Below are 56,125 nucleotides of genomic sequence, written 5' to 3'. Positions count from 1 at the left end.
ATCCACGGGACGAACAGCAGGTAGCGCGCACGGGTGTGCAAGGTCGACGAGCCCGGGAACAGCATGTCGCCGAGGGCGTCGCGGATTGTGCCAATGCCGAGCTCATCGCGCGCTTCTCGGTCGGTGAACATCTGGATGATGTCGCGCATTCGGCGTTGCTCCTCGCTCGACGCGTCGAGCCACGCGATCTGTGACGGCATGGGGTCCATTGTTACTACGAGCGAACCCGCGGCATCACCAGCCCGTGGTTTCCGTGAGGACATCTGTAATTCGCAGTGATTGCAGACCCGGGGGCCGGCTCGCTAACGGTGGGGCCGGCGCAGGTAGCCGTACTCGGGCGCGGCCCAGTCGGCGAGGTAGTCCCCTGCCCCGGCTGCCAGATGTCGAAGCGCCCGCGAGTACGCGCACTCACGGCGGTTAGACACAGCCCTGAAGGCCAAGTCCGACCGGCTGGCGCCTTGCGGATGCACAGCTCTTCCTTGAAGCGGTCGGGAACGGTAACCGATGAACAGTTCCTCTCTCAACCATCCAAGCCTCGGTTGTTGACGACGGTCGAAATGTAGTCCAGTAACGACGGTCGAAAAGGTTGCCACCCGAGCACGATTGTGAGGGTGATCAGCGTGGAAGACTGGGCCAGGATCCGGTACCTGCATCAGGTCGAGAGAAAGTCCAGGCGAGCAATAGCGGCTGAGATGGGCGTGGCCCGTAAGACAGTGGCCAGGGCGTTGGCGTCGTCGGAACCTCCGTCGTATGCGCCGCGCCCGCCGGTGGAATCTGCCTGGTCACGCTCAGAGCCGGCGGTGCGGGCGTTGCTGCGAGCGCATCCGTCGATGCCGGCAACAGTGCTGGCAGAACGCGTAGGATGGACCGGTTCGATCACCTGGTTCCGCCAGAACGTGGCCCGTCTGCGTCCGGAGTACAGACCGGCAGATCCGGTCGACCACCTGCTCCACAACCCGGGGAACAGGTCCAGTGCGATCTGTGGTTCCCGGCCGTCGATATCCCCGTCTCCGGCGGCATTGCCAGGTTCCCGGTGCTGGTGATGGTGGCCTGTCACTCCCGGTTCGTCACCGCGATGATGCTGCCGTCACGTCGCACCCCTGACCTGCTGGCAGGGATGTGGGAGTTGCTGTCCGGCCAACTGGGCGCGGTCCCGCGGTCGCTGTTGTGGGACAACGAAGCCGGAATTGGGCGCGGTGGCCGCCTCGCCGAGGGCGTGAGCGGGTTCTGCGGGGTGCTGGCCACCCGCTTGATCCAGGCGCCGCCACGCGATCCGGAGACCAAGGGCATCGTCGAGCGAGCGAACCGTTACTTGGAAACGTCCTTCTTGCCGGGCCGCGCCTTCACCGGTCCGGAGGACTTCAACGACCAGCTCGCGGAGTGGCTGGAGAAGCGGTCGAATCGCCGAGTGGTGCGAGCGATCAAAGCCCGCCCGGTGGAGGCGTTGGAGCACGACCGGGCAGCGATGGGGGCGCTTCCTCCGGTCCCGCCGGCCACCGCGCAGCAGTTCACCATCCGACTCTCCCGCTCGTACTACATCCGGGCAGCCAGCTGCGACTACTCGGTGGACCCGACGATGATCGACCGACTCGTACAAGTCGAGGTCACGCTCAACCAGGTGAACATCCGCCATCAAGGGCAGCTGGTCGGCGCCCATCGACGGCAGTGGGCCCACGGCCTGGTCGTCACCGATCCGGCACACGTCGAGATCGCCGCCAGTTTGCGCAAGGCCTTTAAGTCCGGCCGGTCTGCTCCGCCGGACCAGAACTGGGACCGCGACCTGTCCTACTACGACCAAGCCTGCGGCATCGATCCCGCCGCTATCGAAGGGCAGGTCGCGTGATGGACCAGGATAAGACTCTCAGCCGGATCGACTACCTGGCCCGGGCGCTCAAGGCGCCCCGCATCCGAGAAAATGCTCGAGCACTCGCCCCGCGGGCACTCAAAGAAGCCTGGGCCGGGCCGCAATATCTGGAAGCCGTTCTCTCCGCTGAAGTCGCAGCAAGAGAAGCCTCCGGCGCCCGGATCCGGATCAAAGGCGCGGGCTTTCCCGCGATCAAGACGGTGACCGATTTCAACTTCGACCACCAGCCCGACGCCGACCCCGGCCAGATACACCGACTCGCCGCCGGCGGCTACCTGGCAGAACACCGCAACATCATCCTGCTGGGCCCGCCCGGAACCGGGAAGACCCACCTGGCGATCGCATTGGGCATCTCAGCCGCCACCGCCGGCACCCGCGTCGCGTTCGACACCGCCGCTGGCTGGGTCAGCCGGCTGCAGTCGGCTCACGGGGTAGGCCGACTGGACGCCGAACTGCGCAAGATCGACCGGTACGGGCTCATCGTCATCGACGAGGTCGGCTACCTGCCCTTCAGTGGGGACGCCGCCCACCTTTTCTTCCAACTCGTCGCCCGCCGATACGAAACAGCTTCGATCATCCTGACCTCGAACCTGGCCTTCTCCCGGTGGGGCGAAGGATTCGACGACCAGGTCGTAGCCGCCGCCATGATCGACCGCATGGCTCACCACGCCGACGTCATCACGCTCACCGGATCGAGCTACCGACTTCGCCACAACGACATCGACACACTGCCCTCCGCTACCGCGGAGCACAAGGCACACTAGAACCAACCGACGTGGTTCCCTTTTCGACCGTCGCGAACGGCAACCAATTCAACCGGCGCCAACATCGGTGAGTGCCCCAACTTCCTCGATTGCGGTCGAACCTGGCAATGTAGCAACGGACCGAGCCGTGACGGATCACTCTTCGCGAATATCAGTTCGGTAGTTCAGGCCGGTTTGCACCATTGCAATAGTCCCCGAATACGTAGACTGCAACCGTCATCGTCCGTAACCAGCCGACTTCCGCTCGTGCACGGACACTCTCGCACTGTCGAGTCCCATTGAATGGAGAGCGATGCCCCGCACCTCAGCCCAGACCCTTCGACTTTGGCTACTTGATGCTTTGCTTGAACTCGGTGGTTCAGGCACGAAGCGCGAAGTGCTAGACGAGATCGAACGACAGTACGGTCACCTTGTTACCGACGGGGACCGCCAAATGTTGACCAGTCGGAATGAAATAAAGTGGGAAAACAGCGTGGCTTGGGAGCGCAGCAAACTGGTTGACGAAAGACTACTTGCCCCAGACTCTCCGAAGAACTGGTGGAGCCTCACTGGTGCCGGTGTCGTTGCGGCAGAACGCTCGCTTCAAACGCGAGGCCGCAAGGCTAACACCGTTGCCCTGCCTGAGCCAGAGACTGCGCCGCCCGCCGAAGCGACCGACCGACCACAGGCCGGTCAGTCGATTAACGAGTTCAAACCAAAGAACTCTGGCGAATACCGCGTGGCAGTCAAAGCGACGGAACAGGTCAAAAGTCGGCATCACGAGAAGTTGATCTCGGACTATGGAGCCTGGCTGGTGACCGGCCAATTCAGGCCGGTCACCAACTGCCATCCGATCGACTTCATGGTGAAGGGCGGGGCCCAACCGGCATTGGGGGAAGCGAAGATTCTCTACAAGGGCAACGCAACGAACGCAGTGCGAGAAGCGTCGGCCCAGCTACTAATGTATCGCCACTTTCTTTACCCCAATGAGAAATGTGAATTGCTGGCGCTGTTCAGCGAAGACGTCGGAAGGGCGTACGTCAACTTTCTAACTTCTCTGAATATTCATTCGGTTTGGTGGGATGGCATTTCGTGGACTGGTTCAAAGCGTGCATATGAACTCGGTTTAGCCAAGAAGGTCATTGATTCAGATTAGCGCCCTTGATGAGGTGGCGAGGAGTGGGATGGCGCGCCTGACGCGCCCAAAGATCACCGGCAGGGCGGAGTTGACCGCATCGTCGGCGTATTCTCCCGCGAAATCGCGCGGACATGATGTCCGCGCTTCCGCGCACAGGGAGATCAGCTGTCCGCGAGCGGGGAGACGCCAACGGCCCTTGACGGCAATCTCCCCAACACTGAACCCCCAGTACCTGCCCGATCGCGGGATGCACTACAGCTTGGCTCCAGGTGGAGACCCGCACCTTGGTTGCGGTCGTCGAACATGACTTTCTGCCCCGGTGATTGATCGCTACCGGATCCACTTGCCAAACGCCGCGGAGCTATTCCCCACCCCGCTACGACCTCCTCCGCATTCCGAACAGCCCGGCCGCTGCATCCAGCGCCTTCTGGAGCGCGGGCAGCCGCAGGGAGTTCATCTCCTCGATCTTCTTGTCCACTTCGAGGATGTACCCGACGAGTGTCTCGGTGTGGGAGGGCCTCCCTTCAGTGGTCGGCCCCTGGAACCGGGACTCGAAGCGGTGGGTCAGTTCGAAGTGGATCTCGTCGACCTTTCTGGCCAGGTCTTCCTGGCGCTCCCGGGGTAGTGACATGAACAGTCCTTCCGTGACATTGACTGCAATGGCGCCGGCCGGGTAGGCGTACCCCTTGGGCGGTACAAGGGTGGCGAGCTGGTCGTGGCTGCACCAGTAGCCGTAGGGCGAGAAACCGGAGTCGGCTATCCAGACGTGGCGGCCTCCCGCGGCGTCCACGGCGTAGCCCATCACCGCGACGTAGTGGTAGACGGTCCCGCCGGTGTAGGCGGGCTGATGGTCGAGGTGTTCGAGCCGCGCGGATAGTTGCCGGGCGGGGCGACGATGTTGGCCACCATCTCGCAGCCGGCATCGATCGAGCCCGTGACGTGGGCCCACACTGTGTCGCGTTGCGCTGCGGTGGGCGGATCGTCACGCAGCTCCTCCACCTGGTACCTGCTGCCGGGCAGGTGCTTGTCCGGGACCGCAGGGAACTGTCCTATCCAGTCGGTGCCGCTGGTGGTGGTGCGCATCTCGAGCGCGAGTTGCTCCTCGCCGATGAGCTGTCCGGTGGCGGCGCGAATGATGGTCTGGGTAGACGCGGGCCCGCAGTTGTAGATCGTGTCCTGCCGGACCTGGTCGCGGGGATAGTCGAGGCGTTTCTCCACGGTGTCTCCTGCCGCAGGCAGCAGGCGGGCGCCGAGCCGCAGGGCGGTGTCGTAGCGGCGGCGCCGGTCGGCGAGTCCGTTGAGGCCGCCGTTGATGGCGCGGGTCACGCCGTCGAGATCCTGAAGGTCGGCGAGGGCGTTGATGTGGGGGCGCGCGACGGTCCAGTACCAGGACGCGGCGAGGAATCCCCACCGCGGATCGTCGCGGACGAGGTGTGGTTGGGCTTCAAAATCGAGCGAGATGTGGCCGCTGGCGTTGGCCCACTGGCTGGACAGAGCAAAGTTGTTGCGCCAGGTGAGTCGGATCGGTCCGCTGCCCTTGTAGCGGACGCCGTCGCCGGCGTGGACGTTGCCCAGGTCGCTGCGGCCTTCGTAGGGCTGCCCGGAGGCGATCTCCTCCATGTACTGCAGGCCGACGGATTCGTGTCCGATCTGCGCGGCGAACATGGCGGCGCTGTACACGCTGGTTTGTCTGGGCGGCGAGCATCGCCCCGACGTAGCCGGGCAGCATCTGCTCGGCTCGGGCCATGCTGCAGCCCATCGCCTCTGAGAGAGCGTGCGCGTCCATCCGAACCTCCCGCGTGCGGGCCTCCGGGCCGACTTCGCACAGCGCCGCTGTGGGGCCTTGAGTCTGCTCCTTTTGTTAGCCGACCTCAACAGATTGAGGAAAGGCCTCTTATCGGGATCGTTTCGTTACCGCTGGTCCGAGTGCTGAAGCGGTGGAGTCGGGGACAAGATTTTTGACGACGACGCCCCCGCCCCCTGCCCGCACCGTTTTCGTGCACTGGCGCTGGCCTCCATGCGTTGCCCCGGGGCAGGCCGTGTAGCCAATCAGCCCGTCGGCGTAGGGGCCTTCCCTGGCACGGCATGTCGAGCGCCTCGGACCGCGCGGTCGCGATCGTCACCATGTATGACGTGACCATGAACTACGCCTGCACGCAGATGAGCAACATCAACGTGCCGTTCCCGGACAAGGTCACCATCTCAGCCGTCCTGCCGGAGAGGCGCCACCATCCACGCGGGTACCCTGACTATCGACTCGGCGCCCCTGACGGGGCCGATGCGGCTCCACGGCATGCTCGTCGGCTCCGGCGCCGTTCCGACCTTTGAGCGCTCCGGCAGTGCCGGGGTGAATCGGACCTCGGGCAGAATCACTGTCTCCGTCAGCAGCGACGGCGGCGGCGAACTGCTGATAGCGGTCGCGCACCGCCGTCCGGTCGAGTAGGCCGACTCCAGATCGCGGAGGGTCGGCTAGATCTCGTGCTTGCGCCGCTTCGGGTCCGACTCGGCGCCCTGACCAATCTGTCGCAGCAGGTCGATCGCTTACTTTGTCCGCGAGCTCGCAGGTCCGTAGGCTCTAAACCCCGCGCGTAGGCCATCTCCAGCGCCGGCGTGGCGTCGTAGTGGATCTAGTCGGAACCCATCGCGTAGAAGCGGCGCAGGAAGCCACACTCAGCCGCGGCCAGCTACCTCGCAAGCACTTAATACGCACCCCTCGCGATCATGCCGGCAGGGGATCAAGTTGCGATTATAAGTACCGCCCCGTTGTCACCGAGTTGATCGCCGCATAGCGTCCCGGGGTTCTGCGGGCTCGCGACACGTCGCAACAATCCGCTGAACAGCTAGGCTCAATGGAATCGAGGTTCCTAACACGAGAGAACACGGGTGCCGACTAGAGATATCGTGATTTTTCGCGAGCGCCTCGCACTGCACGGTCCGCATCAAACCGTCCGAAGATACATCACTTCAGACCGTTGCAGACACCTGGATGAAAACGACTATACCGAGTTGCGTGAGCGAGCCTCGAAGAATTTTGGCTTGCATCCGACAAACGTTCTCGTAGTGGATCAGCGAAGCTCGGATTCTCGATCGCACCTAAGAAGCGGTGACAAGCCTACAACGACGAGAGGATATCGACGTCGTGACTGTTTCGCCAGAGCTCTACCTTTCAATACGACGACAGGTAAATGAACTCCTAGCGCTCAATCCGCATTTCGCCTGGGAGAGAAGATCACTTCTGTCAAAGAAGCACCTACAGGAGTGGCTGCGACACGACGCGCTACCAACATCGTCCGCTTTGTCGATTGCATCGGACTCGTTCAAGTTTTTCCGCCAGCTCACCGAGGCGGGCAATTGCGGACCGTACAAAGTGAACGCGGGGATTTACTATGATGTGCAATTCCTAGAGATCTACCAAAAACAGGCAGTTCGGAAATGCGAGGAAGAAGAACTATGAAGACCGCTGGCACCAATCGCAGAGTAGGGCCAATGCTCACCGGCCTACGAACCGGTGCACTGATCCCAAATCCGGCATTTCAGCGTCGCCTGGTAACGCCTTTCTAGACACAGTCCTCGAAGGCCTACCGTTCCCAGAGATCTTCATCGCCGCTGGCGAAGCGGCGCAGCGGTCGGTGTACTCGCTGTGTAGCAGCTTGAGCGTCACCCCAGCCCGGGCCATCTCGCGGTGCACCTGCTCCCAATCCGGCTGAGCGAACACGCTCCCGCGCTCCCCACGACCCGGAAACAGCCGGGCACACAACTGCTCATCGGCCAGTTTGGCGACGTCGTCCCAACTCGCCTCAGTCTCATTGGCGGCCTCCAGAACCGCCGCGACGCTCTTGCGGGACATTCCCCGCGAGGCGGCAATCGCCCCGCCTGCCAGGCCTTCGGCGCGAAGCTGCAACACCAGTTCGCCCTGATTTTCCGTACCAACACGGATTGCCCCTTCCGCCACATGTCGCATATACGCGGCGGAATGAGCACAGAGACCGGTGGTCCCCGCGGGCGCTACTGGCCCCCAAAAGCTTTATCAGCGAGCTGTCGACCGCCCCGAAAGGCAATAACGGTGGACCCCATTGAGATGAATATTCAGGATCAGGCGAGGCCGTGTGGTCTCGGCAGCACTTCAGAGAGAGAGACGTTAATTTCAAACGACAAACCGGAACGTACGCTCTTCGACGATTGACTTGAACGTGAAGTCACCCGCGGGGTCGCTCTTTAAAACTTGTGGAACTCAGGACCGAGCGCCCCACCATTGAGGGGATCGTGCCATCGATAGGCAGCGTGGGCGATGCGTACGAACTCGCAGTCTTGTTGAATAGTCCCCTACTCGGCGACGCTCCCGACTTCATCGCGGGCCACAACTGTGTCGTAGAGCCCGAAGTGCCTCAAACCCTCGTGGCTGTCGATGCCCGTGTAGGAAAGAGAGGCGTCCTCATAGCGCCGGAACGCGAAAACAGCCTGGTTCATCTGCTCGGTGTTAAAGACCTTCAGCTTTACAAGGAGGTGAAAATCAGCGACTGACAGCCCCGTTACCGTGCGAAACAGGTCGGGCTCAAGTTTGGTGATCACGTCCTGAAGGGTGTTCTCACGAAAATCGGTCAGGTACATGAATGCAGGGATACGCGTAGCGAACTTAATAAGCTTTTCCTGCACGAGTTTTCGCTTGGATTTGTACTCTCTTTCCTCTGCAGTTAGCTCCTTCTTTTCCTTGGCGGAGAGCCCTTCTTCCTTTGCTTTGCTCTTGAGGTCTTTGACATTGTCGGCTTTGTTGATGATGGTCTCGATGACGTTGTCGCCGAGCGCCCGGAAGCCCTCGATGCGACTTACGGCATCCATCGCTTCTGCGCTGGCCAAGACTCTCTTAAGGGTATCGTTGTCAACGTTGACGAGCATTGCGCTCTCCCACTTACGGGCGAGCAAAGTAGCGCTCGTGCCTGCCATAGCGATGTCAAGTATGGCGCCAGCGTCGACTTGCGTCATGTTCGCGCCGTCGTAGGCGAGGACTGGCAAGAAGGAGACCAAATCCGCTACCGCCGCCTCGGGGTTTGGTTCGTTTGGTGACAAGCCGATTCCGTATTCGCTAAGTTGCCGGAGAGCGCGCGTCGGCGCGAAGTCGAAAACGAAACAGACGGGTTTGAAGATCTCCTGCTTGTTCGGATTGTCACCGTCGGGGTTACGCACTGACCACGGCGACTGTACCCTGAAGGCGGCTTGGAAATATGTCTCAGGGCTCTTGAGGTTGCGCAGCATCAAGATGCTCGACCATTGAGGGATCGTCACACCCGTGGTCAATTTGCCCACGGTCAGGGTAATAGTCTTCGTGTCGAACCCGTTATCAATGGCACTCTTGACGGGCGGCAGCGCGGCGAGCCCGACGCCGATCCCGGCGTCAGCCAGATTAACGACTGTATAGGCGCGCCAGAAAACGTTGTGTTTTTCCTCCAAGAGGTTGGACATCGCGTCGCAGGAAGAAACCCGCGGCAGCGACCAGAGCGAGTGCTGCAAGTAAGGCAGCAAGCGCACGTCTGCGTACGGAAAGGGCGGCTTGACGCCTGTCTTGAGCGCGGAGGGAATCTGTGCCGAGTACTGCCCACGGATGATATCCAACCACTTTTGGACTTCGTCCTTGTGTTTAAACTCGGCCGCCTTGCCAACCCCGGTCGCGGCAAAGAACTCGTTCAGGTCAAACTCATCGAACTCGCCCATACTTGCGATAGCTAGAAGTTCCTCTGGCATCTGGTAGGTCAGCAGACGCATCTGCGGCAGTGCGGCATATGGGTTTAGCTCATCAGGGTGCGCGCCTGCGAAGGTCTCTTTAGCGCGCTGCTCGTCCGTGTACGTCCAGTTGAATATCTGCTCTTCGATGAATTCCCCTGACGCCAACGCCTTGAATGGTGTCCCCGAGAGGTACAGATAGGCCTTCGTGGTGATTGGCAGAAACTCCGCATCCGCTTCATCCAAATCAGTGTTGATGTCATCCAGACCCTTGCCATACTCCTCCGTGAGGGCCTTCTTCTGATCTTTGTCCGACTCGCCCTCGAATAGCTCCTTCGCGGTGTCGCGCCATGCACCGAAGTGGTACTCATCAAAGACCACCAGGTCCCAGTTAATGGCGTGGAGCCACTCGTTCTTAGCCTTGATCGCACCGGACGCTCTGTCCCGGCCCAGGAGGTCTTGGAAGGAACCGAAGTAAACGACGGGCTTCTCTGAGTCGATGTCCGTGGGATCAGCGCCGGAGTTCTTACTCAAATACTGCCAGCCATCGAAGTCGGCATGTGTTTGTAGGTCGGTCTGCCAGGCGTCCTCAACGGCGGGCTTAAAAGTCACGACGAGCACACGTTTGGCGTCTATCGCCTTGGCCAGTTGGTAACTGGCGAACGTCTTACCGAACCGCATCTTGGCGTTCCAGAGATACCGAGGAACGACGTCGGAATCCTGATCCCAAACGGACTCATAATATGACTTAGTCCGGTCAACCGCGGCCTGCTGCTCCTCACGCATGGCAAAGGTCTCGTGGTGCGTACCAGTGAGCTTGACACCGGTGCGTAATTCAGTTATCGCTGTCTTCACATCGATGACAGTGCAACGAACCCATTCTCTGCCCGCGCCCGGAAAAAGCTCCACCGCAGGGAAACCCTTCCCCCTAAGGTGGGCGCGTAGTTGACCGTCGGTGAAGAACGTCCCATCGTGACGCTCGGCGGCCTCATCCACTTCAACGGTGACGTGAATTCCTGCAGTCTTAGTCTGCTCCGCGATGCGCTGCTTCACACTGCGCGTCGTCTGACCAATTTTGAGGAGACCATCGTGTGTTTTCCCGTCGACAGAGTAGGCGTAGACGCGAAGTCGCGCACGGGGCCTTTCGGGAAGGACCTGATCAATCGATTTACGCGTCATCATCGACCTTACCAACGACTTCCATCGGACGGATCTGAGAATCGATGAGTGCGACCTCCGCTTCATCTAGATTGTAACGCTGCTGCAATTCACTGTCAGACCAGGAACGCGAATAATCCTGAACAGGTACGAATGAATAAGCAGAGCGCGGTAAGTCCTGCGCGGACGTGCGCGTCGCGACCAAAAAGCGAAAGAACTTACTCGTCGCATAGCTGAGGCAGTTCCACGCCTCCTCCTCGGTATCGAACACACCAAGCACGACATACGTTTCAGTACATACAGATCCAGGAGGCAGGACCCCAGATAGCGACAGGACGCGACGCATTCCATTCTTGTCTGCCTGTCCCGCATGCTCGGAGGACGACTTCGAAGTGAAAACTTTCCACTTGTCAATCATGTTTCTGCCCTCCGTGACGGACGCGCGGGGCGCCCACCCGCGACCGCCCGCCTGAACGACCTCGACGTCGTCATCACTTTCCCGCCTTTCGGCGCCTCGGAAGTACGTTCGCATACCGAATGGGCGCTGGCCGCTTACCTGGCGTTCAAAGCGCAGATGTGCGGGCAGGATGACCCCCTGTTCGCCAGCTTCCTTCAGAACCACCTTGCGCAAGATCGCGAGAGCTTCGTTATTTCGGACAAAAATATTAGCCCCGGGCTCAAGCAGCGGGCGAGTGGTGGTGGACTCGTGCCCCGCCCGATCGATAGTTACGACCTCGCAGTCACCCTCGTTTTCTCGGTCCCGAAGGAAATAGCACACGCCTCCGGCGACGTCGACGCCATCGAAGGCCTGGCGACTATCCATGTAGTCCACCAGCCGACGGACGTGCCGATCCTCCAGCATAGACCGGCGGAACGCGTCCAGTCCGCGTCCCCCGAAAAACCAACGGGCTGGTATAACCATCGTAAGAAATCGTGGCTCCAGTGCCTTAGCTTGAGCCACAAATTTGTTATATATCGGTACAGCACTCGCGCCCTGGCCGCCGTCGGAGAGTTGGTACGGTGGATTGCCCACGATCACGTCGAACTGCATATCTTCTCCAAATAACTCAGCCATTTTCGCCTTTATGTCATCGGTGTGAATGAAGGCGTAGGCGTGGGACTCGAGATCGGGGCCGCGATCAAACTCTTTTTGGCTCGCATGGCAATACTTGCAACGCCCATTGATAGTTTTTCTTACAATATTTCCAGATTTATCCCCGGTTGTCACGAGCTCATCGCCCCCGACCCAGGTGTGGTCAAGACGTTCGAACCAAATATTGCCATTTTTATCATTAAAGGCGTGGGTGACCGAATGGGCGCCATTCGCGTGCTTTGAGCAATACAGGCTCCGCCGAGCAAGCATGCTAGTAAGCTGGGTGATCCCTATCCCGAAAACCTGATTTGCAAGTATATGATCCACTCGTTCTTGCAGGTTCGGGAACTTGCCCTCTAGCCCGGCGATAAGGCGGCTAGTCAATTCACGAAGAAATACACCCGACTTCGTGAATGGATCGAGAAATGTGACGGTTTCGTCTTGCCAGATATCGGCCCCAGCGTTAGCCTCAGACCATGCGCTGGCCAGACCATCAAGCATCTGGTTCGCCAGCTCCGGGGGTGTGAACACTTCATCGTTCGACAGGTTCGCGATGCATGTCAGCACATCCGGGTTTCGGGACCGGAAGGCCAAGCTCACTTGGGTTGCGTTCATTTGGCCACCATTGCCATGTCTCGAATACCCATTGTCGGATATGTCGTTATCGGCCTGAAGATCTCGTGTTTTCCCGAGTCCGCGAAGAGGGTATCGCTCTCGCCAAAGGCGGACGATTGTGTCAGCGCATCCATTCTGAAGTCTCGGCGCTGGAAGCGCCCCTTGCCGAGGTATCCCCACTCTGCGAAGGTAATAGGCTGCCCTTCATTGTTGAGCATCGTCATGGCATCGCCGTGGACCAGGTTCTCACCGAGCACGTGGGAAGCCGCGTCGTATAGATCATCGCCCCTAGATAGCTGCAACTGGTCGACAAGAACCTCGAGCATATTCGCCCGGCATTCTGCGATATTGTCGGCAAGGAGCTCGATACCGTAGATACTCATCACCGCAACCAAAGCATAGTGGCGAATCTCAAAGTCGGAATTTCCGAACTTCTGCGCCACAGCTCGCAACTTGCGACGCAAGACCGGCACAATAAAGTTGCCCGAACCGCAGGCTGGCTCGAGGAACCGGCTGTCGATCCGCTCAGTCTCCTCTCTCACCTGATCAAGCATGGCCTGGACTAGCCAATCCGGCGTGAAGACCTCACCGTGGTCAGCTATTCGCTGCCTGGACCTCACTAACGACAACTGGCCACTCTCCTCGAACGTCGTATATCGATCGGCTGTCCGATCATGGACCGCGATCACCATGAGCTCATGTTAGTCCTCGCCACAAACGCCGCGAGGGCGACTCACCGCGCTTCGCGGAGTCATAAGCCGATCGCAGCCCGCCTGCGCAGAGCTACTGGCCCATCCGGGTCCGGAGCGCATAGTTGGGGTCGCCGGCGACGTGGTGACGCACGAAAATACAGAAGTACTAGGCCTAAGGAGATACAGGTTCTCAGGTCTCGCATTGAACATCCCAGGGCGCACTTTGAACGCTGCCGCCAGCATGCTCGCCGACACCATCTGGTGCACCGTCGAACTCGAGGTGCCGAGCAGCGACGCCTCCGTGGCTGGCGAGCTCGCGCATCTGTTCTGCGCCCCGGCCACGGTCGATCTACTCTGCGCGGACTCACGGCGGCGGCCCGGCGTCGAGACTAAGCCGAGCGGCGGGCGACCGATCTGCTGAGTAAGGAGCCAAGGGCGATCCGCAGATCACCGTGAGCCTGCTGGTGGCCCGGAATGGGTTCCCGCTGGGCCCACCCTGCCTCTGGGTACAAACAGAACTGAAAAAGCGCGACTGAATGTTCCGCAGCGTAGCTCATAGCTCCATCAGTGAAGCCAACCTTAGAAAAAAGACACGAAGGCAGTCTTCAACTCCAATAGCTGCTCCAGCAAATGCTTGAAGACTGGGGCGACCGACTGGCAGACCATGCCATTTCACTTGGGCTAGAACGCCCTTAACTCGAACATCAACCCGACCGTCTCGTACGGCGATTGTGGCTTGAACTTCGGCGAAGCCCTTGCCCGACAGAAATCTAGCAGCATACTCCTCATACTCCTCGGCCTGCCTATGAAGGGGAACAGTCGGTCCATCAACCGTTTTGTCCTTCAATTCCGTTCCTTGAATTCAAAGGTAATGAGCAGCCACCCGCAGTAGCGATGAACCCTGAAACTAGGGCGCTTCAATTCGATCACGTCTCGGCTTCCGTGCCCCCAGTCGGGTTCGAACCGACACTGAAACGGTTTTAAGCCGTCTGCCTCTGCCAATTGGGCTATGGGGGCAAAGCCCACACCGAGTGTGAGCCGGGTGGCCCCGCCGCAGCGGGACCGGGCGAGCGCGCAAGGCGCCCGGGCCGGTGTCAGCCGGCCAGGCGGGACAACGCCGACATCGCGATGCCATCCAGGATGTCCTTCTCACTCACCGTGATCTCAGTAATACCAGCACGATCAGCCACCAGCTCACACAGGGTCGAGGCCACCAGCGCCCCTCCCCCGATCACATCCGCGCGGCCCGGATGCATCGGCCCCAAGCCACGCCGCTCGGCGACAGTCGAGGCCACCAGCCGGGCGCACACCTCCCGCATCTGCTCAAGCGAGATCACCGAATTGTGCAGGGCCGCCGAGTCGTAGGTGGCCATCCCCTGCGCCACCGCTGAGAGCGTGGTGAAGGTCCCCGCCACGCCCACGAACCGTCGCGCCCGGCCCAGCGGGAGCCCGGACGCCGACTCCAGAGCCTCGGCAATCACGCGACGGGCCTCCGAGACCTCCTCAGCTGTAGGCGGGTCCGAGTGCAGTGTCCGCTCCGTGATGCGCACACAGCCGATGTCCAGGCTCTGAGCGCCGAGAAGGATGAGCTCGTCGTCGTCGTCAAACTCCCCCACCACAATCTCCGTCGACCCGCCGCCCAGGTCCGCCACCACGAACGGCCCCTCGCTCCGGTCCAGATCCACCACCGCGCCCGCGAACGTCAACTGTGCCTCGGTCTGCCCCGAGATTACCTCCGCCACCGCGCCCGGGAAATGCTCCCCCAGCACCTCGGCGGTCATGCCGAAAAAATCGTCCTTGTTCGCTGCGTCGCGGGTGGCGGAGGTGGCCACCATGCGCACGGCTTGCACGCCGCGGGAGGCCATCGTCCCGGCGTAGTCGGTCAGCGCGGTCCGGCAGCGGGACAGGGCGCCCTCCGAGAGCTGGCCCGTCGCATCCACGCCCTCACCCAGGCGAATGATCCGCATCTCGCGCACCACATCCGTCAGCCCCGGCCGGCCCGGAACGCCCTCGGCCACGAGCAGGCGGATCGAGTTGGTGCCGCAGTCCACGGCCCCCACGCGCACGACTCCGTCGCTCCCGGGGGCGGTCACTGCTGGTCCATCGTCAGGTAGTCGGGGATCCCCAGCTCCTCGGGCGTGGGCCAGTCGGCGGGCAGGGCGTTGCCGCGCAGCCCGGCCTCGCACGCCAGCGCCACCGACTCATCCCCCAGCCACACCACGCCCGGCCCCTCCGCGAGCGCGTACGCCATGAGCACGTGCAGGCACTTGACCCGCGACGGCATGCCGCCGCCCGAGAAATCGGTGCCCAGGTCCTCGATCGCATTGCGCTTGGCAAGGAACCGCTCGTGCGCCTGCAGGTAGTTCGCCGCCAGCTCCGGCTCGGTGGCCAGGCGGGCCTGCATCCCGCGCATGATCCCCGCCGACTCCTGCCGACTCGCCTCGGCGGTCAGCCGCGGATCGGTGAGGTAGTACAGCGTGGGGAACGGGGTGCCGTCCTCGAGCCGCGGGGCGGTCTTGACCACGCCGGGCTTGCCATCCGGACTGCGGTACGACACCTCCAGCACGCCACGCGGCGGCCGGCCGAGCTGGGCGGCGATCGCGTCGAGATCGTCCTGGGAAACGCGTGCTTCAGCGCTCACGCTGGGGGTCCTCCTGTGACAAGTTACGGCGCGGGTTCGGCGCCGGGTTCGGCCGCCTCGGGCTGGCCGGGGTTCTGCTCGGCGGGGTCGGTGACGCCGTCGGGGTGCGGCATCACCGGGGTGGGCGGGGTGTCGGGGCCGCCGGGGATCGACGTGCCGTCGAGGATCGACTCCTCCGGCATGACCGGCTCGGCCGGCACGGAAATCGAGTTCCACAGGCGCGTCTGCCACGGCAGCGCCGCGATCTCCGCCGCCCGCTTCTCGGCCGCCGCCTCCTCCACCGGGTCGACCGTGCTCACTCGGTACGGGGTCTCCCCCGGCTTGACCGCGCCGAACCGGATGCGGGCCTGCTGCTCGATGAACGCCGGATCAGACAGCATCTCCTGCTCGGCCTCGAGCTCGGCGATCGTCGCCTCGATCGCGGCCCGCTCCTGCATGACCGCCTTCTCGTCGCGGAGGAACTGGTAGTGATTGCGCAGCGGGAACGAGACGGTGATGAGCAGGATGATGGCGACGACGGCGAGGAGTCCGATCCGCCGGGGCGTGTAGTTCTTCGGCCCCAGGACCGTCGAGGACAGATCCGTGCGGGTGGTGAGGCGATGGGCCTCCGGATGCGCGGTGGTGCCGACCCTGCCGGACCTGGCGGACGCCGGCACGGGCCGGTCCCGTTCGCGAGACGGCGTGCGCCGCTGCGGCGCGCTCCGGCGGGTGAGGTCGGCCCCTGAGGCGGGGCCGGCCCCGGCGTCGCCGGCGGTGCTGCTGCCCGATCCGGTGGTGCGGTCGGTGCCGCGGCGGTCGGAACTGCGGCGCCGGAGAGGACCCGACGCCTCCCCGGGCCGCCGGGAGGACGCGCGTTCGCGTCCGTCACCCCGGCGGTCCGAGGGGCGCGGTGGGCGGGCCATCAGCCCTCCTCTCGACTACCTGTCCTTATAGCCGTGACTTCTACTGTCAGGCCTTACTGCGTTGATCAAGCACTGAAACGCGGGAAGGCGCCGGCACCGGCGTAGCGGGCCGCGTCGCCGAGCATTTCCTCGATGCGCAGCAGCTGGTTGTACTTGGCCACGCGCTCCGAACGGGCCGGGGCGCCGGTCTTGATCTGGCCACAGTTGCAGGCCACCGCGAGGTCGGCGATGGTCGTGTCCTCGGTCTCGCCCGAGCGGTGCGACATCATGCTGGCGTAGCGGTTGCGGTGGGCCAGCTCTACGGCGTCGAGCGTCTCGGTGAGCGTGCCGATCTGGTTGACCTTGACCAGCAGCGCATTGGCCAGGCCCTTCTCGATGCCCTCGGCAAGGCGCTGCGGGTTGGTGACGAACAGGTCGTCGCCCACCAGCTGGACCTTGTCGCCGATCATCTCGGTGAGGGTCTTCCAGCCGTCCCAGTCGTCCTCGTCGAGCGGATCCTCGATCGAAACCAGGGCGTACTCGGAGACGAGCCCGGCGTAGACGTCGGCCATCTCGGCGGCGGAGAGCTGCTTGCCCTCGAAGTGGTACTTGCCGTCCTTGTAGAACTCGGTGGCGGCGACGTCCAGCGCCAGCGCGACGTCGGTGCCTAGCTCATAGCCGGCCTTCTTGATTGCCTCCACGATGAGGTCGAGCGCGGCCTTGGTGGAGTCGACCGACGGCGCGAACCCGCCCTCGTCGCCCAGGCCGGTGGACAGGCCCTTGTCCTTCAGGACTGCCTTGAGCTGGTGGTAGACCTCGGTGCCCATGCGCAGCGCCTCGCGGAACGTCGGCGCGCCGATGGGGGCGATCATGAACTCCTGGACGTCGACGCCCGAGTCGGCGTGGGCGCCACCGTTGAGGATGTTCATCATCGGCACGGGCAGGACGTGCGCGTTGGAGCCGCCGATGAAGCGGTACAGCTCGAGGTTCGCCGACTCGGCGGCGGCGCGGGCCACGGCCAGCGAGACACCGAGCACGGCGTTGGCGCCGACCTGGGCCTTGTTGGGCGTCCCGTCCGCATCCAGCAGGGCCTCGTCGACCAGCCGCTGATCCTCAGCCGGGATCCCGATGACGGCCGGCGCGAGCACGTCCAGGACGGCCTCCACGGCCTTGGTCACGCCCTTGCCGAGGTAGCGCTCGTCGTCGTCGCGCAGCTCCACGGCCTCGTGGGCACCGGTCGACGCGCCGGACGGCACGGCGGCACGGCCGAACGAGCCGTCGTCCAGAAGCACCTCCACCTCGACGGTGGGGTTGCCTCGCGAATCGAGGATCTCCCGGGCTCCGACCTGCTCGATAAGCGCCATCTGTACTCCTTGGGAAGACTTGGGTAACGGCCTTGTGGGCTGGCACCACGCTCCGGCGGCGGCACCGGGGGCCATTGTTCCACGTCGCCCCGCCGGTCGCGCCGAGGCTGCGCCGGGGCGGGCCTCGACCCTCTCGCCCGCCCCTCCCACTTGCGCGCCCGGGGCCCCGCCCCACGCCCCTTCGACTTGCGCACCCGGGGTGCCGCCCCACGCCCCTCCGACTTGCGCTCCGCGCTCCTACGCGGGCCCATCTGCCAATCTGCCCCTCGAATTGCGGTGTTTCCTCGACCCCCGTATGCACATCGCTATTTGAAGGGCAGAATCCTATAGGCATGTCCCCGAGGCTAGCCACCCAAGCTAATAAAGTAGAGACGTCAGTCATCCCGCTTTAAGAATACTCGTCTCGCAATTTCAATCGCCATCACAGTAGAAGTGACGACATAAGCGCCATAAATCGCGTAGAAAATCACCTTACCGAGATCGTCAGCAAACATTCCGACTAGAACTGCGGCGAAAATGAACAATACAGTCCCGACAGCGGCCCAGTACAGGAACCACCGCGGAAGGTTCGGTGCTTCCAGGCGCGCAATTTGACGACTAACGGCTTCCGACACGATCACTCTTTCTTTTTCACTTATCGAAGGCCGGTCCAGTATGGACTGCAGATCAATAACCCTCTTCTCAGGAACGCCCCTATACAGAGTCAAAAACGCGATTAACAAAGACGACAATCCAGCGATTACCGCGACAGACAGTTCAATCATTTCTGAATGATAAAGCACGGTCGCCAGCCCCGTGCGTGCGTCCGTCGCCTTTAAACTTTGAAACTCTCCTTATGGACACGAAGGGTGGCGGTGAGCCGTCACGCATGCCTGCCACAGGGTCAACATCGCAAGCTTGACCTTGTCACAGTGTCAAGGTTCATGATCAGGGCATGAGAATCGGTGAGGTCGCCCAGATCGTCGGGATCAGCGCGCGCAGCATCCGGCACTACCACCGCCTGGGCGTCCTGGCCGAGCCCGATCGCACTTCCGGCGGGTATCGCGAGTACGGCGTGGCCGACCTGGCCCGCATCGCCCGAATCGCATTCCTGTCCAGCTCCGGCGTGCCACTGCGCGAGGTCGCCACGCTCCTCGAGGCGGAGACCGGCGGGGCCGGCGACAGCGACGGAGCCGATCCGGCAACGCACAACCCCGACACCGACACCGCCGCCGACCTGGCCGCCATCCGCGACGGGATCGACGAGCAGATCGCGCAGCTCACCCGGCAGCGGGACCGACTGGACGTGATCGCCCAGCGAGCCGCCGCCGGATTGCCGCCCGGGCTCCTGCCCGAGCCCGTGGCCCGCGCCCTCGAGACATGCAGAGCCGAGGCCGCCGGCGACCCCGAGCTGGCCGCCCTCTTGGACCGCGAACGCGATCTGCTCGACCTGGTCGCCCTCAGCGGGAACTTCCCCGACGCTCTGGCCGCGAGCTACGTGGCCATCGGCGCAGACCCCGGCCGGCGCCGCGCCTACCTCGATATGCTCGCCGGCTTCCAGCGCATCGAGGGCCGCCGACCGGCCGACGTGGAGCCCGAAATCAAGCGGCTCGTCGACGCCCTCCTCAGCGACGCCGACCTGCGGGCGCTCGTCTCCGGCCCGCCGCCGGCGACTGACCACCCTGCCGCTTCCAGCGAGCCGGACCGGCCCGCGGATCGGACCGGCCCCACACTCGACCAGCTCCTCCCCGACCCCGCCCAGCGCGAGGTGCTGCGTCGCACGCTCACCGCCCTGGGCGTGATGTCGTGATGGGCAGGCTGCTGCCGGCGGTGGCGGTTGTCGTCGTCGTCATCGATGCGGTCCTCCTCGCCACAGGCACGATCACTCCCGCGGTGGCGCTCGCACTGTTCCTGGCAGTCGAGGTCCCGCTCGGGGCGGTCGCGGTGGCCGGATACCTCCGCCGGTACCGCGACCACCGCCGCCGGTCCGGATCGCGGCGGGAGGCCCTGCGCGCGCTCGCCGTCGACGACCCCTACCTGCGGATGATGGCCGCCGAGGCCCGCACGTTCGCCTCCCTCGGCCGCTGGATCGCGCGGCGACCGGACGTACCCACCGGCGCGGTGGCGATCGGCTACTCCCGCGGCACGCTCGGCATCCCGATAGCGCTCTCGGTCGCAGCCGGGATCGAGCTGGTGGCCGTCCATCTGCTCATCCCGTGGCCCACCGTGCGGCTGATCCTCGACCTCCTCGGGATCTACGCGCTACTCATGATCCTGGGGCTGCTCGCCGGGCGGATCGTGCGGCCACACCTGATCGTCGGCGCCGAGCTCGTGCTCCGAAGCGGGCCGCACGTCTGCGCCCGGGTGCCGCTCTCCGACGTGACCGAGGTGCGTCGGGATCGCAGGCTCTCCCCCACCTCCGCGGCGATCGAGACCGACGGCGACCGCGACATCCTCGCCCTCCCCGGTCCGGACGGGACCAGCCTGACCGTGGTTCTCGCGCGGCCGGTCGAGGCGGCGGTGCCGGGGCTGCCGTGGGGCAGGCCTGAGCTGCGGGAGGTCAGCGAAGTGCGGCTGCATGTCGACGACGACGACCTCGCGACCCGGCTACTCCGCGAGGCGGTACCGGCGGCGTGAGCCGGGGCGGCGCCCTGACCGGGTGCCCGTCCAACGGACCCCTTCAGAGTTCGCGAATCGTTGACGCCCTTGGCCCCGGGTCCTAGCGTGGGGCGCAAGCTTCGCTGCACCGACCCGGGGCAGCACGAGGGAGGGTGGCCATCATGGACTCGATCGGAGACGTCGCCGGAAGCGCGATCATCGGAGTGGGGGGCGTCATCAACATGATGTTGGCCGCCGTGGGTTCGGGCGGGCTCGCGGGCTCCCTGTCCGAGAACGTCTACCTCCCGCTCCTGGGCTCGGTCGCGCCCGGCTTCACCTTCTGACCGCGGGCGCGGGAGGGGCCGCCCTACCAGGAGGCGCGCATGACCCTGTCCGGTAAGCAACTCCAGCAGACCGCACGCAGCACGGCCGATTCCCTGCCCCCTCGCCCGCCGAGTGGTCGCACCCATTCACGTTTCCCCAGGAAGCCACCGCTGCAAACGCCGATCTGCGACCACTCGGTAGGCGTTGGCCGAGTGGGCCGCCGCATCGTGATCGTCCGCCGATCCGCGCGGAAACACGGCGTTGCCGACGACGACATCCTGCAATATGCCGTAGACGGAACTTTATGTCGACGTCCTCGTCGTCGTCACCTCTCCGCGCCCTGCAACCTCCGACGCGACCAGCCCGCGCCCCGTTCCGTCACACCCGCGCGTCGCTCGCCGAGTGGTCTGACCCGCTTACGTTCTCCCAGAAAGCCACCGCAGCAGATCCGGATTTGAGACCGCTCGACGAATCGGGATCAGGCCGGACCTACTCGGTGCAGCGGACTCCTCAGCGCTCTGCAGGGTGTCGGCGGCTTGTGGGAATTTCTGGAGAGTGCGCCCGCACGCCGGTTCAGCTCAATGAAAGACTCGCCTGACAGGCGCGTCTCACCGGAACTGCGTCGTCTACCGAGGAGAACCGATGGCGTACGGACTGCACAGTTGCGTGGACGGTGACCTTCACCTGCACTCTCAGGATGCGGGAAGCGAACACTGGGTGGTCGAGGCCATCTGGCTGGGATCGGATGACTACGAAGTGCGCCCGCTTATCAGTCGATGGGCGACGTACAACGTTCCGGACCCCCAGAACGCGTGGTACGTCGACGGCTGCACGTCCTTCCGAATTATGACCAGAGAAGGGCGGGTTATCGAGCACGCATTGAAGCCCTATCCGGCAATCCGATCAGGTGACTGGAGCGGGCCGTAGAATTCCGTACCTTCACATCGCAGCCTGGGGCTCTGGGGCATCGTCCTTCCGTCGTCGAACGAGTAACGTCCGCGACGCACCGCCGCCGGCCCCCAGAGTGAGCCCGACCCAACCAGGACCACCCGGGAGAACACCGTGGACTCACCCGCCCTCGTCACCGCCCGCAACGACAGCGGGATCTGATGGCGACCCGGCCCTCGCGTAAGGCCACCACGAAGCGCAAGACCGGCGCCAAGCGCAAGGCCGGCACCACGCGCGCGAAGGCAACCAAGAAGTCCAGCGCGGCGGTGCCGTCGATCCCTCCCGGCCAGCGAGTGTGGCTCTTGGAACTCCCCTGGGGAGGATTCGAGGGCGGGACCCCGGCGGGGGTGACCTACTACAAGTCCCTCACCGCGCACGCCTACGTCGGCACCGCCCTGCCGAGCGCACTGGAGCCCTACGCCAGCAAGCCGTACTCCTACCTGCGGTGGCGGGAGGACGAGCTCAACGGCAGCGAGGGCCCCGGCGCGACAGCCGCACCGATGACTCTTCGCCCGGAACAACTCGCGGACGTGGACGCGATCGTCGCTGCCGCCGAGGGGCAGTTCCGGCAGGTCCATCTGGCCAACGACGTGGGCACCGGTAAGACCCTCGTGGCAGTGGCCGCGGCGAAGGCCATCGCCGCGTCGCGTGGTGCACGGACTGTGCTGGTGACGGTGGATCGGCCGGCCCGCATCACCATCCCGTCGTGGCGACGCACCATCGCCGCACTGGGCGACGACGATCTACGCTGGATCATCATGTCCTCGGACAGCCTCGGCAAACTGATGGCCCGGAACGGGCGCCCGCGGCTGAAAGTCGACGTCGCGGTAGTCGACGAGGCCCACCAATTCCGTTTCGACAGCAAACGGACCAGCTACATGCGGCGCCTCACACACATGGACGGGCCGCACGACAAGGCACCGTTCGTGCTGACGATCACCGCCACCCCCGGGCATCATCCGGGCGAGTGGGGATATCTGTCGTCGCTGTACGCGCAGGTGCACGGCGACCCGCCTGCCCAGTGGACGAACTTCGGGCGGGCGCTGGCCGACCGGGGCGTCCCACTGGAGACCTCGTACGGCAAGTGGACGTGGAGCGCGGAGGCCAAGGAGTCGCTGCAGACCCAGCAGACCGTGATCAGCGACGTGCGAGACATCCTGCTTCGGCACGACCCGCAGCTGCTCCTCACCCGATCGGCGCCGTGGGGGCCACCGCCCTTCGACGTGGACCTGGTGGAGCTGACCCCGGACCAGTGGCGGGCCTACGAGTTGGAGTGGGGCGACTTCCAGCGGGAGATGCAGCTGGCGCGGACGGGCAACAACGTCGCGCACGGGCTGGCCGCGCTGGTGAGGCTGCGCCAGAAGGCGTCGATGATCCGGGTCGAGCACACGGTTGCGGCAGCGAAGGCCGAACTCGCCCGGGGGTACCAGGTGTTGATCGCCACCGAGATGGTCTCCACGGCCGCTCACCCGGTGGCCGAGAAGCTCGAGGCCGACGGGATTCCGGTGGCGCGGATCTACGGCTCGAATCCGGAGGCCGAATCCGAGCGGATGCGGTTCCAGCGCGGCGAAGCGCCGGTGGTGGTGTTCAACACGCCCACTGCGATCAACCTGCAGGCGAGCGAGCAGTTCGCCGACGGCGCGTTCGCCACCGCCACTCCGCGCAGGGGCTTCTTTCACCAGGCCCGCTACTCGGGACTTCTGGCCGAGCAGACGATGGGACGCGCGCACCGGAACCATCAGGTCTGCGCCTGGTCACTCGTTATATAGTAACCGGCGACTGTTGGGTGCGCTCTACGCTGGCTGACATGACCGTCTCGCAACCCATGAACCTCGCGCAGGTGAAGACCGTTCGTCTGAGCGTGCTGTCGGACATGGTTGACCGGCCTGCGTGGCTGGAATCCACAATGAGCCAGGCGGCTGGGATTCTTCGCCGGAAGGCTCCCCTCTATATTCCGGTGACTGCCAACGGGAATATTCATCCTGCGGTTGCCGAGTGGGCGCGGAGGTATCACTCCGTCAATACAGCTTCCGCTTATGCGTCAGATGTGGCGCTCTTTTTCAGATGGCTTGGTCCGGGGAATGACTGGCTTGCGGTGCGCCGCGCTGAGATTAACGATTTCATGGACCGGCGTCGCTTTGGTGCCTCGGGCGATGATGATCTGCGAGATATTCCGGCGGAGCCGGTATCTGCATCAACGCTAGCTCGCAACCTGGTCGCCATTTGCTCGCTTTACGACGTGGCTGTGGGTCTGGGAATTATCTCCGGCAATCCAGTGCCGTCGGGACGGATCAATGCCACCAAAGGACAGTTGTCAGCGGACGTCAACTGGCTGACCCGCCGGGCGTACGACCGCTGGCGGTCCGAGGGCCTGCTGGGGATTGGATCAGCTCGCGGCGAATCGTTGATGATGCGTGAGAGGAACACCGCGTACGCGGACTTGCTTTACCACACTGGCCTGCGACGAACTGAAGGTGCTGGGCTGCTGACGTTTGAGATTCCCAGCGCTGATTTCAGCACGCGACTGGTCTCTGGGCGGGTGCCAGCTTCGCTGTCGAAAGGGAGCCCGTCGCGGGGCCGGATGATGTACTTGGACCGCGCGACGCACCAGTCGATCACGTCATATGTCACCGGGGCGCGTGAGGTCGAGGTGGCGTTCGGCCTTCGGTCTGGCATCTACGAGCAGGACGCGGACCCGCTGATCCTGAAAGAGATTTCCCGCCGCGGAGGGATTCCGACCAAGGTCCTGGTGAGCCGACCCGCAAGGGCTGGTGAAGAGCGTTGGTGGCGGCTGGACGACCTCACGCTCGCCCAGCGCACACGCATGTACGCACTGGATGAGGAGGGGCGTCGGCGTCCTCTCATGGTGTGGCTCGGGACGGGCGGGAAGCCTGTCGGCGTCTCCAACTGGAACACCGTCTTCAAGTCTGCTTCCGCCCGAACGGCGGGTTCTCGCGGCGCGTGGGGGGCCGGTCTCGCGGTCCTCGATGACACAACGATTCGGGTTCATCCACATATGCTTCGCCACTCGTTCGCGCTGTATGTGTTTGCGCTCGCCGCACACATGGAAATGTGCCAGCGTGGTGCACTAACGCCCGGCGCGTTCGACTCGATGGTGCGCAGCCAAAACATCTGGCTGCGAGTCCAGACACTGCTGGGGCACCGGAGTGTCGAGACCACTCGGAATTACTATTTGGCACCCGTTCTGGCCCTGGAGTGGGAGTGGTTCATGCGGGCCGCTGAGGGTGCTCCGCTGTCCCTCGACCACACGCTCTCGCAGGTCGCTGCCCTAGACGACCGGGTGGCAGACGCATGAGATGCGAAGCAGTCAATGACGGCCTCCGGGTGACCCCGTCACGCGGACGGCCCTACGAGCTCGATTTCACATCTGTTGACGTCGGACCAAACCTGCGAAAAGCACTCATGGAACGATTCATCGACATGGCTGGGCCTTCGGGGTCATGGGGCACGAAAGCGACGACGGGTAGAGCTCTGACGGCAGTCCGGGCGTTCTTCTCCGACCTCGGCGTCGTCAATGCCAGTGACCTGACTGGGGTGATGTACCGCGAACGGTTGATGTTGTGGACCAATTACACTCGCTACAGACGGCACCGCATTCTTCGAGTCATCCTGCCCACACTTCCCGGCATCAGCGCGGAGTGCGCACACGTCATTGAATCGACGACTGCGCCGCGACCGGAACCGCAGGCCTCTGACGACGCGTTGACCGATGAGGAAATCGAGTTGCTACGACTCACCTGTGTCAACAACGTGCGTGATGCCCTCACCCGTGTGAAGCATGGCTGGGACGTCGTCGACGCCTATCAGCGTGGCGAGTATGACGACCGCCATCCCGACTACGAGTACGCCCAGTTCCTCGACGAGGTGGCCCGCACCGGCGATGTAGCAGACCGCAGCCCCGGGAGCCCGAGTAAGCGGCGCGTGCCACCGAGCGTGTACCGCAGGCTTTACCCGAACTCGAGAACCAATAACCGAACGCTCTTTCCGCTGTGGGAGAACCTCTACCCGACTCCCGCCGAAGTCGCTGCCGCGCTCCTCGCATTGATCATCACCTGCGGCTGGAACCTCGGCACCGCCCTCACTCTCGGCGTGAGCGACGTCAACCGAGTGGACGCCCGTGACGGCAGTGAACCGCTCCATCTTCGCGTCAGGCTCACCAAACCGCGACGGGGCGTCGTCAGCGAGTGGACTGAGACCTACACCGACAACGGCCCTCGATCCAAAGCCCGCCTGATTCAGATGATTCTCGAACTCACCGACGGGGCGCGGCGCACGCTACAAGAGGTGGGCTACCCCACTGACGCGGTGCTCGTGTCCCTCTCGGGCCAAGTAAATGCGATCGGTAGGAACGCGCGACCAGTCCCGCTCACCGTGCTGGTAGACGCGAATACCCACACGATAGCGAGATACCTCAGGGCCTGGCGCGGTGAACACCCCGAACTGGACTTTGCAACTCCTATCAGGTTGCGATCCTACTTCGCCACACAAGTTCATCCGCAAGGTCATAGCCTCAACACCAACATCGACTACAACCTCAACGATCCGACGGTGAAGAAGGCCGTGCAGCCAGTCATCGCCACTGTTCTTCAAGACCATTTCCACGCCGTGCAGGCGCGAGTCGTGAACGGTGCGGCGACGGTCGACGACCTCCCTACGGATTTCCGCGGCGTGCTTGAGGACGTGAACTCAGGTGCGCGCGACACAGTGGCCTCGGCCTGCGTTGACCACGAGCATGCTCCCGACACTCATGAGCCGTGCCGCGCGTCCTTCCTGACTTGTTTCGCGTGTACGAACGCGGTGGTCCTTAAGCGACACCTCCCTCGAGTCGTCGCCCTCCACGACCACCTGGAGGGATTGCGCGCTGTCACGCCAGCACACCTCTGGGACTCGCGATTCGCGGCTCATCATGCCCGCATCGCCTCGCTGCTAGTCCCCAATCGGCACTTCTCGAACAGCGACCTCCTCGCTGCCCGCGCTGATGTCACCGATACTGACCGGGACCAGGTCAATCGACTGATGAATAGGACTTGGGACACATGACCAACCCCGCCGTCAACACTGCTGCGACTCGGACGGTCGGGCTCACGCCGGTCGTCCCGCTGCTGACCAGTCCACTCTTCGCCAACCGTCACCACCGGACTCCCGAAGCAGCACCGGAGCCAGTCTTCGGCGACGACGTGTGGCCGCTCCACTACCTCTCGCTCTCCGAGAACCAGATCACATTGAACATCAACTTCGCTGCCATTCGGCCCCGTCATCGCGAAGCGGCGAAGGTTTACCTCTACAACGTCCTCAATACGGAAACTCAGCGTCGAACCACGTCTATGAAGTCTCGGTTCCCATCCGCCGGGACCGCCCTCCATATGTTCCACGCCATGAAGTTGTTGCTGGACTGGATCGACGCACACGGACTCAGTAGCATCGCAGACCTCACCACCGACGACTGGACCCAGTACGGCGAGCACGTGGGTGCACGCGAGGATTGCGCCTATTCACACAAGGTTGCGCAACTAGTCCACCTAGGGCGACTGTGGGCCCACAATGTCGACCTGCCCTCGCCTTACGCGTTCACCGCACCCTCATGGTTCTCGGCGAAATATAGCCGGTGGCTCGGTCCTGCCCCAGTCGAGTACGAGAACAAAACCGAACCGTTCCACCCTGAGGCGATCAGTGCGCTCATCGTTGCCGCCCACACCGTCATCAGCGGCTATCTCGACGGCACACTCACCGTCGGGCGTCGCGGCATTAAGAAGACCGCTGAAACATGGTTCACGGCGCAAGGGATCACGCTCCCACCGGGCCGTCTCTCCGCCGAGAACGCCCGACAATGGAAGGACGCCACCAACTGGCTCCAGTCCTACGACGCAGGCAGCGTGCGGTCGGCAGCGTTCGTGCTCATCTCCTACTTCACCGGCATGCGCCCCCAAGAGGTCCTGCACCTTCAACGCGGCTGCCTCCGCTACAACCCAGTCACCAGCAATGCCAGCGCCGCAGCTGAGTACACAATCGTCGGCCGCGAGTTCAAGGGCCTCCGCGACGAGTACGGTGATCAACTCAGTCAAGGTGCTCAACGCGACCAGCCGTGGGTGACCATCGAGCCCGCCGCCCGCGCGATTGAGGCGCTCGAACAGCTCGCGAGACCAGACACCCCATATTTGTTCGCCTGGAACCGCCGCCCACGAGAAGGCCAACAGCGGCAAGGCGAAGTAGCCACCACGTCCTCCATAGGTATTAGTCTCGGCAGCTTCATCACGCTCTGGAACGCCCACGCTACCCAGAACGGAGACCCGGTCGTTCCAATCTCCGGGCCGACCAGCATCCTCTCCGAGAACCAATCCGGTGACGCCGCTCGCCTGCTTATCGGAACCACCCGCTTCCGACGCACGCTCGCCTACCACATCGCCAACCAGCCCGGCGGTGAGATTGCGCTCGGCATCCAGTACGGGCACGTCAAAAGCGTCGTCTCCCTCGGCTACGCGGGGCGCGAGGAGTCCGGCTTCCCCGATGTAGTGGAGTTAGACGCCCTCCTCGGCTCCTGGGACGACCTCACGCTACTCGCCGAAGAACTCGAAGGCGGATCTGCCATTAGCGGCCCGGCCGCGAATCGCGTCCGTGATGGCGTCACCGCCTTTGCTGCCGAGTTCGCTGGCGAGGTCAAAACCGAAGCAGCACTCGAGCGTTTCAAACGATCCGGACTCACTCTCATTCACGACAACGGGCACGCCCACAACGTCTGCTCGTACGTTGCCGCCACCGCCCTCTGCCACCCCACCCGAACTACCAACCGCGACTCGGGGACACCAGACCTCACCAACTGCCAACGCGGCTGCCCCAACATCGCCCTGCTCGACCGCCACTTCCAAGAGAAGACGCGGCAACGCGACCAACTACTCGCTGAAATCGACTACTTACCCGCCCCGCTGGCAGCGCGCAACCAGCAAATCGCGGACGAACTTACCAAGGAAATCACCCGACACGAACAAGGAGAGAACAATTCATGACCCGACGCGGTGATGATGCAGAAGAACGCGACAAACTCATTGCCGCGCTCATTCGGACCCTGAAAGGTGAATCCGAAAGTAGTTCGGGACGGCTATCAGTCAAAGCGATAGCCCAGGAAGCTGGTCTCGCACGAACGGCGCTTACCCACAAACACCTCGACCTAAAAGAACTCATCGAAATTTATCAATCTGCAAATAGAGACCGAACCCGAAATGACAATACGGAAAAGGTGGAGTCTCTCACGGCCGAAGTTCAAGAACTCAAAGCCCTCAACGAGGTGCTGGCCGCGCAAGTGACGCTCGCGGCCCTCACCTACCGTCCCTCGCCAAGTCTCACATCGGTGCCGCCACCCTGAGCACCACGCAGGCTGGTCAACCAATTATTTACCAGCGCGTGTCGAACAATCAGCCCAAGGATTTCGCCCTGCAACCTGCCGGAGGCCGCGACGGAGTGAACAGCCTAGCCGTCAGTGGTACTGACTGTTCTAGCTGAAAGTTGTTGGTGGGTGCAGACCACGATCGTCAATCTCTACAGCCATGCCAAATCTCGCCACTGGGTCGGCCTATCAAACGAGTCGCGGCTGGCCCATTAGTATTCTCAGCCGAGTTCTGGGTCGGCGCTTATGAGCTTCTGCGCTTCAAGCACGATTTCTTCTGGCGTTGAATTTATCGCACGGGCTAGAGGCCATAGACGATCCAGCGGGGTTCCGCCGACTCCCTTTTCAATCCGTCGAAGCTCTCTCTCGCTCATGTTCGCCTGTTCGGCAACTTCGACCTGAGAGAGCGCGGCCGCCTTCCGCAACCGGGCTACGACCGTTCCGATGGCTCGGCGCACGACTTCCCTCTCCCGCAGCTCCATGGGCGAAAACTTGTGATCCGAGATAGGCACAGGCCCATTATCGCCGTCGATCGACCGTGTCGAGCGACCGGCACGACCCTTTCTGGCACCCGAGGGCCCCTCAGCGATACTATAGGACACTAGTGTCCGGTTTCGCTACGATCGTCTCGAGGTCCTTGGTGCACTCGCCACTCCCGCTACCCGCGCTCCGGCCGCCGAAGCGGCGCCCGGTCCACCAGATGTTGAGCTTGATCGAGGCGCACTCGAAGGGCGAGCAATGGACAGTTCAATTCCGTAGCCCGATATTTGGTGTTTACAGTGTGTTCGGCCCAATTCACCGCTCTGCCGTGACAAATGAGCTGAGAGTGGGACTGGCTTTTATCACGACCGGGGGCAAGTCCCCTAATAGCCGCGTGCTAAATATCTGGGCTGAACGGGCGGACTTAATTGATGTTGCGAGCACAAACTGCTCGCCGGCCACCGTCAGACATGGGGCAGTGGTCCGCGCTGAGGTCTCATCATTCGGAGATCGCCTCACCTTGGTGGGACATGCAGTCGCACAACGGCGCACCGAACTGATCGGAGTCGGCCACCACACGATACGAACGCCGTCTGGTGCGGCGCCGAACCTCATCTCAGTGTCTGACGTTGCAATCCCCTCTAAACGACCTCCACCCCTGCCGTATGCGTGGTCGGATCTCGACTACGATGCCTCGCGTCAATAACGTGCTGGCTATGTACGCGACACTGCACCGAGCCCGGCAGGAATCATGACCCAGCGACAAACACACGCCGGAACCCCGCTTGTCGAAATAACTCTACCGGGACGAGGGCCACTTGCTGCCGCTGCGGCATTGGGAAGAGATGCTGGGAACCATAACCGGCATGTGGTGAGTTTCCGGTTGCCGGCACGCTCTAAGTGGTCTGATGACAACGCTGCTGCCGACCGTCCGCAAAAAACCGTTCAGCAGCACTAAGCCGACCGAGGACGTGCGGAACAACCCCAGATATCGCCAAGCTGTGAGATAGCCCACTGGCCATACTGGGGAAGCTGTTTTTATTGCCACTCCTAGCTTGCTGAAAAATTGACCAAGATCGTCAAGTGTGGATACTTAGTCCCGCACCTTGACAATCTTTGGGAGAACAATGGCAGTCGTATATTCCGCAGTCTTCATCGACGACTTCGACGGTAAGGAACTAGACCGAGACGAGGCCGTGTCGATTAAGTTCAGCTACCGCGGCAAGGGCTACAGCATCGATCTGAGCGCCGAAAACGCCGCTCTGTTCGATGATGCGATCGAACCGTTCCGGTCAGCGGCGACCAGAGTGAAGGGCGACAAGAAGAAGCAGATCGCCCGCACCTCGGGCGGGCGCACCGACACCAAAGCGATCCGCGAGTGGGCGAACGCCAATGGGCACACGGTCTCTGACCGTGGACGTATCCCCGCCGACATCGTCGAGGCGTGCGACGCCGCTCACTGAACTAGCCGAAGAAAAAGGAAGGGCCCTGCCTCAAGTCGAGGCAGGACCCTTTGTTTCCACTCGCAGGCTCCAGTCCAGCTCGTCCCAGCCACAGAATCGCGCTGACACATTGACGAGGTCGAGCCAGCGGGCGCCCTCTCCGACTGGCGGCGGGACGACACCGGTAACCAGACGTTATGTAAAGTAGTACTTGTCGAGAGCGTCCACTACTACTTGACGACATACTCAGCGCAGGCGAATACTCGGGACTATGGAGACCTCTCGCCTGGTCGAGCTCATTGATGCTCACAAGCACACCTACGGCGTCAGTGAGGCCGAGCTGGCCCGCCGAATCGGGATCACCCGCCAGAATCTGTACTTGTGGCGCACCCGCGGTCTGCGCGGCCTGCCGGCCCGAGCGACTCTCGATGGCATGGCTACCGAACTGCATCTTCCGTATGTCCGGGTTCTCGAGGCGGCCTTGCGCGATGTCGGCTACCTCGACGCCACCGACGGATTCTCAGGCGTACTGGCATGACCGCCCCTGACCCCCTCGGCCCGGCGGCCACCTGAGTCGTCTTTAGTCCGGCTTTGGAATTTCGACAGTAAAGCTCGCACCTTGGCCGGGCCCGTCGCTGTGCGCTCGAATGTGCCCTCCGTGGGCTTCGACGAGTGCGCGAGTGATGGTCAGGCCGATACCGCTGCCGCCGCTGTGGCGGCCGCGTGAGGTGTCGGCTCGGTAGAAGCGGTCAAAGAGGTGGTCGAGGTGGTGTGGGGCGATTCCTTCGCCGGAGTCCGACACGGTGATCTCGACGTGGCGGCGCCCTACCTGCCCGCTGATGACGGTGACGGTGCCGCCGGCGGGGGTGTGGCGAAGTGCGTTGTCCAGGAGATTGCCCAGCACTTGTCCGATGCGGTCGGTGTCCACCGTCACCGGTGCGTCGTCGACGTGGGTGTGTAGCTGGACTCCCTTGTTCTCGTATCGTTCTCGGACGGCGTCGACCGCACGGGTGACCAGCGTCCGAGTAGTGGTCGGACTGGGGCGAAGGCGGGTGAGGTGTTCTTCCGCGCGGGAGACGTCGACGATGTCCGCGGCGAGTCTCTCCAGCCGCCGAGTAGCCGACCACAGAATGGTTCGGACGTCGTCGTCGAAGGTGTGGATGCCGTCGTCGATGGCTTCGAGGTAGGAGTCGAGTGTGGCAAGGGGTGTGCGCATTTCGTGTCCGAGGTCGGCCAGCATTCTGCGTCTGGTGGTCTCGGTGGCGTCGAGCCGTCGGGCGAGTTCGTTGACACTGTCGGCGAGATCGTCGAACTCGCGGCCCAGGCCTGGGCTAACGACCCGCGTGTCGTAGCGTCCACTGGCGATCTCGGCAGTCGAGGAGGTCACGGCGGTGACGGAGTGTTGAACTCTCCGGGTGAGATACCAACTCACCAGCAGCGCCAGTAACACTGCGATGGTCACCGCCAACCCCCACGCCACGATGATGGACGCCGTGAATGCTTCGACAGACCTCCACCCCGTCCAGCCCGGGCAGGCCAAGGTCAAGGACGATGACGTCTGGGTCGATTTGCCGGGCCAGTGTCACCGCCTGAAGACCATCGCCGCAGATCGTCACCTCGAAGCCCTCGCGTTCGAGGTAGGTGGCCACGACATCGGCCAAAGACTGCTCGTCCTCGACAACCATCGCCCGCAAGCCCGTGGCCGGACGTGGCGTCGGTGCGGCGACTTCTGTCGTTCCGAGCGCACGGGCAGAAGAGTTCATGTCCCCCATCATCCTCGGCGCCACCATATGGGCCACACGCGCGCGGGCCACATGCCGACCCGGACATCTCTCAATGACTTGCGGCTGGAAGTCGAGCGCCGGGTGAGCGAGGGTGCCCACCCGGCCAATGCTGTGTTCGCTCGAGAACGTGGTTCATCGCGTCATCGGGCCGAAATGGGCCAACCGTCAGCTGCAGCAGCAGCCACCCGTTCCACTCGCCATGGGCAAGGAGACACCGACCGTCTGATCTGCGGAGACTATCGCGTATCCGGCGTCGGCCACGGCTTGGGATACGGCCTGGGTAGTCGCGGTTCCGGTCGTTGTCATACTTCCTGCCTGCAAGTTGACTTCGACGCCGATCACGCCGGGCAATGCACCAACAGCGGCTTTCACGGATGAAACGCAATGCCCGCAGGTCATCCCCTGAACTTGGTATGTGGTGGCCGTCATCGTCTTAATCCTTTCGCCGAACGCCGTGGGGCGATCCCACACCAGAATCATATACCCCCGGTGGGTACATGATTCGAGTCGTCAGGTTTCTTCACGAGATCTTGACCTTGGCACCGAGGGAGCGAGGTGGGCGCCCCAGGACACGTTGCCCGAGGCTGGTCGATCGGGCTCGGAGAACCGCGGTTTTCGGACTGGCCCCTGAAAGCACCCTCTGCCGGTGCCCTACAGCGCCCATCATTTCCTGCTGCTCTGCGGAGCCGGCCCCGGTCACGGCTGACCGCCGAGCTGGAACGAGATTATCGATCGCGGTAATCCGTTAAGGTGACTCCCACCGCTCAGCGACCGGCCTCGATGTTCGACCGCGAGAAAGGGGAGAGACCGTCATGTCCTCAGGGATCGTGTCCGTGGCTCTGGTGGCGCTGTCTGTCGTTGCTCTCTTCTATGCACTCCACCGCGTGGCCAGCATTACCTCCGACCCGTTGACAGTCCTGCCGGCCCAATCCGGGTGGGCACCGCAGGAGCACGCCCTGTCGCGGTTCCACGCACGCTGGTACCTCGCCTCGATCGTGTTTCTGGCCTTCGACGTCGAGATGCTCTTTATGTACCCGTGGGCCGTGGTGGTGATCGAGAAGGGGCTCTCTGCGGTGGTGGAGATGTTCCTGTTCCTTGGTGCCCTGCTAGTCGCCGTGGCCTGGGCACGGCGAGAAGGCGCATTCCGATGGGCTTGAGCCCGTTTCTCGCCCGCCTCGCCGTCCAGGCCACCCGGGTGCTCGTCGTCGAGGCCCCGGGCCAGTGGGCGACTCGGATGGAGCTTGAGCAACAGCTACTCCGTCGCGGGTGGCGGATAGCCAGTAGTCCGGCTCAGGGGGACGTGCTCGTCGTGTGTGGTGCGCCGGGCCCTGAGCTGTCGGATCTGGCGAACCGCCTCTGGGAGCAGATGCCCGGCCCTCGGGTGCGCATCGGCATCGCCTCGCCCGGAGCGGTGGTTCCCGCCCTCGACAATGCCACTGCGCTCCTGCTCGACACTTCCCATCACCGGACCGACGCCCGCGAACGGGCGCAGGAGCCCTCGATGTCCGATCACGCGAACAATGCTGATGGCGAAGGGCACGAAGGGCACGTGGGTCACGAAGGACACGAGGAACACCAGGGCCACGGTGGACACTCGGACCACGAAGAGCACGCGGATCGCCAGGCGCACGAGGGCCACGAAGACCATGGCGGGCATGGTGGCCACGAGGGCCACGCAGACCACGGCGGGCACGAGGGCCATGAAGGCCACGGGGATATGGACATGGCTCCCGCCGGGATTCCCTTGGCCGAAGGCGGGGAGGACCGCGACGGCCTGGAGATGGATGTTCTCCATCTGCCGCTCGGTCCGGTATTGCCGTTCTGGCCGGCCGGGCTCGTGCTGCACTGCTCGCTACAGGGGGACGTTGTCGTCGACGCCACCGCCTCGGTGATCGACGCGACGGAGCACAGGGCCGGAGCACCCGGTCGGCCCACGGACCACGCGTCTGCCACGGTGACCCAATGTGATCAGGTCATGGCACTGCTGGCACTGGCCGGTGCCGAAGACCTGGCGGACTGCGCCCGCCGTGCCCGGGACGGGATTCTGACGGGCGATCCCGGTGCCGCCCGTGACGCCGTCGAGCGTCTGCACCGGAAGGTTCGCAGGTCGCGGCTGCTGCGCTGGTCATTGCGGGGCGTGCTGCCGCTCGGCCCGGCCGATCTGGAGCGCCACGGCTTGCCGGGGCACTGCCTCGGGGATGCCCACGACCGGTTGCTGGCCCAACTGGAACGGATCCGCGTCGAGGTCGGCGGCGCAACGCCGGACCGGGCGGATGGCGGCTCAGCGCAGGAATCTGCGGACAAACTAACTGTGCCGTGGGCGGTGGTGCCGGACCTGGTGACCGGTTTGGAGCTGGGCACTGTGCGCTTGGCGGTGGCGAGCCTTGATCTGGGCTCGCATCCTGCCGTCCGGGAGGTGGGGCATGTCTGAGACCGTGGTGACGACCGTGTCCGGTGGGTGGGCCGTGCTGGCCGGGGTGATCCTGTGTGGGCTGGCGTTGTTCGCGGTGGCGCTGGACGGGGTGCTCTCGTCGCCGGCGCGGGGCGGCGGTCGTGGCGGGCCCACTCCCCTGGCCCGTGCGGCCCGTCTGTTGCGGCAGCGTCGCCGCACGACGGTCGCCGCGGACACCCTGCTGTGGCGGATCGGCGGCGCGGGCATGCTGGTCGGGGCGTTCCTGATGATCGCCGTGATCCCGCTGGGCCGCTGGACACTGGCGGACCTCGACGTGGGAGTCGTGTGGTTCAACGCCGTCGACGTCATGGTGTGGGCCCTGGTCTGGCTGGCGGGGTGGGGCGCCAACTCCATCCACGGTCTGGTGGGCGGTTACCGCTTCCTCGCGCACGGGCTGGCCTATGAGCTGCCGCTGATGTTCGCATTGGTGGCCCCGGCGATCGCCGCCGGCAGTCTGGCGGTGGGCGACGTCGCGGCCGCGCAGGACGGCGTGTGGTTTGTGGTGTGGATGCCGGTGGCGTTCCTGGTCTTCCTGATCGGCGTGACCGGCTTCTCTGTATGGGGTCCATTCGCCCCGGCCCTGTCCGCGGACATCGTCGGCGGGGTGACGGCCGAACTCTCGGGGGTCGATCGGCTGGTCCTGCAGGCCGGGCGCTACCTGTTCCTCACCGCCGGGGCGGCGTTCTCGGTGCCGCTCTTCCTCGGCGGTGGTGCCGGGCCCGTCCTGCCCGACTGGGCGTGGGTGCTGGTCAAGACAGCGCTGGTGCTGACGGTTCTGGTGTGGGCGCGGCGCAAACTTCCGCTGCTGCGACCGGATCGGTTCATGGAGATCGGCTGGACTGTCTTGCTCCCGGCCGTCGTGGCCCAGGATCTGCTTGTGTCCCTCGTCGTGGTCTGGAAGGGCTGAGCCGTGCTGGTCGGGATCGTGTTCTGGGTACTCGCTGTGGTGGCGGTGACCGCGGGGACGGCCGTGTTCGTGGTGGACTCGATGGCCCGGGCCACCTACGCGCTGGCGGCATCGTTCATCGCCGTGGGGGTGATGATTTTGCTGCTGGGTCAGAGCTACCTGGGCATCATCACGATTCTGATGATGGTCATGGAGATGGCGGTGATGGCGGTCTACATGGTGATGTTCATGGGCATGAACCCGGCGCTGATGCCGATGGACATGACCCACGGGAAGAAGACCGCGATCGGCACCTCGGTCGGGGTCTTTGTGCTGCTGGCCGCCGGGGCGCTGCTGATCCCGTGGCCCGAGCGACGTGGCGCCCCACCCGAGGACCTCACCAACGCGCTGGGCCTGGAGATCATGGGCGAAAAGATGTTGGTGATGGCCGTGGTGGGCGCGGTCATGGTGGCCACCATCGTGGCCGGGATCGTCCTGGCCGCCGGGCGCACCCGCTACGACCGGCTCGGCGACGATCTGCGGCGCCGCCCGGCCGACGACCCCCAGCCGGGAGGTGTGGGTCGATGACCCTGGAGGCCGTTCTGGTGGTGGCCGCCGCCCTGTTCGCCGTCGGGCTCTACGGGGCCCTGTCCCAGCAGGTGGTGGTGATGGTGATGATGGGCCTGGAGTTGATGATCAACGGGGTGCTCCTGGCCGCCGCGGGGTTCTGGTGGTTCCTGGCCCCGGGCCCCTCCGGGCAGGTGCTGCTGCTGGTGGTGCTGGCGGCCATGACCGTGGAGATGGCCATGGGCTTTGCCGTGGCGACGCTGTTGCACCGCAAGCGGCAGACCGACATGACCGACATGGCCGAGGATCTCTCCGGATGACCGCCGACCAGACCTTGCTGCTGACCCTGGTGGTGCTCCCGGCTGCCGTGGGTGCGGTGCTCGCGCTGACCCGGGCGGAGCGGGTTGCGGCCCCGATCGCGGTATCGACCGCTGCCGTGACCGCGCTGCTGGCGGCTGTCGTCGCCGTTGCGCGGCCTGCGGTGGCGTTCCCGTTCATCGCCGGCGTCGACGTGGCATTGGAGGTCGACGCCCTGGCGGCGCTGACCCTGCCGATGGTCGCAGTGGTGACCCTTTTGGTGCTGGTTTTTGCGGCCGGCAACATCCGGGCGGCCCGGCCCCGCTTCCACGGGCTGATGCTGCTCTTCGCCGCCGCGGCCCTGATCACGGCCTCGGCCGCCAGCCTGCCAGCGCTGCTGTTTGCCTGGGAGTTGATGGGCGCGACCTCGTACGCGTTGATCGGGTTCTGGTGGCGGGACACCGACCGCGTCTCGGCCGGGCTCACGGCCTTCCTCACCACCCGTACCGCCGACCTGGGTCTCTACCTGGCCGCCGGCGCTGCCTTGGCCGGCGGCGCCGGTATGGGCCTGTCCGAGTTGCCGGCGGCGGAGAGCCCGTGGCGGCACGTGGTGGCGGCCGGGATCCTGGTGGCGGCACTGGGCAAGGCCGCGCAGCTGCCGTTCTCGTTCTGGCTCTCCGGCGCGATGAAGGGCCCCAGTCCGGTCAGCGCACTGCTGCACTCGGCGGCGATGGTGGCAATGGGCGGTTACCTGCTGCTGCGCGTGGAGCCGCTGCTCGCCTCCACCGGGTGGGCGGGCCCGGCCGCCGCGTGGATCGGGCTACTGACCGCGGTGGCGATGGGGATCGTGGCGTTGGCCCAACGGGATCTCAAACAGTTGCTGGCGGCGTCCACTGTGGCGCAGATGGGATTTGTGGTGCTGGCCGCCGGAGTGGGCGCGGTGAGCGGAGGTGCCGCCCAACTGGTGGCTCATGCCTCCACCAAGGCACTGCTGTTCCTCGCTGCCGGGGCGTGGCTCACCGCGTTGGGCACCGAGAAGCTCACGGAACTGCGCGGGGCGGGCCGCCGATGGCCGGTGGTGGGCGTGACCGCGACCGTGGGAGCCCTGGCCCTGGCCGGGATCGCGCCGCTGTCCCTGTGGGCGACCAAAGACGCGGTGCTGGCTGGAGCCCTGGAGACCTCGGCCTGGCTCTACGCCACAGGACTGGTGGCGGCGGCCCTGTCGGCGGCCTACTCCGGCAAGGTCCTATGGACGATCTGGCACCGCGGGGCCCAGGCCCGGGTCGAGGAGCCCACCGCCGGGCGGGAGGTCGGCGCAACGCAAGAGCTCGGCACCGGGCAGGTGGGGGCGCTCGAGCAGGCCCCGCTGGTCGTGCTGGCCGCGGGGGCGGCCGCGGTGTCGGTGTTGGCGCTGCCCCCGCTCAGCGGCGCCCTCGCCCAGGCGATGGGCGGGCACGGCGAGGTGACGGCGCTCGAGCTCGTGGTCTCGGCCGCCATCGCCCTGGCCGTGGTGCTGCTGATGCGACGTCTACGCGCCCCGGAACTCGGGTGGGCCGAGCGGTGGCTGGGGCTGGAGGCTGCTGCGCACGTTGTCGTCGTCGTTCCCGTCATGCGGTTGGCGCACCTCCTGGCCCGGTTCGACGACGCGGTCCTGGACCGCGCCGTGACCTCCGTGGCCGGGGCCGTCCCGATGCTGGCACGGTCCGTGGCGCGGTTCGACGACGAGGTCCTCGACGCCGGAGTCGGAGCAGCCGCACGGGCCGCCCATACGGCCGGGCAGGGCGCGGCCCGCCTCGATGACGCCGTGGTCGACGGCGCCGTCGAGGGCCTGGCCGGTTGGGTTCGCCGACTCGGGCACCTGGCCCGCACCCCGCAGACCGGGGCCGTCCACCAGTACCTCCTGCAGGCCGTCGCGGTGCTCACCGTGGCCGTGGTGGCCTGGACCGTCTACGCAGTGATGGGATGAGCATGCTCAGTCTGATCGTCTTTCTCCCCTTGGCCGCCGCCGCCGTCCTGGCCGCGGTGCCGGCGATCGGGCCGGCGGCCGCGCGATTGGCGTGGATCGCGGTGAGCGTGCTGGAAGTGCTGCTGGTTGCCGTGGTGTGGGCCGGCTACAAGGACCCGGGACCGAACGGGCTGGCGTTCGAGGAGCAGGTGCCGTGGATCCCGGGGGTGGGCAGCAGTTACCACGTGGGCATCGACGGGCTGTCCCTGCCGCTGGTGGCGATGACGGTCGTGGTGTTCTTGGCGTGCGCTGTGTACTGCCTGCGGGATTCGGACCGGCCGCGCGTGCAGGCGGCGCTATTTTTGTTCCTGCAGAGCATGAGCCTCGGCGTGTTCGTTTCGGCCGACCTGATCCTGTTCTTCGTCTTTTTTGACCTGTCGATCGTGGGAATGTACTTCATCATCGCCGGGTGGGGCCACGGCAATGCGGCCCGGTCGGCGCTGAAGTTCTTCCTCTACACGTTCCTGGGGTCGCTGGCCCTGCTGCTGGGTTTCATCGGGCTGTATGTGTTCTCGGCGCCCCACACCTTTGACATCCCCGAGCTGGTCGCCGCACCCCCGCTGGCCGGTGAGCCGCTCGCCGGGGGGCTGGTGCTGGCGGCGATCCTGGTGGGCTTGGCCGTCAAGACCCCCACCGTGCCGTTCCACACCTGGCTTCCCCCGGCCCACACCGACGCCCCGGCCGCCGGCTCGGCCGTCCTGGCGGGGGTGTTGCTGAAGATGGGCGCGTACGGCTTCGTGCGGATCGCCATGCCGATGCTGCCCGAGGTCTGGCGGGCGTGGGCCTGGGTGATCGTGGCCGTGGGAATCGTCTCCGTGCTCTACGGCGCACTGGTGGCGCTTGCCCAGACCGACCTCAAGCGGATGATCGCCTACACCTCCGTCAACCACATGGGCTACATCGTCCTGGCCCTGGGTGCGGCCGGGCTGCTGGTGGAGGGTGCCGAGCAGGCCCGGTCCGTGGCGGTCACCGGCGCGATGGTGCAAATGGTCAGCCACGGACTGATCACCGCCGCCCTGTTCTTGCTGGCCGGGGTCATGCAGAGCCGGGCCGGGACCTACGACCTGGGTTCCTATGGCGGGCTGGCCGACCCCGCCCCGCGGTACGCGGCGCTGTTCGCGATCGGCGCCTTTGCCTCCCTGGGCCTGCCCGGGTTCTCCGGGTTCATAGCCGAGTTCCAGATCTTCGCCGGCAGCGTGGCCGTGGCCCCGGTGACCGCAGTGGCGCTAGTGGGCATCGTGATCACCGCCGCCCTGTTCCTGCGGGCCCTGCAGCGGGTCTTCACCGGGCCCGCCGCCGGGCGCTCCCCCGGGTTCGCGGACCTGCGGGCGCACGAGCTGTGGTCGGCCGGCCCTCTGCTGGCGCTGTCCGTGCTGATCGGAGTGCTGCCGCTGGTGCTGCTCGGGGTGATCGAGCCGAGCTCGGCCGCCCTCGTGGAACTGGTGGGACGGTAACCCGTGGACGCCTCCATGCAGATGAGCCCCGGGCTGCTGCTGCCCGAGATCATCGTCTTTACCGGCGGATTGGCGGTGCTACTGGGCGGATCGTTCCTCCCCCGGCAGCGCCAGTGGATCGCCCGCGCCGCGGCCGCCCTGGCGCTACTGGGCGCCGCGACCGCCGCCGCGGTGGCTATGGCCGGGCCTGCGCAAAGCGCCTTTGCGGGTACCTTTGCCGTGGACACCGCCACCGGCGCCGCACGGGTGATAGCCACCCTGGCCACCCTGCTGATCCTGGGGGTGGCCTCCGGGGAGCTCAAGGACTCCCCGCGCGAATCCGACACCTACGCCCTGCTGCTCTTCGCCACCGCCGGGGTGATGGTCCTGGCCGGGATCACCGACCTGTTGGTGCTGATCGTGGGATTCCTGCTGGCCAGCATCCCGCTGTACGGGATCATCGGACTCACCGGCGGCCGCTTGGGCGCCGAGGCGGCGGTCAAGACCTACCTCATGGGGGCGCTGTCCGGGATCCTGCTGATGCTGGGCGTCACCGTGCTCTATGCCCTGGCCGGAGGCACCGACTACGCCCTGCTCCGGGAGGCGTTGCCCACCGCACCGGACGCCGCCGTGGGGACAGGCATCCTGGGGGTGCTGGCCGGGCTGCTGTTCAAGGCCGGCGGGGTGCCGATGCACTTCTGGGTGCCCGACGCCGCCCAGGGCTCCGGGGTCACCGCCGCCACGTTCCTGACCACCGTGCCCAAGGTGGGCGCGCTGGTGGCCGTGTACCGGTTGGTGGCCACGGTCTCCGCCGAAGAGCACTCCTGGTTGCTCGTCGCCGCCCTACTGGCCACCGCCTCGATGTTCCTGGGCAACCTGGCCGCCTACTGGCAGACCGATCCCCGCCGGCTACTGGGCTGGTCGACCGTGGCGCAGGTGGGGTTCCTGCTGGTGCCCGTGGCCGCAGCCGGGCGCAGCGACCTGGCCCTGCCCTCGCTGTTGTTCTACCTGGCCGCCTACGCCGTGACCAACGTCGCCGCCTTTGCCGTGACCGCTGCCCTGCCCGAGCACCGGACGCTCGCCGAATACCGCGGGCTGGCCCGCTCCCGCCCAAGGTTGGGACTGACCGTGCTGGTGGCGCTGCTGGGGCTGGTGGGCACCCCGCCCCTGGCGATCTTCGTGGGCAAACTGACCACCGCCACCGCCGCCTGGGACGGCGGTCACGGGTGGCTGGCTCTGGTGGTGGTGGTCAACAGCGTGATCAGCCTCTTCTACTACCTGCGCTGGTTCGCCCCCGTCTTCGCCCGACCCGACTCCCAAGCCGCCGAGTTCCCCGGACGCGGCGGGATGGCCGCCTGGCCGGCCGTCACGGCCGCGGTCGCCGCGACCGCGAGCCTGGCGCTGGGCGTCCTGGCCGGTGTCCTGTGGGCTGCCCTCGACGGCCCCGGGATCCTGTAGGGCTGGGAGCGGCAGCCTTCCCCAGCCGGAAGGGGCGTCGAGTAGGTGCGGGAGGGAGCCGGGGGCCGTACAGGAGAGCCCGCTTATAGGAGAGAACCCCCTAGATCGTCGGTTGTCGCCGTAGGACCTAAGTCGCACACCCAGTCGAGCAACGACTACAGCGGCGCCGCGGGTTCAGCCAATGGCGCTGAGGAGGTCGCTGCAGGCCTTTTCGCAACGACGGCAGGCGTCAGCACACAGCTTGCAGTGTTCGTGCATGTCGGCGTGAGCCTCGCAGTCTTCGGCGCAAGTAGCGCACGCGGCACGGCAGGCCTTGAGCAACTCGGTGACCACGGTCAGGTTGCTGCCCGTTCGGCGACTCAGGACGGAAGCGGTGGCGACGCAGACATCGGCGCAGTCGAGATTGGTACGGATGCAGTTCCGCAGGTCGGCAACCGCCTCTTCTGCCAAGCAGGCGTCCGCGCCGTGCGGGGAATCAAGGTAGGTCCGGTGCCAGCGACGCATGAATCGTGGCCCCAGGCCGGGGAAGAAACCGGCCGGTAGCTGTTCAACGTGCAACTGCGCGGTCGCGCCGAGATCAGCGATCGTGGCGTACCGCAGCACGAGATCGTCCTCCGTCGCCGGTCCCGGCCGTGGGCAAGGCGCCGTCCGCGCACGGTAGAGCAGGCGGTAGCGCCACGTCGGTCGACACATAAGCTGACTCCCTTCTTCGGTCAAATCAGACCGGGCCCGGCCACTTGCGCGCCGGAAATGCCGGCTCGGTTAGTGGGAGAGCGGCCAGAGCTCGGAAACTCGACAGTGAAACTTGCATCTCGGCCGGGCCCGTCACTGTGCGCTCGAATGTTCCCGCCGTGGGCTTCGACGAGTGCGCGAGTGATGGTCAGGCCGATACCGCTGCCGCCACTGGGGCGCTCAGTCCTCGTAGACGAAGGACACGGACCATTCGCCGTTGAGGATCGACGGCTCACCGGCTTTGTCATAGAAGATCGGGACCGACCGGATGGCTAGGCCCTCGATGGGGCCATGCTCCGGGGTGCTCACCGGAATGAGTAGCTCGCCGGCACCGCCAGCCTCGACGATGTACTCGTTGGTACCGCCCTGACGCACCTCGTAGACGTTCATCGTCGACTCGCGCAGCTCGGTGGACAATCGGACGGTCAGTGTGTGCTCGCTGCGCACCACGAATTCGGGCACCGGGTTGGTGAAGGAGTTGCCGTCCAGGTCGGTCGCGGTGAAGGGCAGAGCCTTGACGGTGCTGCGGTCGGTGGCCACGGTGATCTCCGACAGCACACCGAACCGGGCTTCCGACCCCTTCCACGCCCCCAGGATGGCGGCGATCATGATGATCATCCACGCCAAGATCGCCCAGGTGGCCGGGCGGACACGGCGGCCGGTCAGTTCGGATTCATTGCGGGAGCTCACAGTTTCGTTCTGCCGATCTCTTCGTAGTCGGACTCAGGGAGCCACCGGCTTCCCCGAGGTGCCGCGAACGGTTCCACCTAGCCCAGTGTGGTTACCCGGCTCGCCTCGCACGGTGCCAAAAAGCGTCTCCTGCCCGAGTCGGACCGGGGCGATAGCCGGCCCCGTTTCTTTCATTTCGCGGAGTTGGATGCTGCGCCTTCTAAAGCAGATATCGAGGCTGCGAAGTGCTCCTCAACCGTTCAGTTCAGGCCAGCATAGGAGTGCAGACCGGAGACCACGATGTTGATAAAGAACAGATTGAAGATGAGCACCGCAAACCCGGCGAGGTTGATCCAAGCGGCCTTCTTGGGGCCCCAGCCACTGGTGGCACGGGCGTGCAGATAGCCGGCGTAAAGGACCCAAGAGACGAAGGAGGCAGTCTCTTTGGGGTCCCAGCCCCAGAAGCGACCCCACGCGCCCTCGGCCCAGACAGCGCCCAGCAGGATGCCCACGCTGTAGATCGGGAATGCGATCACAGCGGTGCGATAGGCCAGTCGGTCGAGAGTGTCGGCATGCGGTAGTGGGCGGGAAAGCCCAGAGCTCCAGCCCGTTTCCTGACCCTGCGGTTGCCACACCCGGATCAGGTACATGATCGAGGCGACGCCGGATATCAGCAGTATGGCCGATCCCAGCGAAATGATCGAGACGTGGATGGGCAGCCAGTACGACTGCAGTGCCGGCACGACGGGAGCGGCTTCGGAATACAGGTTGGTGCCGCCGAAAAACAGCAGGATAAGAACCGGTACCAGTACGAATGGCCAGGCCACCTGTAGGGCCGGCTTGCGCAGGAAAATCAGCCCGGCGCCCACGCCCAGCAGCGTGGTGGCCAGAATGAACTCGTACATGTTGCCCCACGGGAAGCGACCTGTGGCCACCCCGCGCAGGATCAGCGCAGCCGCTTGGAAGAGGAAGGCGATGATGATGAATAGCTGTGCGATCCGTGCCCAGCGGACACTGCCTGCGGACTCACGGTCCTCGTCTCCGGTGTCGGTGAGAGAGGTTGATTCTGTAAGCCCGGGCCCACCGGCACCCACTAGGTTCCGGCTTGATTTAGTCACGTTGGCTACCCGGAATCCGGCGTAGTAGATCAACGATGCGACAAGCGCCAGCACGTATAGACCGAACGCGGACCTATACGCCAGGTCGCTGTAGGTGGAGAGCGTCTCGTTGACAGGCAGTCCCTGCGCGAGATTTACAGTGTTCACCGGATGTTGTCCTTCCACGAAGCGTCGGGGTCGTCGCCTCGACTAGATGCAGTGTCGCTAGGGGGCAAGACGGGTGTAGCAGTAGCAATGGTGGCCAGCCGGTCCCGGAGGTCGTCGAATTCCCGGCCCCAGCCCGATCTGTCCGTCTTGGCGAGGCCGCCCAGGTCGACGCGGGTCGCCTGGGCCTCGTCGACAATGATCCGTGCCCAGATCCTTCGGCGACGGACCATCAATGACAGGACGAGTCCACCCACCATGACGGCAGCGAACACGCCAACCCAGATTTGAGTAGGGTCCTCCGAGACCTGGATGTTGATGAACTCGTCGGCTCCGTCGAAGCGAACCTCGGTGCCATCGGGCAGGGTCGTGGATTCGCCGGGCATGAGGTTGACGCGGGCCCTACGCTCCAACGCGCCCGACTCCATTAGGTCGGGGTCCAGCGAGAAGATCGACTGTGCGCCGCCATTGTCCAGGCCGGCGTTGCCCTGGTAGACGTCGATCGCCACCGCCGGGTCGTCCATCCGCGGGAAACGGGAGCTGAGTATGTTGCCGTCGAACGAGGCGGTCGGGGCGAACAGCCCCTGGATGGCGATCTGCTGCTCAAGGCGGTCGTCGATGTCCGGGTACATGCCGGCTGGCGGATCAAAGCGCATGATGCCGGAGGAGAGAAAAGTCAACAGGTCCGTCGGTTGCCACTGCACTGTGTCTGTACGGGTCTCGCCGTTGGGGAACGTGACCGTGAACGTGGGCGCGAAGCCGTGACCTTGGAGGTAGACACGGGTGCCGCCGATGCGCAGCGGGTGGTTGACCTGCAATGTGTAGGGCTCCCATGTGGCTGGATCGGTGGTGGTGACCTCCTCGCTGAAGCGAATGTTGGAGGTGAACATCTCCGCCTGGCCATTGGGTAGATAGTCGGTACGGAAGTCTTCGACCTTGATACAGAACGGCGCCAAGTCAGTGCCGTCTACCAGCAGACCTGCCCGGAACGAGTCGTACGCACTAGGCGTGGTGTTGCAGAAGGCCGGCGATTCCTCGTTGGCGATGATCACCCGCATGCCCTCCGCGTACACGAACTTGCCGGCCGCGAACGCGATCAGCAGGAACAGCAAGCCGAAGTGGAATACGATGTTGCCCACCTCGCGCGCATACCCGCGCTCCGCGGACAACTCGATGCTGCCCGACACGCGACCGTCCCCGTTGTTGCGACGGACCCGCCAGCCCTTGAGGCTCTTTTGGACCTGGTCCGCGGCCTGCTCCGGCGTGGCCGTGGTCCGGTACGCCGCATGATGCGGCAGGCGTGCAAGGTTACGCGGGGCAAGCGGCGGCGGGGCCTTGAGTTGTTTGACCAGATCAATCGACCGCGGTGTCAGGCAGCCCACCAGCGATATAAACAGCAACACGTACACGGCTGTGAACCACCAGCTGGAGAACACGTCGAACAGCTGGAGCTTGTCGAAGAACTCCCCCAGCCAGCCGTTGTCCGCGATGTACTGATTGACGTTTCCTTGGTTGAGGCTGCGCTGCGGCAGGAGTGCCCCCGGTATCGCCGCCACTGCCAGCAGAAATAGCAGAATCAATGCCGTGCGCATCGCGGTGAGAGTGCGCCATGAGTTGCGCAGGAACGCGGTGACCGGAGCCATCCTAGGCACTGATATGAGTCCCCTCTGCCGTTCCCGGTGCGACGAACCGGAACGAGGGGCAGCTTCGGTGGGGCGTCACCGGCTTCATAGCATCATCAGCACCGCTGTAGCACGCATAGTCACATCTGGAGATTGTCCTTCGCCGACCCCATTGATTCGGTGGGGGTTTGATGAAGGTCTGATCAAGATCAAGCACGCGATAGGCGCCAGTGGCAGACCTACGACGATGATTGAGGCCTTATGTTCACATCCGATTCTCGAGACGCCGGACCTGAAGGTGAGTCACCGACCACGCGCGCGACCACAGGGCTGCGAGCGATGGTCATCGAAGATGAGCGTGAGCTCGCCGATCTCATCGGTACCTATCTGACCCGCGAGGGCTTCGACATCACGATCGTTCACGACGGGCAGGATGCAGTCGACCTGATCCGGCAGATTGATCCCGACGTCGTCGTGCTAGACCTCGGCCTTCCGCGACTGGACGGCGTCGAAGTGTGCCGCCAGTTGCGCACCTTTTCCGATGCGTATGTCGTCATGCTCACCGCCCGCACCGAGGAGGTCGACACCCTCATCGGACTGTCCGTGGGAGCCGACGACTACATGACCAAACCGTTCAGCCCACGAGAGCTCATGGCCCGCATCCAAGTCATGCTGCGCCGTCCTCGATCGTCTACAGCCTTACGCTCCCCGTCCGCGGCCTCCGAACACAGAGAGCTGCGAAGGATTGGGGCACTGGCGATCGACGTCGAAGGCCGCGAGGTCACCGTCGACACCACCCCGGTTCAGTTGACCAGGACCGAGTTCGACCTCTTGGCGGCACTGACGCGAGACCCCGGCTTGGTGCTGTCCCGGACGCAGTTGATCAGTGCCATCTGGGGGCCTGACTGGGTCGGCGACACGCACCTGGTTGATGTCCACATCGCGCACCTCAGACGCAAGCTCGGAGACACTGCGTCCCGGGGCGCATACATCCGCACCGTCCGCGGTGTCGGCTACCGCACCGGAGATGGTCAGTGAGCCGGATCGACCTGGGTGACAACGTGACGCGCCTCAAGCGGTGGTTCACCACTGCCACCTTCGGTACCCGGCTACTGGCGGCGCTCGCTTTTGTGATGATCGGTTTCGCAGTCAGTGCCTGGGTCGTCGCCGCAATACTTGCCCCCGGGATCTTCCACGAGCATCTGGAGATGGCCGGACTGTCACAGAACTCCTCCGAAGCAGCCCATATGGAGGAGGCATTCAACTCGTCAATGATGCTGTCTTGGTCGATCGCACTGGCGGTATCGGTGATCTTGTCGCTGGCTGTCAGCGGCTACATCGCCCGCCGCGTTCAACGATCGATCACCCCGGTCACCCGATCAGTCCAGCAGATCTCCGGTGGACAATACGACTCACGAGTGCACGAGCCGAGAATAGGTCGTGAATTCGACGATCTTGTCGCCAGCTTCAACGAACTGGCACGACGACTAGATGCCACCGAAACCACACGCCGACGGATGCTCTCAGATCTCGCACACGAGTTGCGGACTCCCCTGGCCACGCTCGAATCCCACCTTGAGGCGATCGAAGACGGCGTCCGTGCACTCGACGACGACACGCTGCGCATTCTGCGAACCGCGACTGGTCGGCTAGGCCGGCTCGCTCACGACGTCAGCGCAGTGTCCCGAGCCGAAGAACACCTCACGCGTCTCATCCCCATCGGTACCGACACTCGCAGCATCATCGCGGCCGCGATCGACGCCCTGCGCCCCGAGTACTCGCACAAAAATGTGCTGCTCCAAGCACGTATTGATCAGGCAATACCGATCACTGTCGACAGTGATCGAATCAACCAGGTCCTGACCAACCTTTTGCACAACGCGCTCCGCCACACCGACTCAGGTGGGATGGTCACCGTCACCAGTCGCCTACACAACGGGAACGTGGAGATCACTATCGCCGACACTGGAGAAGGCATCGCAGCGCAGCACCTCGACCACATTTTTGACCGCTTCTACCGCGTCGACACCGCACGCGACCGGGCACACGGAGGAAGCGGCATCGGACTCACCATCACCCGTGCACTCGTCGAAGCCCACGAAGGCCATATCCGCGTTCACAGCGACGGGCTCGGCCGCGGCGCCCGATTCACGATCTCCTTACCGCAGACCCCGGCTCACTCCAAGGGCTGACTCAGTTGGTCGCGATACCGTTTTGCCGGAGCCACTCGATGGGGTCGGCGCGCTCCCGTCCCTCGTTCAACCACACCTCGAAGTGCAAGTGCGACCCGGTGGAAAAGCCACGACTTCCCATGAGGGCGATCGTCTGTCCAGCCTGTATACGCTGGCCCGTGGACACGAGAACCTCTTCCATGTGTCCATAAACGGTCATCGTGCCCTCATCCGACAGCAGTCGGACCCAATTGCCGAACCCTTGCGCCGGGCCGGCATCGATGACGGTCCCGTCAGTGGCCGCCACGATCGGGGTTCCGATCGCGTTTGCGATATCGATGCCGCCGTGGAGCGAGCCCCAGCGTTGGCCGAACTCAGACGTGAGGGTCCCGACTGTCGGCATCGCTGCTGTTGGACGGCGCGCGGTCTCCTCGGCAACTTGCCGGCGAGCGTCGATTTCGGTGCCTGCCGCCAATGACGACACCATGGCGGCAGCGCTCTCCAGCGGGAGGTCGCCTTGCACCGCAACGGGCCCAGGCAGTTCAGCCGGGGGAAGGGCTATGTCTCCAGACTGGCCAGCAGGACTGATCGACTCCTCGTGCGCGATTAGGTGAATGTGCTCACCACCAGCCTCTGTGTGCTGGTCCACTAGAAAACTTATCGAGGACACGATGGCCCCGGCGGCGACCGTGACGACGACGACCTGATCGCGTAACTCGGGCCGGGCGGAGGGTTGGCGATGCGTACCGCCACCTCGAGGGCGACCAGAACTCGCCCAGATGTCGACAGTTGAAGGGTGTTCCTTGCGGTGTGCACGTCTTCGCTCCACTGCCGCCGTGTCTCCCCTGCCGCTATGTCGTGATGGTTTCGTGATGTGACTTCTGCTCGAACTTAGACGAGCAGAGTCCGCCGTCGCAAGAAGTGGGGGCCTCGTCACCCGTGTCGAAGAACGACCGGGAGCGGCCCCCACCAGCGTGCATAGTGCCTAGAGTCTCCCTCTGACCACAGCCTCTGGCAGCGTTCATCAAGCTGCCTGTTGCGAGTGTCAGGGACTACGTGGGCGACATGGGAAGGCCTTCGGAAGCTGGACGTCCTGACAGGCTTCACCCAGGTTCACCCCAACTGGCCGCGCACCAAATCAGCAGCGCGTCAGCGACCGTCACGTCCGGGATCTTGATCAGACCTTCATCAAACCCCGACCGAATCAAGAGGTCAGCACAGCACAATCTCCAGATGTGACAGTGCGTGCGGCATTGGGGGACAAGTGGGGCGGGTCGCCGGCCGCCTCCCACCACGAAGAAGTGGACGAGCAGCTCGAGAAAGGGAAAGTGTCGCGATCACAAGATTTACAGATTTCCGGACGATTGTTGTTGCTCGCACGAGCGGTGGCGTTAGTGACAGTCAGCGCCCTCGGACTCCTCTTCACTTCGGCAGGGGTGCTGGTCCAGGACGGCACCAGTCTGGACGTCCACAGCTCGGCCGCCATCGCCCTTCATGTCCTCACCGGCGTGCTGGCTCTGGTTCTAGGGTGGCGCGCGTGGGCTACACGGCGAGGTCGCTGGGCTGCAGTCGTCGCCCTCGTCCTGTTCGGGGCCACGTTCGCCCAAGCGAGCTTAGGGGGCAGTTCGACCTTGGCATTTCACATCGGCGTAGCACTGGTGCTCACGGTCCTGTGTACGTGGCTGGCCGCCTGGACTTTCGGTAGATCACTATACGAGGAGATCGAATGAGACTGCGCAGGACACTCACCGCCTCCGGCTCCACCGCCGCCCTGCTCCTAGCTGTGGGCTGCGCCGGGAACGACACGGGCGCGCCAGAGCAGGCAGAGCAGCTCCAGACGGGCGAGAGAGCCGAAAAACAGGTCACGATGGCCGAGGTCCAGCAGAACGATTCGACCGACTCGTGTTGGACCGTGATCGAGAACATCGTCTATGACCTCACCGCGTGGGTCGACCAACACCCGGGCGGGCCGGACCGGATCGAGCAGCTGTGCGGCACAGACGGGACAGAGAGTTTCACCGACCAGCACAGTGGAGCGTCCCAGCCACAATCGCGGCTCGCCGAGTTCCAGATCGGCCAGCTCGCCGGGTGACCCGGCAGATATGCTTCCGATCCGCTCTGTGCGTCCCGGTCGGAGGCATGTGCCGGGCCCCGCTCCGGGGCCGCGCGCGTGGACTCAGCGAGGCCGTGAACGGGTTCGATTCGCTCCCCCGCGACCTCTGCGGAAGACGAGAGCGCACCTCGCGAGCGTGACATGACAACACGACAGAAGAACCGTGGGCCGCAATCGGTGGTGCTGCCAGCAGTCGGCCTCAGGATGGGCGGGGTTACCCGAAATCAACCGTGGTCAACGCCTTCTCGGCGGTGGCTAAATAGTCACCCCGTCGGCCGTGCGCTTGGTCGAATGGTGTCGTCATTGGGCGCAGGAATACTGCTGTACACCAGTTTCCCGCCTCTATCCTTGTGGTTTCTCGCCCCGGCCGGTCTTGCCATTTTGGTCCTGTCGATCCGAGGGATCAGCGTGCGCGGCGCATTCGGATTGGGATACCTGGCTGGTCTCGGGTTCTTCGTACCTTTACTGCCCTGGGTGGGGGTTTATGTCGGCGCTGTCCCCCGGCTAGCATTAGCGGCGCTACAGGCCGTGGCAGTCGCTGTCTTCGCTGGGGCCACCGCACTGGTGGCGCGGCTGCCCGGGGCTGCACTGTGGATCGCGTGCTGCTGGGTGGCCACCGAAGCCGTTCGAGCACGTCTGCCCTTCGGCGGGTTTCCCTGGGGCCGGCTGGCGTTCGGTCAGACTGATGGACCATTACTGGCGATCGCTCAGATCGCTGGGGCGCCAGGGGTGAGCCTGTCCGTTGCACTGGGGGGCAGCGCGACGGCTGCAGTGGTCGTCGGACTTGCTCGGCGCTCCGCCTGGCGCTCGGTGTCGCTGCTCGGGTCGGTGCTTGTGACCGCCTCTGCACTCGGCTCGATGCCCGTCCCTACCGCAGCGATCACCACCCCCTCTAAAACGGTTGCCCTAGTCCAGGGCAACGTGCCCCGACTCGGTCTGGATTTCAACGCGCAACGGCGCGCTGTACTGGACAATCATGTGGCTCGTACCGACGCTCTCGCCGCCGAGGTCGCCGCGGGAGTGAAGCCCGCACCAGATCTGGTAATCTGGCCGGAGAACGCATCAGACATCGACCCGTTTCGCAATGCCGACGCTGCAGAGCGGATCGATGCGGCCACAGAGACGATCGGCGCTCCGATCCTTGTGGGGGCGGTGGTGTCCACTGGCTCCGGTACCACCCGAAATACAGCGCTGGTGTGGGAGCAAGGAACAGGACCTGGCGATGCGCACGACAAAAGACGCCTGGTTCCATTTGGTGAATATCTGCCAATGCGATCGATCGTGAGCAAGCTTTCGCCTTATGCCGCGCAGGCGGGCAACTTCGTGCCCGGTAACGGCGATGGTGTGGTGACCATCGATGAGACACCGCTCGCTGTGGCCACCTGTTATGAGGTCGCGTTCGATAATCTGGTATCCGAGTCGGTTCGGTCGGGGGCGCAGTTGATCGCGGTACCAACGAACAATGCAACCTTCGGCGATACCGACATGACCTATCAGCAGCTGGCGATGTCGCGGCTGCGCGCTGTCGAACACAACCGCACGGTGGTGGTAGCAGCCACCAGCGGTGTCAGCGCGATTATCGCGGCGAATGGCGATGTCCTCGAGCAGACCGAAATGTTCACTGCCGATGCCCTCGTCGCACAGGTCCCGCTCAATACCGAGTTCACACTTGCCACCCGATTACGTTCAATTCCTGAACTCATCATCACGGTCACCGCAGTATTCGCGATGCTGGTGGGGTGGATTGCTAGCCGCCGTCGGCGGGGCTGAGATCCCCGGCCATGAGTGCGCGCCGATATCGGGAGCGGACCCGTCGTCGGCCGGGCCGGCTGCAGGCGCTCAACGTGAGCATGTCGGGCAGGGCGCCGAGGGCGAGAAATTGATGAGCTCCCGCGAGGTAAGGGCGAGAGCCAGCTCGAGGATTGGACTCAGTAATCGAGCCTATTTCTCGGACGTAGACGCCGTCGGCGTTCAGCCTCAAATCTGGTGCCGTAGCGATCACGAACGGTCATCGTTACGAGGCGGTCATGGGCCACTGCCTCCGTGGCCGCATCCACCTCAGCAATATGACCGGATACGACATCAGGATCGATATCCCTGTCACCAGGTCCCACAGCACCGTCGCCTAGGCTGCCTTGCTCGTCGTTGCCCTGGCTACGTTGGCGGCGCCGCTCCCGGATTTCACTCCACAGAAAGTAGCCAAGCCCAATTGGCGCTAGAACTCCGAATGCAAGCCATTGAAGCCCATAGGACAGGTACGAACCCGCCTCGACTTCCGGTATCGGAGTTGGCTCGAGTGATCCTGGTTGACCTCCGGGGAGCTGGAGATGATAGCCAGCAAGATCGAGATCCAGAACCCGACCGATCGTCGAGGTTTCAATGGAGCGCACCATGTGACGATCGTGCAGAACTATCGGTTCGGCCGGGGTGTCGGTGGGCATTCTGAGCCTGGCGGTGATGGTCACTGGATCGGCTACCGCGGCCGGGTAGGTCGGCACCGTGTTGTTCTCGCCAACGCGAACCCATCCACGATTAATAAGCAGATCATCGCCGCCCTCGGTCCGAAATGCGGTGAGAACTTGGTAAACCTGTTCCCCGTCGACAGCTTGCTGCCGCAAGAGCACTTCGTCTTCGGGCAGATAGCGACCGGTTACTGTGACCCGATGCCACTCGGATTCGTCCAACGGCGCGTCCCGCGCCGTCAATTCCGTCAACGGCACTGGATCGGCTTCGACGCTGTGAAGAAGTTGGGAATTGCGCGTCTTCAAATCCTCGTTCTTGCCTAACTGCCATGGCGCCAACAGTGTGAAGCACGTATAGACGAACAGTGCGACGGCGATGAAGGAAATCAACCACCCCGGCGTCATCACGCGAAAGACCCTCTGCACGCCGTTCACGATAGGCGTGATGGCAAGACGGTCGGCATCGGGGCCCTCCTGTCGGCACCAGCTCCGGCGATCATTAATCGTGCCCGCCTCCCGCCACTGTCGGCAGGGATGGTTCCGATCCGGCGAGATCAGCGTGTTGCGTGCCGAATTGTGGCATCCGGGCCTGGATCGGAAGTGTCGAGCAGCAGGTCGTTGTCTACGTCCTCAGATGACGACGCCGTTCGCGGCCAACCATGACACCGAGTCGATCCACTGGCCGGCGGGATTCTGTACGCCGAAGTGCACATGCGGACCAGTCGAGTAGCCACGGTTACCGACTTCACCGATCACCTGGCCGGCGGTGACCTGCTGGCCTTCGGTGACGTAGTTGGCATTGTTGTGGCCATACTCCAAGAGATAGCCGTCATCGGTCTTGATGCGAATCCATAACCCATAACCGGAAGCGGGGCCGGAGGCCACGACCGTGCCGGACTTGGCTGCATACAAGGGTGTGCCGATCGGCGCAGCGATGTCGGTGCCATTGTGGTTAGCGCCCCACCGCGAGCCGAAGCCAGAGGTGATCGTTCCATCAGTCGGCCTGTGAGCTTGGCTGGCGACCGAAAACGCCGAAGACGACGACTGAGCAGTATCGAATCCGAGCGCCTGGCTCAGCCCGGGGGCCTGACTTGCATACTGGCGGACCGCGTCAGCTCCGATGCCATAGCGGGCGGCAGCCTCTTCGACCATCTGTCCGACGTGCTCGGGATCAGACGATTGGGCAGCGGCCACAGGGGCGACACTAAGCGCCGCGCCACCGGCGATTGCGGCGCCAGCCAGCGTGGTGGCGGCGATCCGGCCCACTCCCCTGGATCGGTTGGCGCGATGACGCCCACCAGCAGAGATGCGGTGGCCCACACCAAGCGAGTCCATGAGATCGGCGAACGGAACGCTCTTGGAGGAGCTCGACATGATTGATTCCTTCAACTTAAGCGATGGTCGCAGCTTCATACCGACGACCACTGGAGACTCCCGAAAAGGTAACAGTTACATATCGTCCTGTCACGGAGAGTTTCCTGAGAACCCAGAAATCAGCAGTTCATACGCCATTTGTTATTCATCTACGGCATCGCCCGACCGTTACCCCGACGTGATTTTTGGTTCGAACGCGGGCCGGCCGGAGCCACCCCGCAATCGTCCCGGGTGACTAAACCGCGATCAACGCAAGCAGGATCAAGGTCCTTACTCCTGCCCCCTCCTCGTACCCGCCGCACGTGTGATGTCGATCGCTGCTGCCGCAGACTCATCGGGACAGTCGGTCTCCACCTGCACAGTAGAAAAGAAGAAGCCGTACCGATCCTGAAGCAAGTTGGAGGCGGATTGGAGAACGATCTGCGGATCGGCGCTTGCGGAGGTGCGCAGGTGGCCGGAGAACACGAAACGTCCACTGGTTAGTGCCCAAGCATGGGCATGATGGACGTCTTCCACCCCATCTATCGCTGCCAGGTCTTCAGTCACGTCAGACAGGTAGACCTCGTCGGGTGTGCCCTCCATGAGCAGATGGGTGGCGTCGCGCAGGATGCTCCAGCTTGCCCATACAAGCACGAAGCCGAACGCCAAACCGAGCAGCGGATCGATCAGCAAGAACCCGGTGAACTTGATCACTAGTGCGGTGACGATGATGAGCAGGCTGCCGACGAAGGTCTGGATGATGTGCCACAACGCGCCACGAACGTTCATGTCGCTGCGGCTTTGTTTCCAGATCAGGCTCAGGGCAACGATTTCGGTAAGCAAGCCTCCCGCGGCTGCCCACAGCATGGGCGTCGTGGGCAGGTCAACCGGAGCATTCATGCGCATGGCAGCCATCACGATCACCACCATCGCCATGATTAGCAGGAAACCGCCATTGACCAGCGCGCCTACGATCTCGGCGCGGTACCAGCCAAAGCTGCGATTTTCGTCTGCGGGGCGGCGGGCGAGTCGAGCAGCGAAGATGGCGACTAGGACACCACCGACCGCCGAGAAGGTGTGAAAAGCGTCCGAGATCACCGCAACCGAGCCGGTCCACAGCCCGATCGCCAACTCGATGACGAAGTAGATTCCCGTCAGCCAAGCCGAGATAGCCATGCCCCACCCACGAGCCTGCACCTGCCCGTGTCCACCATGCCCATGCGCCATGGGGGTCTCCTTTTTTGCACTCGGAATCCGGTTCTCGTGTCAGCTGCACACTGTGCATCGGTCTCGCGGTGCCCACAGCTTCTCTTGGGAATCTTGATCAGACCTTCATCGAACCCCGACCGAACCAATGGGGTAGGGGCGGCACAATCGTCCGGTGTGACTGTGCAGGCAAGAGTGGTGCTGATGCTGTGATGACGACGGATGTGTTCGGCAAGGGTGCGCAGCCCGGTAGCTGGGGCAGACGGGCAAGATGCCAACTGGCCGCAGTGGTGGTGAGTTCGCTTGTACTTACTGGCTGCGCTAGCGGCACTGATGCCGTCGCTTCAGGTGAGACGTTCGATTTTGTCAGCCCGGGCGGCCAGATTGAGATCTTCTATGATCCGCCGGCGGACCGCCAGAAGATCGCGCCGATGTCTGGCCCGGAAGTAGTAGATCCGGAGGCCACTGTGGCGGTCGCAGACTTTCCTGGCGAGGTGGTGCTGATCAACCTGTGGGGTCAGTGGGGGCGTGTTTGATTGTCTGTGTAAGCCGTTCTGAAGGGACGCGCAACACTGATGA

At 64.1% G+C, this 56,125-nt stretch carries 53 protein-coding genes, 1 tRNA gene and 4 pseudogenes (1 of these 58 cut by a window edge); 30 read left to right on the top strand and 28 right to left on the bottom strand.

The genetic code is table 11. The annotated features are described in order from the left end of the window. On the bottom strand, positions 1-200 hold the 5' portion of the coding sequence (locus ACWGLC_RS12765) for a DUF6361 family protein (protein WP_452100231.1). The gene continues 1,015 nt to the left of window position 1, outside the view; 200 of the gene's 1,215 nt are visible here — the first part of the coding sequence; the start codon lies at positions 198-200; the stop codon falls past the left edge of the window. Positions 201-620: 420 nt separating this feature from the next. On the opposite strand from ACWGLC_RS12765, the pseudogene istA reads away from it, so the two are divergent. The 3 genes and pseudogenes from istA (at position 621) to ACWGLC_RS12750 (ending at position 3,763) form a co-directional block, all read left to right on the top strand. After that, positions 621-1,843: pseudogene (gene istA / locus ACWGLC_RS12760) on the top strand (IS21 family transposase). After that, entirely contained in the window at positions 1,843-2,628 is a 786-nt protein-coding gene (gene istB, locus ACWGLC_RS12755; RefSeq protein ID WP_452100230.1) for an IS21-like element helper ATPase IstB, read from the top strand. Before istA ends, istB begins: the two are co-directional and overlap by 1 nt. 292 nt (positions 2,629-2,920) lie before the next feature. Continuing rightward, positions 2,921-3,763 carry a winged helix-turn-helix domain-containing protein gene (locus ACWGLC_RS12750; protein ID WP_452100229.1) on the top strand — a complete coding sequence of 281 codons (843 nt, stop codon included), beginning with the start codon at positions 2,921-2,923 and terminating at the stop codon, positions 3,761-3,763. Positions 3,764-4,121: 358 nt separating this feature from the next. On the opposite strand, the gene ACWGLC_RS12745 is transcribed toward ACWGLC_RS12750, so the two are convergent. Together ACWGLC_RS12745 and ACWGLC_RS12740 are read right to left on the bottom strand one after the other, a co-directional pair. After that, entirely contained in the window at positions 4,122-4,547 is a 426-nt protein-coding gene (locus tag ACWGLC_RS12745) for a hypothetical protein (protein WP_452100228.1), read from the bottom strand. Further along, complete coding sequence (locus ACWGLC_RS12740; RefSeq protein WP_452100227.1) at positions 4,547-5,425, bottom strand: glycoside hydrolase family 19 protein; 879 nt, start codon at positions 5,423-5,425, stop codon at positions 4,547-4,549. Before ACWGLC_RS12740 ends, ACWGLC_RS12745 begins: the two co-directional genes overlap by 1 nt. A gap of 405 nt (positions 5,426-5,830) precedes the next feature. On the opposite strand from ACWGLC_RS12740, the gene ACWGLC_RS12735 reads away from it, so the two are divergent. After that, positions 5,831-6,073, top strand: a complete 243-nt coding sequence (locus ACWGLC_RS12735) for a hypothetical protein (protein ID WP_452100226.1) — start codon at positions 5,831-5,833, stop codon at positions 6,071-6,073. Between the two features lie 1,162 nt (positions 6,074-7,235). Here ACWGLC_RS12735 and ACWGLC_RS12730 read toward each other — a convergent pair. The 4 genes from ACWGLC_RS12730 to ACWGLC_RS12715 form a co-directional block, all read right to left on the bottom strand. After that, positions 7,236-7,697, bottom strand: a complete 462-nt coding sequence (locus tag ACWGLC_RS12730) for a hypothetical protein (RefSeq protein ID WP_452100225.1) — start codon at positions 7,695-7,697, stop codon at positions 7,236-7,238. A 371-nt stretch (positions 7,698-8,068) separates the two neighbouring features. Then, a complete protein-coding gene (locus ACWGLC_RS12725) occupies positions 8,069-10,513 on the bottom strand; it encodes a DEAD/DEAH box helicase family protein (protein WP_452100224.1) in 2,445 nt (814 codons plus the stop codon). A gap of 115 nt (positions 10,514-10,628) precedes the next feature. Next, positions 10,629-12,326, bottom strand: coding sequence for an Eco57I restriction-modification methylase domain-containing protein (locus tag ACWGLC_RS12720; RefSeq protein WP_452100223.1), 1,698 nt, complete (start codon positions 12,324-12,326; stop codon positions 10,629-10,631). Beyond that, positions 12,323-13,018 carry an N-6 DNA methylase gene (locus ACWGLC_RS12715; RefSeq protein WP_452100222.1) on the bottom strand — a complete coding sequence of 232 codons (696 nt, stop codon included), beginning with the start codon at positions 13,016-13,018 and terminating at the stop codon, positions 12,323-12,325. Before ACWGLC_RS12715 ends, ACWGLC_RS12720 begins: the two co-directional genes overlap by 4 nt. A 241-nt stretch (positions 13,019-13,259) precedes the next feature. Between ACWGLC_RS12715 and ACWGLC_RS12710 the strand changes: the two genes are divergently transcribed. Next, complete coding sequence (locus ACWGLC_RS12710) at positions 13,260-13,439, top strand: hypothetical protein (RefSeq protein ID WP_452100221.1); 180 nt, start codon at positions 13,260-13,262, stop codon at positions 13,437-13,439. Between the two features lie 132 nt (positions 13,440-13,571). Here the strand turns inward: ACWGLC_RS12710 and ACWGLC_RS12705 are convergent, their stop codons facing one another. From ACWGLC_RS12705 to ACWGLC_RS12675, 7 genes are all read right to left on the bottom strand, one after another. Beyond that, positions 13,572-13,865 (bottom strand): restriction endonuclease, encoded by a 294-nt coding sequence (locus ACWGLC_RS12705; RefSeq protein WP_452100220.1) that lies wholly within the window; start codon positions 13,863-13,865, stop codon positions 13,572-13,574. 96 nt (positions 13,866-13,961) lie between these two features. Continuing rightward, positions 13,962-14,035: transfer RNA gene (locus tag ACWGLC_RS12700), tRNA-Leu, on the bottom strand. A 77-nt stretch (positions 14,036-14,112) separates the two neighbouring features. Next, on the bottom strand, positions 14,113-15,111 hold the full coding sequence (locus ACWGLC_RS12695) for a Ppx/GppA phosphatase family protein (RefSeq protein WP_452100219.1): 999 nt from the start codon (positions 15,109-15,111) through the stop codon (positions 14,113-14,115). Then, complete coding sequence (locus tag ACWGLC_RS12690; protein ID WP_452100218.1) at positions 15,108-15,659, bottom strand: DUF501 domain-containing protein; 552 nt, start codon at positions 15,657-15,659, stop codon at positions 15,108-15,110. The genes ACWGLC_RS12695 and ACWGLC_RS12690 overlap by 4 nt, the downstream gene beginning before the upstream one ends. 23 nt (positions 15,660-15,682) lie before the next feature. After that, positions 15,683-16,561, bottom strand: a complete 879-nt coding sequence (locus tag ACWGLC_RS12685; protein ID WP_452100217.1) for an FtsB family cell division protein — start codon at positions 16,559-16,561, stop codon at positions 15,683-15,685. 65 nt (positions 16,562-16,626) lie between these two features. After that, positions 16,627-17,904, bottom strand: a complete 1,278-nt coding sequence (eno, locus tag ACWGLC_RS12680) for a phosphopyruvate hydratase (protein WP_452100216.1) — start codon at positions 17,902-17,904, stop codon at positions 16,627-16,629. Between the two features lie 374 nt (positions 17,905-18,278). Then, complete coding sequence (locus ACWGLC_RS12675; protein ID WP_452100215.1) at positions 18,279-18,668, bottom strand: hypothetical protein; 390 nt, start codon at positions 18,666-18,668, stop codon at positions 18,279-18,281. A 170-nt stretch (positions 18,669-18,838) separates the two neighbouring features. Here ACWGLC_RS12675 and ACWGLC_RS12670 point away from each other — a divergent pair, with 170 nt between their 5' ends. The 9 genes from ACWGLC_RS12670 to ACWGLC_RS12630 all read left to right on the top strand — a co-directional run bounded on the left by ACWGLC_RS12670 (position 18,839) and on the right by ACWGLC_RS12630 (position 29,131). Beyond that, positions 18,839-19,693 carry a MerR family transcriptional regulator gene (locus ACWGLC_RS12670; protein ID WP_452100214.1) on the top strand — a complete coding sequence of 285 codons (855 nt, stop codon included), beginning with the start codon at positions 18,839-18,841 and terminating at the stop codon, positions 19,691-19,693. After that, positions 19,693-20,520, top strand: coding sequence for a hypothetical protein (locus ACWGLC_RS12665; RefSeq protein ID WP_452100213.1), 828 nt, complete (start codon positions 19,693-19,695; stop codon positions 20,518-20,520). Before ACWGLC_RS12670 ends, ACWGLC_RS12665 begins: the two co-directional genes overlap by 1 nt. Before the next feature lie 143 nt (positions 20,521-20,663). Then, on the top strand, positions 20,664-20,825 hold the full coding sequence (locus ACWGLC_RS12660) for a hypothetical protein (protein ID WP_230929985.1): 162 nt from the start codon (positions 20,664-20,666) through the stop codon (positions 20,823-20,825). A gap of 622 nt (positions 20,826-21,447) precedes the next feature. Continuing rightward, a complete protein-coding gene (locus ACWGLC_RS12655; protein ID WP_452100212.1) occupies positions 21,448-21,732 on the top strand; it encodes a hypothetical protein in 285 nt (94 codons plus the stop codon). Between the two features lie 182 nt (positions 21,733-21,914). Next, complete coding sequence (locus ACWGLC_RS12650) at positions 21,915-23,522, top strand: DEAD/DEAH box helicase family protein (RefSeq protein ID WP_452100211.1); 1,608 nt, start codon at positions 21,915-21,917, stop codon at positions 23,520-23,522. 38 nt (positions 23,523-23,560) lie between these two features. Beyond that, positions 23,561-25,069: a tyrosine-type recombinase/integrase gene (locus tag ACWGLC_RS12645; RefSeq protein ID WP_452100210.1), complete on the top strand. Its 1,509-nt coding sequence runs from the start codon at positions 23,561-23,563 to the stop codon at positions 25,067-25,069. Positions 25,070-25,176: 107 nt separating this feature from the next. Continuing rightward, positions 25,177-26,814, top strand: a complete 1,638-nt coding sequence (locus ACWGLC_RS12640) for a hypothetical protein (protein WP_132064156.1) — start codon at positions 25,177-25,179, stop codon at positions 26,812-26,814. After that, the gene (locus tag ACWGLC_RS12635; RefSeq protein WP_253002063.1) at positions 26,811-28,775 is read left to right on the top strand and encodes a hypothetical protein; all 1,965 of its coding nucleotides are present in this window, start codon (positions 26,811-26,813) and stop codon (positions 28,773-28,775) included. Before ACWGLC_RS12640 ends, ACWGLC_RS12635 begins: the two co-directional genes overlap by 4 nt. Then, on the top strand, positions 28,772-29,131 hold the full coding sequence (locus ACWGLC_RS12630; RefSeq protein WP_132064158.1) for a hypothetical protein: 360 nt from the start codon (positions 28,772-28,774) through the stop codon (positions 29,129-29,131). Before ACWGLC_RS12635 ends, ACWGLC_RS12630 begins: the two co-directional genes overlap by 4 nt. Before the next feature lie 242 nt (positions 29,132-29,373). Here the strand turns inward: ACWGLC_RS12630 and ACWGLC_RS12625 are convergent, their stop codons facing one another. Next, the gene (locus ACWGLC_RS12625) at positions 29,374-29,634 is read right to left on the bottom strand and encodes a helix-turn-helix domain-containing protein (protein ID WP_182654034.1); all 261 of its coding nucleotides are present in this window, start codon (positions 29,632-29,634) and stop codon (positions 29,374-29,376) included. 1,125 nt (positions 29,635-30,759) lie between these two features. Here ACWGLC_RS12625 and ACWGLC_RS12620 point away from each other — a divergent pair. Together ACWGLC_RS12620 and ACWGLC_RS12615 are read left to right on the top strand one after the other, a co-directional pair. Further along, positions 30,760-31,095: a histone-like nucleoid-structuring protein Lsr2 gene (locus ACWGLC_RS12620; RefSeq protein WP_253002064.1), complete on the top strand. Its 336-nt coding sequence runs from the start codon at positions 30,760-30,762 to the stop codon at positions 31,093-31,095. 250 nt (positions 31,096-31,345) lie between these two features. Then, positions 31,346-31,612: a hypothetical protein gene (locus ACWGLC_RS12615; protein WP_067715495.1), complete on the top strand. Its 267-nt coding sequence runs from the start codon at positions 31,346-31,348 to the stop codon at positions 31,610-31,612. A 42-nt stretch (positions 31,613-31,654) separates the two neighbouring features. Here the strand turns inward: ACWGLC_RS12615 and ACWGLC_RS12610 are convergent. The 3 genes and pseudogenes from ACWGLC_RS12610 to ACWGLC_RS12600 all read right to left on the bottom strand — a co-directional run. After that, positions 31,655-32,578: pseudogene (locus ACWGLC_RS12610) on the bottom strand (sensor histidine kinase); the annotation flags it as partial. Then, positions 32,571-32,759, bottom strand: a pseudogene (locus ACWGLC_RS12605) (response regulator); the annotation flags it as partial. The pseudogenes ACWGLC_RS12610 and ACWGLC_RS12605, both read right to left, overlap by 8 nt. A gap of 264 nt (positions 32,760-33,023) precedes the next feature. Further along, positions 33,024-33,257, bottom strand: a complete 234-nt coding sequence (locus tag ACWGLC_RS12600; protein ID WP_235027278.1) for a heavy-metal-associated domain-containing protein — start codon at positions 33,255-33,257, stop codon at positions 33,024-33,026. 413 nt (positions 33,258-33,670) lie between these two features. Between ACWGLC_RS12600 and ACWGLC_RS12595 the strand changes: the two genes are divergently transcribed. Beyond that, positions 33,671-34,015, top strand: coding sequence for an NADH-quinone oxidoreductase subunit A (locus tag ACWGLC_RS12595; protein ID WP_007626392.1), 345 nt, complete (start codon positions 33,671-33,673; stop codon positions 34,013-34,015). 95 nt (positions 34,016-34,110) lie between these two features. Here ACWGLC_RS12595 and ACWGLC_RS12590 read toward each other — a convergent pair whose 3' ends face one another. Next, positions 34,111-34,560 (bottom strand): hypothetical protein, encoded by a 450-nt coding sequence (locus tag ACWGLC_RS12590; RefSeq protein ID WP_187352317.1) that lies wholly within the window; start codon positions 34,558-34,560, stop codon positions 34,111-34,113. 15 nt (positions 34,561-34,575) lie between these two features. Here ACWGLC_RS12590 and ACWGLC_RS12585 point away from each other — a divergent pair, with 15 nt between their 5' ends. From ACWGLC_RS12585 to ACWGLC_RS12555, 7 genes are read left to right on the top strand one after another with little or no spacing between them, the layout of a single operon-like run. After that, positions 34,576-35,289 carry a hypothetical protein gene (locus ACWGLC_RS12585; protein ID WP_007626389.1) on the top strand — a complete coding sequence of 238 codons (714 nt, stop codon included), beginning with the start codon at positions 34,576-34,578 and terminating at the stop codon, positions 35,287-35,289. Beyond that, positions 35,282-36,217 carry a complex I subunit 1 family protein gene (locus ACWGLC_RS12580; RefSeq protein ID WP_017836399.1) on the top strand — a complete coding sequence of 312 codons (936 nt, stop codon included), beginning with the start codon at positions 35,282-35,284 and terminating at the stop codon, positions 36,215-36,217. The genes ACWGLC_RS12585 and ACWGLC_RS12580 overlap by 8 nt, the downstream gene beginning before the upstream one ends. A 3-nt stretch (positions 36,218-36,220) precedes the next feature. Further along, positions 36,221-36,784, top strand: coding sequence for an NADH-quinone oxidoreductase subunit J (locus ACWGLC_RS12575; protein WP_064257203.1), 564 nt, complete (start codon positions 36,221-36,223; stop codon positions 36,782-36,784). Then, positions 36,781-37,083, top strand: a complete 303-nt coding sequence (locus ACWGLC_RS12570; RefSeq protein WP_017836397.1) for an NADH-quinone oxidoreductase subunit NuoK — start codon at positions 36,781-36,783, stop codon at positions 37,081-37,083. The genes ACWGLC_RS12575 and ACWGLC_RS12570 overlap by 4 nt, the downstream gene beginning before the upstream one ends. After that, a complete protein-coding gene (locus ACWGLC_RS12565; protein ID WP_007626383.1) occupies positions 37,080-39,026 on the top strand; it encodes an NADH-quinone oxidoreductase subunit 5 family protein in 1,947 nt (648 codons plus the stop codon). The genes ACWGLC_RS12570 and ACWGLC_RS12565 overlap by 4 nt, the downstream gene beginning before the upstream one ends. 2 nt (positions 39,027-39,028) lie before the next feature. After that, the gene (locus tag ACWGLC_RS12560; RefSeq protein WP_253003775.1) at positions 39,029-40,519 is read left to right on the top strand and encodes a complex I subunit 4 family protein; all 1,491 of its coding nucleotides are present in this window, start codon (positions 39,029-39,031) and stop codon (positions 40,517-40,519) included. Positions 40,520-40,540: 21 nt separating this feature from the next. Further along, entirely contained in the window at positions 40,541-41,956 is a 1,416-nt protein-coding gene (locus ACWGLC_RS12555; protein ID WP_043565818.1) for an NADH-quinone oxidoreductase subunit N, read from the top strand. Between the two features lie 174 nt (positions 41,957-42,130). Here ACWGLC_RS12555 and ACWGLC_RS12550 read toward each other — a convergent pair whose 3' ends face one another. From ACWGLC_RS12550 to resB, 5 genes and pseudogenes are all read right to left on the bottom strand, one after another. Then, on the bottom strand, positions 42,131-42,559 hold the full coding sequence (locus tag ACWGLC_RS12550) for a four-helix bundle copper-binding protein (RefSeq protein WP_007626378.1): 429 nt from the start codon (positions 42,557-42,559) through the stop codon (positions 42,131-42,133). Positions 42,560-42,669: 110 nt separating this feature from the next. After that, a pseudogene (locus ACWGLC_RS12545) lies at positions 42,670-42,870 on the bottom strand (ATP-binding protein); the annotation flags it as partial. Next, a complete protein-coding gene (locus ACWGLC_RS12540) occupies positions 42,869-43,378 on the bottom strand; it encodes a DUF2771 family protein (protein ID WP_007626376.1) in 510 nt (169 codons plus the stop codon). The gene ACWGLC_RS12540 and the pseudogene ACWGLC_RS12545, both read right to left, overlap by 2 nt. Before the next feature lie 239 nt (positions 43,379-43,617). Beyond that, a complete protein-coding gene (gene ccsB / locus ACWGLC_RS12535; protein ID WP_253002066.1) occupies positions 43,618-44,622 on the bottom strand; it encodes a c-type cytochrome biogenesis protein CcsB in 1,005 nt (334 codons plus the stop codon). Next, entirely contained in the window at positions 44,619-46,262 is a 1,644-nt protein-coding gene (gene resB, locus ACWGLC_RS12530; protein WP_253002067.1) for a cytochrome c biogenesis protein ResB, read from the bottom strand. Before resB ends, ccsB begins: the two co-directional genes overlap by 4 nt. A gap of 318 nt (positions 46,263-46,580) precedes the next feature. Between resB and ACWGLC_RS12525 the strand changes: the two genes are divergently transcribed. Continuing rightward, positions 46,581-47,279, top strand: coding sequence for a response regulator transcription factor (locus ACWGLC_RS12525; protein ID WP_120286497.1), 699 nt, complete (start codon positions 46,581-46,583; stop codon positions 47,277-47,279). Continuing rightward, on the top strand, positions 47,276-48,433 hold the full coding sequence (locus ACWGLC_RS12520; RefSeq protein WP_017836390.1) for a sensor histidine kinase: 1,158 nt from the start codon (positions 47,276-47,278) through the stop codon (positions 48,431-48,433). The genes ACWGLC_RS12525 and ACWGLC_RS12520 overlap by 4 nt, the downstream gene beginning before the upstream one ends. 1 nt (position 48,434) lies before the next feature. On the opposite strand, the gene ACWGLC_RS12515 is transcribed toward ACWGLC_RS12520, so the two are convergent. After that, positions 48,435-48,887 carry a M23 family metallopeptidase gene (locus ACWGLC_RS12515; protein WP_344994114.1) on the bottom strand — a complete coding sequence of 151 codons (453 nt, stop codon included), beginning with the start codon at positions 48,885-48,887 and terminating at the stop codon, positions 48,435-48,437. 760 nt (positions 48,888-49,647) lie between these two features. On the opposite strand from ACWGLC_RS12515, the gene ACWGLC_RS12510 reads away from it, so the two are divergent. The 3 genes from ACWGLC_RS12510 to lnt all read left to right on the top strand — a co-directional run bounded on the left by ACWGLC_RS12510 (position 49,648) and on the right by lnt (position 52,295). Then, on the top strand, positions 49,648-50,142 hold the full coding sequence (locus ACWGLC_RS12510; RefSeq protein ID WP_223210127.1) for a COX15/CtaA family protein: 495 nt from the start codon (positions 49,648-49,650) through the stop codon (positions 50,140-50,142). Continuing rightward, positions 50,139-50,504 carry a cytochrome b5 domain-containing protein gene (locus ACWGLC_RS12505; protein WP_017836387.1) on the top strand — a complete coding sequence of 122 codons (366 nt, stop codon included), beginning with the start codon at positions 50,139-50,141 and terminating at the stop codon, positions 50,502-50,504. The genes ACWGLC_RS12510 and ACWGLC_RS12505 overlap by 4 nt, the downstream gene beginning before the upstream one ends. A gap of 312 nt (positions 50,505-50,816) precedes the next feature. Then, positions 50,817-52,295 carry an apolipoprotein N-acyltransferase gene (lnt, locus tag ACWGLC_RS12500; RefSeq protein WP_452100209.1) on the top strand — a complete coding sequence of 493 codons (1,479 nt, stop codon included), beginning with the start codon at positions 50,817-50,819 and terminating at the stop codon, positions 52,293-52,295. A gap of 158 nt (positions 52,296-52,453) precedes the next feature. Here the strand turns inward: lnt and ACWGLC_RS12495 are convergent, their stop codons facing one another. The 3 genes from ACWGLC_RS12495 to ACWGLC_RS12485 all read right to left on the bottom strand — a co-directional run bounded on the left by ACWGLC_RS12495 (position 52,454) and on the right by ACWGLC_RS12485 (position 55,567). Beyond that, entirely contained in the window at positions 52,454-53,422 is a 969-nt protein-coding gene (locus ACWGLC_RS12495) for an SURF1 family cytochrome oxidase biogenesis protein (protein WP_227022437.1), read from the bottom strand. Positions 53,423-53,617: 195 nt separating this feature from the next. Beyond that, complete coding sequence (locus ACWGLC_RS12490; protein ID WP_081615259.1) at positions 53,618-54,361, bottom strand: M23 family metallopeptidase; 744 nt, start codon at positions 54,359-54,361, stop codon at positions 53,618-53,620. Positions 54,362-54,631: 270 nt separating this feature from the next. After that, positions 54,632-55,567, bottom strand: coding sequence for a cation diffusion facilitator family transporter (locus tag ACWGLC_RS12485; protein ID WP_095719382.1), 936 nt, complete (start codon positions 55,565-55,567; stop codon positions 54,632-54,634). Positions 55,568-55,755: 188 nt separating this feature from the next. Here ACWGLC_RS12485 and ACWGLC_RS12480 point away from each other — a divergent pair, with 188 nt between their 5' ends. Continuing rightward, a complete protein-coding gene (locus ACWGLC_RS12480; RefSeq protein WP_452100208.1) occupies positions 55,756-56,082 on the top strand; it encodes a hypothetical protein in 327 nt (108 codons plus the stop codon). Positions 56,083-56,125: the final 43 nt, after the last annotated feature.

The sequence above is a fragment of the Dietzia sp. NPDC055877 genome (genome assembly GCF_053615975.1).
Note: the sequence above shows the minus strand (reverse complement) of the source record. Positions and strands in the feature narration are given on the sequence as shown.

Excerpts from the sequence above, each read along its gene's own strand:
- istB (WP_452100230.1), top strand. The coding sequence starts at position 1,843 with ATGGACCAGGATAAGACTCTCAGCCGGATCGACTACCTGGCCCGGGCG.
- ACWGLC_RS12750 (WP_452100229.1), top strand. The coding sequence starts at position 2,921 with ATGCCCCGCACCTCAGCCCAGACCCTTCGACTTTGGCTACTTGATGCT.
- ACWGLC_RS12745 (WP_452100228.1), bottom strand. The coding sequence starts at position 4,547 with ATGGGCTACGCCGTGGACGCCGCGGGAGGCCGCCACGTCTGGATAGCC.
- ACWGLC_RS12735 (WP_452100226.1), top strand. The coding sequence starts at position 5,831 with ATGTCGAGCGCCTCGGACCGCGCGGTCGCGATCGTCACCATGTATGAC.
- ACWGLC_RS12720 (WP_452100223.1), bottom strand. The coding sequence starts at position 12,326 with ATGAACGCAACCCAAGTGAGCTTGGCCTTCCGGTCCCGAAACCCGGAT.
- ACWGLC_RS12715 (WP_452100222.1), bottom strand. The coding sequence starts at position 13,018 with ATGGTGATCGCGGTCCATGATCGGACAGCCGATCGATATACGACGTTC.
- ACWGLC_RS12710 (WP_452100221.1), top strand. The coding sequence starts at position 13,260 with ATGCTCGCCGACACCATCTGGTGCACCGTCGAACTCGAGGTGCCGAGC.
- ACWGLC_RS12685 (WP_452100217.1), bottom strand. The coding sequence starts at position 16,561 with ATGGCCCGCCCACCGCGCCCCTCGGACCGCCGGGGTGACGGACGCGAA.
- eno (WP_452100216.1), bottom strand. The coding sequence starts at position 17,904 with ATGGCGCTTATCGAGCAGGTCGGAGCCCGGGAGATCCTCGATTCGCGA.
- ACWGLC_RS12675 (WP_452100215.1), bottom strand. The coding sequence starts at position 18,668 with ATGATTGAACTGTCTGTCGCGGTAATCGCTGGATTGTCGTCTTTGTTA.
- ACWGLC_RS12670 (WP_452100214.1), top strand. The coding sequence starts at position 18,839 with ATGAGAATCGGTGAGGTCGCCCAGATCGTCGGGATCAGCGCGCGCAGC.
- ACWGLC_RS12665 (WP_452100213.1), top strand. The coding sequence starts at position 19,693 with ATGGGCAGGCTGCTGCCGGCGGTGGCGGTTGTCGTCGTCGTCATCGAT.
- ACWGLC_RS12660 (WP_230929985.1), top strand. The coding sequence starts at position 20,664 with ATGGACTCGATCGGAGACGTCGCCGGAAGCGCGATCATCGGAGTGGGG.
- ACWGLC_RS12655 (WP_452100212.1), top strand. The coding sequence starts at position 21,448 with ATGGCGTACGGACTGCACAGTTGCGTGGACGGTGACCTTCACCTGCAC.
- ACWGLC_RS12650 (WP_452100211.1), top strand. The coding sequence starts at position 21,915 with ATGGCGACCCGGCCCTCGCGTAAGGCCACCACGAAGCGCAAGACCGGC.
- ACWGLC_RS12645 (WP_452100210.1), top strand. The coding sequence starts at position 23,561 with ATGACCGTCTCGCAACCCATGAACCTCGCGCAGGTGAAGACCGTTCGT.
- ACWGLC_RS12640 (WP_132064156.1), top strand. The coding sequence starts at position 25,177 with ATGGAACGATTCATCGACATGGCTGGGCCTTCGGGGTCATGGGGCACG.
- ACWGLC_RS12635 (WP_253002063.1), top strand. The coding sequence starts at position 26,811 with ATGACCAACCCCGCCGTCAACACTGCTGCGACTCGGACGGTCGGGCTC.
- ACWGLC_RS12630 (WP_132064158.1), top strand. The coding sequence starts at position 28,772 with ATGACCCGACGCGGTGATGATGCAGAAGAACGCGACAAACTCATTGCC.
- ACWGLC_RS12625 (WP_182654034.1), bottom strand. The coding sequence starts at position 29,634 with ATGGAGCTGCGGGAGAGGGAAGTCGTGCGCCGAGCCATCGGAACGGTC.
- ACWGLC_RS12620 (WP_253002064.1), top strand. The coding sequence starts at position 30,760 with ATGGCAGTCGTATATTCCGCAGTCTTCATCGACGACTTCGACGGTAAG.
- ACWGLC_RS12615 (WP_067715495.1), top strand. The coding sequence starts at position 31,346 with ATGGAGACCTCTCGCCTGGTCGAGCTCATTGATGCTCACAAGCACACC.
- ACWGLC_RS12600 (WP_235027278.1), bottom strand. The coding sequence starts at position 33,257 with ATGACCTGCGGGCATTGCGTTTCATCCGTGAAAGCCGCTGTTGGTGCA.
- ACWGLC_RS12595 (WP_007626392.1), top strand. The coding sequence starts at position 33,671 with ATGTCCTCAGGGATCGTGTCCGTGGCTCTGGTGGCGCTGTCTGTCGTT.
- ACWGLC_RS12590 (WP_187352317.1), bottom strand. The coding sequence starts at position 34,560 with ATGGCCCTCGTGCCCGCCGTGGTCTGCGTGGCCCTCGTGGCCACCATG.
- ACWGLC_RS12585 (WP_007626389.1), top strand. The coding sequence starts at position 34,576 with ATGGACATGGCTCCCGCCGGGATTCCCTTGGCCGAAGGCGGGGAGGAC.
- ACWGLC_RS12580 (WP_017836399.1), top strand. The coding sequence starts at position 35,282 with ATGTCTGAGACCGTGGTGACGACCGTGTCCGGTGGGTGGGCCGTGCTG.
- ACWGLC_RS12570 (WP_017836397.1), top strand. The coding sequence starts at position 36,781 with ATGACCCTGGAGGCCGTTCTGGTGGTGGCCGCCGCCCTGTTCGCCGTC.
- ACWGLC_RS12565 (WP_007626383.1), top strand. The coding sequence starts at position 37,080 with ATGACCGCCGACCAGACCTTGCTGCTGACCCTGGTGGTGCTCCCGGCT.
- ACWGLC_RS12560 (WP_253003775.1), top strand. The coding sequence starts at position 39,029 with ATGCTCAGTCTGATCGTCTTTCTCCCCTTGGCCGCCGCCGCCGTCCTG.
- ACWGLC_RS12555 (WP_043565818.1), top strand. The coding sequence starts at position 40,541 with ATGAGCCCCGGGCTGCTGCTGCCCGAGATCATCGTCTTTACCGGCGGA.
- resB (WP_253002067.1), bottom strand. The coding sequence starts at position 46,262 with ATGGCTCCGGTCACCGCGTTCCTGCGCAACTCATGGCGCACTCTCACC.
- ACWGLC_RS12525 (WP_120286497.1), top strand. The coding sequence starts at position 46,581 with ATGGTCATCGAAGATGAGCGTGAGCTCGCCGATCTCATCGGTACCTAT.
- ACWGLC_RS12505 (WP_017836387.1), top strand. The coding sequence starts at position 50,139 with ATGAGACTGCGCAGGACACTCACCGCCTCCGGCTCCACCGCCGCCCTG.
- lnt (WP_452100209.1), top strand. The coding sequence starts at position 50,817 with ATGGTGTCGTCATTGGGCGCAGGAATACTGCTGTACACCAGTTTCCCG.
- ACWGLC_RS12490 (WP_081615259.1), bottom strand. The coding sequence starts at position 54,361 with ATGTCGAGCTCCTCCAAGAGCGTTCCGTTCGCCGATCTCATGGACTCG.
- ACWGLC_RS12485 (WP_095719382.1), bottom strand. The coding sequence starts at position 55,567 with ATGGCGCATGGGCATGGTGGACACGGGCAGGTGCAGGCTCGTGGGTGG.